Source organism: Streptomyces kronopolitis (genome assembly GCF_014646275.1).
GTDB classification, from domain to species: Bacteria; Actinomycetota; Actinomycetes; order Streptomycetales; family Streptomycetaceae; genus Streptomyces; species Streptomyces kronopolitis.
Window position 1 is genome coordinate 283,847 of sequence record NZ_BMND01000003.1, and the last position, 57,671, is coordinate 341,517.

At 72.5% G+C, this 57,671-nt stretch carries 47 protein-coding genes and 1 pseudogene (2 of these 48 running past the window's edge); 26 read left to right on the top strand and 22 right to left on the bottom strand.

The window, feature by feature from the left end; all coding sequences use genetic code 11:
* The 4 genes from sigJ to IEY78_RS05545 form a co-directional block, all read right to left on the bottom strand.
* On the bottom strand, positions 1 to 121 hold the beginning of the coding sequence (gene sigJ, locus IEY78_RS05530) for an RNA polymerase sigma factor SigJ (RefSeq protein WP_189096431.1). Its footprint begins 764 nt before the window's first position; 121 of the gene's 885 nt are visible here — the first part of the coding sequence; it begins with the start codon at positions 119 to 121; its stop codon lies off the left edge, out of view.
* A 203-nt stretch (positions 122 to 324) separates the two neighbouring features.
* Complete coding sequence (locus IEY78_RS05535; RefSeq protein ID WP_189096432.1) at positions 325 to 681, bottom strand: YciI family protein; 357 nt, start codon at positions 679 to 681, stop codon at positions 325 to 327.
* Positions 682 to 727: 46 nt separating this feature from the next.
* A complete protein-coding gene (locus tag IEY78_RS05540) occupies positions 728 to 2,047 on the bottom strand; it encodes an MFS transporter (protein WP_189096433.1) in 1,320 nt (439 codons plus the stop codon).
* Positions 2,038 to 2,541 carry a MarR family winged helix-turn-helix transcriptional regulator gene (locus tag IEY78_RS05545; RefSeq protein WP_189096434.1) on the bottom strand — a complete coding sequence of 168 codons (504 nt, stop codon included), beginning with the start codon at positions 2,539 to 2,541 and terminating at the stop codon, positions 2,038 to 2,040. The genes IEY78_RS05540 and IEY78_RS05545 overlap by 10 nt, the downstream gene beginning before the upstream one ends.
* A gap of 462 nt (positions 2,542 to 3,003) precedes the next feature.
* Here IEY78_RS05545 and IEY78_RS05550 point away from each other — a divergent pair, with 462 nt between their 5' ends.
* Both IEY78_RS05550 and acnA read left to right on the top strand, forming a co-directional pair.
* The gene (locus tag IEY78_RS05550) at positions 3,004 to 4,044 is read left to right on the top strand and encodes a ligand-gated ion channel (RefSeq protein WP_189096435.1); all 1,041 of its coding nucleotides are present in this window, start codon (positions 3,004 to 3,006) and stop codon (positions 4,042 to 4,044) included.
* Between the two features lie 425 nt (positions 4,045 to 4,469).
* On the top strand, positions 4,470 to 7,184 hold the full coding sequence (gene acnA, locus IEY78_RS05555; protein WP_308426856.1) for an aconitate hydratase AcnA: 2,715 nt from the start codon (positions 4,470 to 4,472) through the stop codon (positions 7,182 to 7,184).
* Between the two features lie 93 nt (positions 7,185 to 7,277).
* Here acnA and IEY78_RS05560 read toward each other — a convergent pair whose 3' ends face one another.
* Entirely contained in the window at positions 7,278 to 10,694 is a 3,417-nt protein-coding gene (locus tag IEY78_RS05560) for a GH92 family glycosyl hydrolase (RefSeq protein WP_189096437.1), read from the bottom strand.
* Positions 10,695 to 11,128: 434 nt separating this feature from the next.
* Here IEY78_RS05560 and ngcE point away from each other — a divergent pair, with 434 nt between their 5' ends.
* The 9 genes from ngcE to IEY78_RS05605 all read left to right on the top strand — a co-directional run bounded on the left by ngcE (position 11,129) and on the right by IEY78_RS05605 (position 23,604).
* The gene (gene ngcE, locus IEY78_RS05565; RefSeq protein ID WP_189096438.1) at positions 11,129 to 12,565 is read left to right on the top strand and encodes an N-acetylglucosamine/diacetylchitobiose ABC transporter substrate-binding protein; all 1,437 of its coding nucleotides are present in this window, start codon (positions 11,129 to 11,131) and stop codon (positions 12,563 to 12,565) included.
* Positions 12,566 to 12,605: 40 nt separating this feature from the next.
* The gene (locus IEY78_RS05570; RefSeq protein WP_189096439.1) at positions 12,606 to 13,529 is read left to right on the top strand and encodes a carbohydrate ABC transporter permease; all 924 of its coding nucleotides are present in this window, start codon (positions 12,606 to 12,608) and stop codon (positions 13,527 to 13,529) included.
* Between the two features lie 11 nt (positions 13,530 to 13,540).
* Positions 13,541 to 14,470 (top strand): carbohydrate ABC transporter permease, encoded by a 930-nt coding sequence (locus IEY78_RS05575; protein WP_229699721.1) that lies wholly within the window; start codon positions 13,541 to 13,543, stop codon positions 14,468 to 14,470.
* Positions 14,471 to 14,790: 320 nt separating this feature from the next.
* A complete protein-coding gene (locus IEY78_RS05580) occupies positions 14,791 to 15,990 on the top strand; it encodes an ROK family transcriptional regulator (protein ID WP_189096440.1) in 1,200 nt (399 codons plus the stop codon).
* A 140-nt stretch (positions 15,991 to 16,130) separates the two neighbouring features.
* On the top strand, positions 16,131 to 17,225 hold the full coding sequence (locus tag IEY78_RS05585) for a sugar ABC transporter substrate-binding protein (RefSeq protein WP_229699722.1): 1,095 nt from the start codon (positions 16,131 to 16,133) through the stop codon (positions 17,223 to 17,225).
* 320 nt (positions 17,226 to 17,545) lie between these two features.
* Positions 17,546 to 18,346: an ATP-binding cassette domain-containing protein gene (locus IEY78_RS05590; protein ID WP_189096441.1), complete on the top strand. Its 801-nt coding sequence runs from the start codon at positions 17,546 to 17,548 to the stop codon at positions 18,344 to 18,346.
* On the top strand, positions 18,343 to 19,644 hold the full coding sequence (locus IEY78_RS05595) for a sugar ABC transporter permease (RefSeq protein WP_189096442.1): 1,302 nt from the start codon (positions 18,343 to 18,345) through the stop codon (positions 19,642 to 19,644). Before IEY78_RS05590 ends, IEY78_RS05595 begins: the two co-directional genes overlap by 4 nt.
* Before the next feature lie 215 nt (positions 19,645 to 19,859).
* Positions 19,860 to 21,881 (top strand): 1-deoxy-D-xylulose-5-phosphate synthase, encoded by a 2,022-nt coding sequence (dxs, locus tag IEY78_RS05600; RefSeq protein WP_189096443.1) that lies wholly within the window; start codon positions 19,860 to 19,862, stop codon positions 21,879 to 21,881.
* 196 nt (positions 21,882 to 22,077) lie between these two features.
* Positions 22,078 to 23,604, top strand: coding sequence for an amino acid permease (locus tag IEY78_RS05605; protein WP_189096444.1), 1,527 nt, complete (start codon positions 22,078 to 22,080; stop codon positions 23,602 to 23,604).
* A 148-nt stretch (positions 23,605 to 23,752) separates the two neighbouring features.
* Here the strand turns inward: IEY78_RS05605 and IEY78_RS05610 are convergent, their stop codons facing one another.
* The 3 genes from IEY78_RS05610 to IEY78_RS05620 form a co-directional block, all read right to left on the bottom strand.
* Positions 23,753 to 24,145 carry an NYN domain-containing protein gene (locus IEY78_RS05610; RefSeq protein ID WP_189096445.1) on the bottom strand — a complete coding sequence of 131 codons (393 nt, stop codon included), beginning with the start codon at positions 24,143 to 24,145 and terminating at the stop codon, positions 23,753 to 23,755.
* A gap of 96 nt (positions 24,146 to 24,241) precedes the next feature.
* Positions 24,242 to 26,377: a 3-hydroxyacyl-CoA dehydrogenase NAD-binding domain-containing protein gene (locus tag IEY78_RS05615; RefSeq protein WP_189096446.1), complete on the bottom strand. Its 2,136-nt coding sequence runs from the start codon at positions 26,375 to 26,377 to the stop codon at positions 24,242 to 24,244.
* On the bottom strand, positions 26,374 to 27,600 hold the full coding sequence (locus IEY78_RS05620; protein ID WP_189096447.1) for a thiolase family protein: 1,227 nt from the start codon (positions 27,598 to 27,600) through the stop codon (positions 26,374 to 26,376). The genes IEY78_RS05615 and IEY78_RS05620 overlap by 4 nt, the downstream gene beginning before the upstream one ends.
* 277 nt (positions 27,601 to 27,877) lie before the next feature.
* Here IEY78_RS05620 and IEY78_RS05625 point away from each other — a divergent pair, with 277 nt between their 5' ends.
* The gene (locus IEY78_RS05625; RefSeq protein ID WP_189096448.1) at positions 27,878 to 28,561 is read left to right on the top strand and encodes a PepSY domain-containing protein; all 684 of its coding nucleotides are present in this window, start codon (positions 27,878 to 27,880) and stop codon (positions 28,559 to 28,561) included.
* Positions 28,562 to 28,615: 54 nt separating this feature from the next.
* Here IEY78_RS05625 and IEY78_RS05630 read toward each other — a convergent pair whose 3' ends face one another.
* From IEY78_RS05630 to IEY78_RS05640, 3 genes are all read right to left on the bottom strand, one after another.
* On the bottom strand, positions 28,616 to 29,890 hold the full coding sequence (locus tag IEY78_RS05630; protein ID WP_189096449.1) for an HRDC domain-containing protein: 1,275 nt from the start codon (positions 29,888 to 29,890) through the stop codon (positions 28,616 to 28,618).
* Positions 29,891 to 29,967: 77 nt separating this feature from the next.
* Entirely contained in the window at positions 29,968 to 30,630 is a 663-nt protein-coding gene (locus IEY78_RS05635; RefSeq protein ID WP_006602452.1) for a response regulator transcription factor, read from the bottom strand.
* A 350-nt stretch (positions 30,631 to 30,980) separates the two neighbouring features.
* A complete protein-coding gene (locus IEY78_RS05640) occupies positions 30,981 to 31,637 on the bottom strand; it encodes a DUF3000 domain-containing protein (RefSeq protein WP_189096450.1) in 657 nt (218 codons plus the stop codon).
* A gap of 147 nt (positions 31,638 to 31,784) precedes the next feature.
* Between IEY78_RS05640 and hemE the strand changes: the two genes are divergently transcribed.
* The gene (gene hemE / locus IEY78_RS05645; RefSeq protein ID WP_189096451.1) at positions 31,785 to 32,852 is read left to right on the top strand and encodes a uroporphyrinogen decarboxylase; all 1,068 of its coding nucleotides are present in this window, start codon (positions 31,785 to 31,787) and stop codon (positions 32,850 to 32,852) included.
* A 79-nt stretch (positions 32,853 to 32,931) separates the two neighbouring features.
* Here the strand turns inward: hemE and IEY78_RS05650 are convergent, their stop codons facing one another.
* A complete protein-coding gene (locus IEY78_RS05650; protein ID WP_189096452.1) occupies positions 32,932 to 34,314 on the bottom strand; it encodes an FAD-dependent oxidoreductase in 1,383 nt (460 codons plus the stop codon).
* A 319-nt stretch (positions 34,315 to 34,633) separates the two neighbouring features.
* Complete coding sequence (locus tag IEY78_RS05655; RefSeq protein ID WP_189096453.1) at positions 34,634 to 35,830, bottom strand: thiolase family protein; 1,197 nt, start codon at positions 35,828 to 35,830, stop codon at positions 34,634 to 34,636.
* 232 nt (positions 35,831 to 36,062) lie between these two features.
* On the opposite strand from IEY78_RS05655, the gene hemG reads away from it, so the two are divergent.
* Positions 36,063 to 37,523, top strand: a complete 1,461-nt coding sequence (gene hemG, locus IEY78_RS05660; protein ID WP_189096454.1) for a protoporphyrinogen oxidase — start codon at positions 36,063 to 36,065, stop codon at positions 37,521 to 37,523.
* Positions 37,524 to 37,525: 2 nt separating this feature from the next.
* Positions 37,526 to 38,287 (top strand): hydrogen peroxide-dependent heme synthase, encoded by a 762-nt coding sequence (gene hemQ, locus IEY78_RS05665; protein ID WP_373294065.1) that lies wholly within the window; start codon positions 37,526 to 37,528, stop codon positions 38,285 to 38,287.
* 63 nt (positions 38,288 to 38,350) lie between these two features.
* Here hemQ and IEY78_RS05670 read toward each other — a convergent pair whose 3' ends face one another.
* The 4 genes and pseudogenes from IEY78_RS05670 to IEY78_RS05685 form a co-directional block, all read right to left on the bottom strand.
* A complete protein-coding gene (locus IEY78_RS05670) occupies positions 38,351 to 40,039 on the bottom strand; it encodes an alpha/beta hydrolase (protein ID WP_229699723.1) in 1,689 nt (562 codons plus the stop codon).
* Between the two features lie 84 nt (positions 40,040 to 40,123).
* The gene (locus IEY78_RS05675; protein ID WP_189096456.1) at positions 40,124 to 40,936 is read right to left on the bottom strand and encodes a TIGR04222 domain-containing membrane protein; all 813 of its coding nucleotides are present in this window, start codon (positions 40,934 to 40,936) and stop codon (positions 40,124 to 40,126) included.
* Positions 40,937 to 41,074: 138 nt separating this feature from the next.
* Positions 41,075 to 42,413: pseudogene (locus IEY78_RS05680) on the bottom strand (MbnB/TglH/ChrH family RiPP precursor modification enzyme).
* A gap of 192 nt (positions 42,414 to 42,605) precedes the next feature.
* Complete coding sequence (locus IEY78_RS05685; protein WP_189096457.1) at positions 42,606 to 43,553, bottom strand: LysR family transcriptional regulator; 948 nt, start codon at positions 43,551 to 43,553, stop codon at positions 42,606 to 42,608.
* Positions 43,554 to 43,665: 112 nt separating this feature from the next.
* Here IEY78_RS05685 and IEY78_RS05690 point away from each other — a divergent pair, with 112 nt between their 5' ends.
* Both IEY78_RS05690 and IEY78_RS05695 read left to right on the top strand, forming a co-directional pair.
* Positions 43,666 to 44,559, top strand: coding sequence for an NAD(P)H-binding protein (locus IEY78_RS05690; RefSeq protein WP_189096458.1), 894 nt, complete (start codon positions 43,666 to 43,668; stop codon positions 44,557 to 44,559).
* 47 nt (positions 44,560 to 44,606) lie between these two features.
* Positions 44,607 to 44,972 (top strand): darcynin family protein, encoded by a 366-nt coding sequence (locus IEY78_RS05695; protein ID WP_189096459.1) that lies wholly within the window; start codon positions 44,607 to 44,609, stop codon positions 44,970 to 44,972.
* A 91-nt stretch (positions 44,973 to 45,063) separates the two neighbouring features.
* Here IEY78_RS05695 and IEY78_RS05700 read toward each other — a convergent pair whose 3' ends face one another.
* Positions 45,064 to 45,237, bottom strand: coding sequence for a hypothetical protein (locus IEY78_RS05700; RefSeq protein WP_189096460.1), 174 nt, complete (start codon positions 45,235 to 45,237; stop codon positions 45,064 to 45,066).
* 173 nt (positions 45,238 to 45,410) lie between these two features.
* Here IEY78_RS05700 and IEY78_RS05705 point away from each other — a divergent pair, with 173 nt between their 5' ends.
* Entirely contained in the window at positions 45,411 to 46,577 is a 1,167-nt protein-coding gene (locus tag IEY78_RS05705) for a sensor histidine kinase (RefSeq protein ID WP_189096461.1), read from the top strand.
* Positions 46,565 to 47,218, top strand: a complete 654-nt coding sequence (locus tag IEY78_RS05710) for a response regulator transcription factor (RefSeq protein ID WP_189096462.1) — start codon at positions 46,565 to 46,567, stop codon at positions 47,216 to 47,218. Before IEY78_RS05705 ends, IEY78_RS05710 begins: the two co-directional genes overlap by 13 nt.
* Before the next feature lie 94 nt (positions 47,219 to 47,312).
* On the opposite strand, the gene IEY78_RS05715 is transcribed toward IEY78_RS05710, so the two are convergent.
* On the bottom strand, positions 47,313 to 48,050 hold the full coding sequence (locus IEY78_RS05715; protein ID WP_189096463.1) for an aminoacyl-tRNA hydrolase: 738 nt from the start codon (positions 48,048 to 48,050) through the stop codon (positions 47,313 to 47,315).
* Positions 48,051 to 48,418: 368 nt separating this feature from the next.
* Here IEY78_RS05715 and IEY78_RS05720 point away from each other — a divergent pair, with 368 nt between their 5' ends.
* Both IEY78_RS05720 and IEY78_RS05725 read left to right on the top strand, forming a co-directional pair.
* Positions 48,419 to 49,408, top strand: coding sequence for an ABC transporter ATP-binding protein (locus tag IEY78_RS05720; RefSeq protein ID WP_189096464.1), 990 nt, complete (start codon positions 48,419 to 48,421; stop codon positions 49,406 to 49,408).
* On the top strand, positions 49,405 to 50,073 hold the full coding sequence (locus IEY78_RS05725; protein WP_189096465.1) for an ABC transporter: 669 nt from the start codon (positions 49,405 to 49,407) through the stop codon (positions 50,071 to 50,073). The genes IEY78_RS05720 and IEY78_RS05725 overlap by 4 nt, the downstream gene beginning before the upstream one ends.
* Before the next feature lie 111 nt (positions 50,074 to 50,184).
* Here the strand turns inward: IEY78_RS05725 and zapE are convergent, their stop codons facing one another.
* Positions 50,185 to 51,303: a cell division protein ZapE gene (gene zapE, locus IEY78_RS05730; RefSeq protein WP_189096466.1), complete on the bottom strand. Its 1,119-nt coding sequence runs from the start codon at positions 51,301 to 51,303 to the stop codon at positions 50,185 to 50,187.
* A gap of 67 nt (positions 51,304 to 51,370) precedes the next feature.
* Between zapE and IEY78_RS05735 the strand changes: the two genes are divergently transcribed.
* A complete protein-coding gene (locus tag IEY78_RS05735) occupies positions 51,371 to 52,192 on the top strand; it encodes a pyrimidine reductase family protein (RefSeq protein WP_189096467.1) in 822 nt (273 codons plus the stop codon).
* 139 nt (positions 52,193 to 52,331) lie between these two features.
* Complete coding sequence (locus IEY78_RS05740) at positions 52,332 to 52,829, top strand: indole-3-glycerol phosphate synthase (RefSeq protein ID WP_189096468.1); 498 nt, start codon at positions 52,332 to 52,334, stop codon at positions 52,827 to 52,829.
* A 9-nt stretch (positions 52,830 to 52,838) separates the two neighbouring features.
* Here the strand turns inward: IEY78_RS05740 and IEY78_RS05745 are convergent, their stop codons facing one another.
* Both IEY78_RS05745 and IEY78_RS05750 read right to left on the bottom strand, forming a co-directional pair.
* Complete coding sequence (locus IEY78_RS05745) at positions 52,839 to 53,519, bottom strand: ABC transporter ATP-binding protein (protein ID WP_189096469.1); 681 nt, start codon at positions 53,517 to 53,519, stop codon at positions 52,839 to 52,841.
* Positions 53,516 to 54,595, bottom strand: coding sequence for an FtsX-like permease family protein (locus tag IEY78_RS05750; RefSeq protein ID WP_189096470.1), 1,080 nt, complete (start codon positions 54,593 to 54,595; stop codon positions 53,516 to 53,518). The genes IEY78_RS05745 and IEY78_RS05750 overlap by 4 nt, the downstream gene beginning before the upstream one ends.
* Before the next feature lie 200 nt (positions 54,596 to 54,795).
* Here IEY78_RS05750 and IEY78_RS05755 point away from each other — a divergent pair, with 200 nt between their 5' ends.
* From IEY78_RS05755 to murC, 3 genes are all read left to right on the top strand, one after another.
* The gene (locus tag IEY78_RS05755) at positions 54,796 to 56,022 is read left to right on the top strand and encodes a sensor histidine kinase (protein WP_189096471.1); all 1,227 of its coding nucleotides are present in this window, start codon (positions 54,796 to 54,798) and stop codon (positions 56,020 to 56,022) included.
* Positions 56,019 to 56,651, top strand: a complete 633-nt coding sequence (locus tag IEY78_RS05760; protein ID WP_189096472.1) for a response regulator — start codon at positions 56,019 to 56,021, stop codon at positions 56,649 to 56,651. The genes IEY78_RS05755 and IEY78_RS05760 overlap by 4 nt, the downstream gene beginning before the upstream one ends.
* A 140-nt stretch (positions 56,652 to 56,791) precedes the next feature.
* Positions 56,792 to 57,671, top strand: partial view of a UDP-N-acetylmuramate--L-alanine ligase gene (gene murC / locus IEY78_RS05765; RefSeq protein ID WP_189096473.1) — the 5' portion only. Its footprint extends 518 nt past the window's final position; 880 of the gene's 1,398 nt are visible here — the first part of the coding sequence; the start codon lies at positions 56,792 to 56,794; its stop codon lies beyond the right edge, outside the window.

Here is a 57,671-nt window from a genome sequence, read left to right on the forward strand (position 1 = left end):
GCCAGGCCTCCTGGACGGCGTCCTCCGCCTCGGTCGGCGACCCCAGCATCCGGTAGGCCACCGCCCGCAGATGGCTCCGGTTCTCCTCGAAGCGCGCCGCCAGCCACTCGTGCTCATCCATCCGCCTCACCCTTCCCCCGTTCCGCTTCCCGCGGGTTCCGTCCCCGCAGGGTTCAGTCCCCGCAGGGTTCTGTCACCGTCATGACGTATCCGGCGGGACGAACGTGACACGGGGGCGGCGACGGGCTCAGCGTTTTCCTCGGCACGCTGCCGGGAGCGGCCGACGAGCGGGACGCGCCTTCGGCGGCGGGGCCGCGCGCCCGCTCAGCTCTCGGCGATCTCGCGCACCTCGGCGGTGACGGTCCAGTGCTCCGGGTGGATCCGCAGGAACCGCTCGGTCCACTCCAGCGCCTCGGCCTTGTCCTTGCACCGGGTGAGCGCGTAGCCGCCGACGACGTCCCCGTCCCCGGTGAAGGGCCCGTCGGTCCGCCGCAACGCCCCGTCGGACCAGGTGATCCGGGTGCCCTGCGAGGTCGGGGTGAGGCCGGCCGTCTCCAGCATCACCCCCGCCTTGGTGATCTCCTCGAACAGCGCGCCCATCCGCCCCTCGAACTCCGGGTCGGGACTCTCGGCGGGGGCGTTCCGCTCGCCGATGCGGACCATGGTCAGAAAACGCGGCACGGTGACTCCTCGGTCGGGACGACGGCGCCGGCCCCACCACACACCCTCACACCGAACGGGCACCGGCCGGATCGGCACCTTTCCCGGAATTCTTCTGACTTTCCGCCGCCCCGGCCACCGCAGCGCCCCGCGGCCGGGGCGACCCCGCGGAACACCCGCGCAGCCCGGGCGTCGCGACGCCGACCAGGGCGACCGCGCCGACGCACAGCAGGCCGCCGCTGACCAGGGCGGTCAGCCCGGACGTCGCGTCGGCCAGCAGGCCTTGGCGCAGATTGCCGAGGTCCGGTCCGGCCTGCCCGACGATCTGCTCCGCGGCGCCGACCCGGCCGAGCAGTTCGTCCGGGGTGTGCCGCTGGACGAGGGCGCCGCGGCACACCACGGACACCGTGTCGGCCGCGCCGGCCAGCACCAGCCACCCCAGCCCCGTCCACGGGTGGGACGAGAGGCCGAACAGGGCGAGCGCGATGCCCCAGGTCGCCGAGCCACCGAGCATCACCAGGCCGGGGCGGGCGCTGCGGGTGAAGGTCCCGGAGAGGACGGACGCGACGACGCCGCCGGCCGCGAGGGCGGTCAGGAACAGCCCGAGGGTGCCGGGGCCGCCGCCGAACCGCTCCGCGTTGATCAGGGGGAACAGGCTGATCGGCATCGACAGCACGGTGGTGGCCAGGTCGGTGAGGAGCGCCCCGCGAACGACGGGCGTGCGCACCAGGAAGGCCAGGCCGTCCCGCACCCCGCGCAGCCCCGGCCGGGCGGGCCCGTCCCCGGGGCGCAGCCGCGGCAGGCCGCGCGCGCCGTACAGCGCGGCGGCGAAGGTGAGCGCGTCGACCAGGTAACAGCCGCCGGGGCTCAGCCCGTTCAGGAGCAGCCCGCCCAGCGCCGGTCCGGTCAGCATGGCGCCCTGGAAGGCGATCCGGTCCAGCGCCAGCCCGGCCGCGCGCTGGTCCTCGGGAAGCAGGCGGGGGACGATGGCGCGGACCGCCGGACCGCTGCCGGCCCCGAAGCAGGACTGCACGGCGACCAGCAGCACCACGCCCGCGGCCGGCAGGCCGCCGAGGAAGCCCTGGACGGCCAGCAGCAGGGAAGCGCCGGTCTGGCCCCAGGTGGCGGCCAGATAGCAGGTCCGCCGGTCCAGCCGGTCGACGACGGACCCGGCGAAGAGCCCCAGGACGACGAGCGGCACGGCCCTGGCGAGGCCCACCGCGCCGGTCCAGGCGGTGCTGTGCGTCATCTGCCAGACCTGGTACATCACGGCGACGAGCGTCATCTGGCCGCCGAGCCCGGAGAGCGCCCGCCCGGCCCAGAGCCGCCGGTACGGTGCCGAGGAGCGCAGCGGGCGCACATCGAGGAGGGCCCGCCTCACTCCCATGCGGGGTCCGCGGCCAGCTTCTCGGTGATCCGGTCGTGGAAGCTCTTGCGGTCGAGGGCCCGCTCGATGTCGGTGACGACCTGGCTGAGCGGGTAGGGGATCTCCGCCTCGATCTCGGCGAGCGCGGCCTCGGTGGCCCGCCACTCCGCCGCCAGCCGGCCGGCCACGCTGCGGGCCTCGTCGGTGAGCGTCACCTTCTTGCTGCGCCCGTCGTCGCCCGGCACGGTCCGGACCCAGCCGGCCGCGCGCATCGCGGCCACCTTCTGACTGACCGCCGAATGCGTCCGCTCGACCGACGCGGCCAGCTCGGTGATGGTCATCGGCCCCTCGGTGTGCAGCCGCAGCAGCTCCATGACGTAGCTCGGCTTGAGCCCGTCGATCTCCTTCTCCGCGTAGACCCGGGCGATCTCCGCGTCCATCGAGGCCTGGAGCAGCCGCAGCGGCCGCCAGCGGCTGTGGTGCGTGGGGTCGGGTGCGGGGTCCTTCGTCGCCATGGCGGAAATGTAACAGCACTTATATAAGCGCTGTTGCATTTGGCCGTCGAGCGCGGTCGCGGGGACAGCCGCCGAAGCACAGGAGGAACGGCGCCCCGTCGCGGCGCCGTTGACGGCTCGATGCGGAGTTCCGTCGCATCTCCGCTGACCCGTGGGGACCGGATCGGAGGAGACGCGCGGGCTCGGCTGCGTAGCTGGGACGAATCCGCACGCACCGCCCCGCCACCTGTCCACGGAGGGGGCACTGCCCGGGCGATCACGCGCACGCCGCCCTGCGTGGTCGGCAGCCGCGTCGCGTCGCGGCCCTAGGCGTGGGCCGAACGGGTGCATCCTGAGCCGGTCTGCGGGGTGGGCCGCTGTGGTCGCGATCTTGCCTCGTCCGCCGCGTTATGGTCCCGCGTGGAAACGCTGCCCCGGGGAAGTTCCTGCTGCTCCCGCTGGTGTTCTTGGAGGCTCGCGGGTATGCCCCATTCGTATGGCGGGCCGGCGGACGGCCGGCGTGGCTTCCTGGCCGGGCTCCGGTCGGGAGCGGGTGCCCTGCTCGCGGCGGCCGCCGCGGTGCTGAGCACGCTGATCATCGCCGCGCCCGCCGCTGCGGCCGTGCCCAGTTGCAGCATCGGGGCCTACGTCACCGACCTCTACGCGGTGGATCCGGTCAGGCGCACCGTGACCGCGGACCTGTGGCTGTGGAGCGTATGCCCGCGCAAGGATCTTGCCGCTGTCCAGCGTCTCGAGTTCACCAACGCGACGACGGTGACGCTGACCGCCCCTTCCAGCGAGAAGGTGGGCAACGAGTACTGGACGCAGGTCAAAGTGGCCGGGACCTTCCGGCAGGCCTTGGACCTGACGGACTTCCCGTTCGACAAACAGATCGTCCGGATCCAGGTGGAGGAGAACAAGCTGGACGAGTCGCGGTTCGTCTACCGGGCGGATGTGAAGAACTCCACGTACAACCCCAGGATCCATCCCGACGACTTCAAGATCACGCGATTCCGGATCGGTGTCGTGGGCGCGCCCTACCGGACGAACTTCGGCGACCCCCGGCTCAAGCAAGGCGGCAGCAGCCGCTACTCCCAGCTGGTGATCGAGTTCCAGCTCACCCGAGAGGACCTCACGAATTTCGGCAAGCAGGTCCTGCCGGTATATGTGGCCTTCCTGGTCGCCCTGATCTCGTTTCTGATCTGGTCGACGGACACCGAGGTCGCCATGGTCGCACGGCTCGGGATTCTCGGTGCGGCGCTCTTCACGATCATGCTCAACCTGCGGGCGGTCGACGAGGCGATGGGCACCTTCCTGAACGTGACGCTGGTCGAAGAGATCCACTTCATGAGCCTGCTCTACGTACTGATCGGTGTCGCCAACACCACCTACATCATGAAGATGCTGACCGATCCCCTGACCCGACCGGCGGCGCGGCACCTCAACAACCGCGTTTTCGCCCTCGCGACGGGCTTGTACCTCATCGTCAACACCGTCGCCATCGCCCTCACCGTGTCGTTCTGAGTCCGTGCGCCGCTCGGCGCCGCGGCGGCCGCCGGCTCTGCGGCTGCCGGGCTCCTGACCCGGGCGATCACCCTGCGACCTCGGGTTCCGGATTCCGCCGGGCATGCGGGCGGAACCCTCCCCGCACTCACACCCCCCGTGCGCAGAGCCGCGCGACCAGGTGCGCCGAGACGGAAGCCCGGATGACCGGGTCGTCGAGAAGGTGACTCGATCGCGCGCGCAGGGACAGGTGTGAACGCCAGGGCATGACCCCGCAGCGGCAATGTATTAGAGTTATCTCGACATCGAGATATCTGCCGAGAGGCGTACCGCTGCCGCGCCAGTAGGAGCATGTCCAACTTAGGCTTACCTTAGTGGATGGGGCAAGGAGCTGTGACGGCAGCATTGCGGTGGTACGCGCGAATTCATGCATGAAGGAGACTGTCGTGTCGGCGAACAGCTTCGACGCCCGCAGCACGCTGCAGGTGGGCGACGAGTCGTACGAGATCTTCAAGCTGGACAAGGTCGAGGGGTCCGCCCGTCTGCCGTACAGCCTGAAGGTGCTGCTGGAGAACCTGCTCCGCACCGAGGACGGCGCGAACATCACCGCCGATCACATCCGGGCGCTCGGTGGCTGGGACTCGCAGGCCCAGCCCAGCCAGGAGATCCAGTTCACGCCGGCCCGCGTGATCATGCAGGACTTCACCGGTGTGCCGTGTGTGGTGGACCTCGCGACCATGCGTGAGGCCGTCAAGGAGCTCGGCGGCGACCCGGCGAAGATCAACCCGCTGGCCCCGGCCGAGCTGGTCATCGACCACTCCGTCATCGCCGACAAGTTCGGCACGAGCGACGCCTTCGGCCAGAACGTCGAGCTGGAGTACGGCCGCAACAAGGAGCGCTACCAGTTCCTGCGCTGGGGCCAGACCGCCTTCGACGAGTTCAAGGTCGTCCCGCCCGGCACCGGCATCGTCCACCAGGTGAACATCGAGCACCTGGCCCGTACGGTCATGGTGCGCGGCGGCCAGGCCTACCCCGACACCCTCGTCGGCACCGACTCGCACACCACCATGGTCAACGGCCTCGGTGTGCTGGGCTGGGGCGTCGGCGGCATCGAGGCCGAGGCCGCGATGCTCGGCCAGCCCGTCTCGATGCTCATCCCGCGCGTGGTCGGCTTCAAGCTGACCGGTGAGCTCAAGCCCGGCACCACCGCCACCGACCTCGTGCTGACCATCACCGAGATGCTGCGCAAGCACGGTGTCGTCGGCAAGTTCGTCGAGTTCTACGGCGAGGGCGTCGCCGCCACCTCGCTGGCCAACCGCGCCACCATCGGCAACATGTCGCCGGAGTTCGGCTCCACCGCCGCGATCTTCCCGATCGACGACGAGACCCTGAAGTACCTGCGCCTGACCGGCCGCGACGAGCAGCAGGTCGCGCTCGTCGAGGCGTACGCCAAGGAGCAGGGCCTCTGGCTCGACCCGGCCGCCGAGCCCGACTTCTCCGAGAAGCTGGAGCTGGACCTGTCGACGGTCGTCCCGTCGATCGCCGGCCCCAAGCGCCCGCAGGACCGCATCGTCCTCGCCAACGCCGCGCAGCAGTTCGCCGTCGACGTGCGCAACTACGTCGCCGACGACGAGGAGGCGGGCAAGGAGTCCTTCCCCGCGTCCGACGCGCCGGCCTCCGCCAACGGCATCCCGACGAACCCGGTCACCGTGACCGCCCCGGACGGCTCGACCTACGAGATCGACCACGGTGCGGTGACGGTCGCGGCCATCACCTCCTGCACCAACACCTCGAACCCGTACGTCATGGTCGCCGCCGCGCTGGTCGCGAAGAAGGCCGTGGAGAAGGGCCTGACCCGCAAGCCGTGGGTCAAGACCACCCTCGCCCCGGGCTCGAAGGTCGTCACCGACTACTTCGACAAGGCGGGCCTGACGCCGTACCTCGACAAGGTCGGCTTCAACCTCGTCGGCTACGGCTGCACCACCTGCATCGGCAACTCCGGCCCGCTGCCGGAGGAGGTCTCCAAGGCCGTCAACGACCACGACCTGGCCGTCACCTCGGTGCTCTCCGGCAACCGCAACTTCGAGGGCCGGATCAACCCCGACGTCAAGATGAACTACCTGGCCTCCCCGCCGCTGGTCGTCGCCTACGCGCTGGCCGGCTCCATGAAGGTGGACATCACCAAGGACGCGCTCGGCACCGACCAGGACGGCAAGCCGGTCCACCTGGCCGACATCTGGCCGACCGAGGCCGAGGTCAATGACGTCGTGGCGAACGCCATCGGCGAGGACATGTTCAACAAGTCCTACCAGGACGTCTTCGCGGGTGACGCCCAGTGGCAGGCGCTCTCGATCCCGACCGGCAACACCTTCGAGTGGGACGCCGAGTCGACCTACGTCCGCAAGCCCCCGTACTTCGAGGGCATGACGATGGAGACCACCCCGGTCTCCGACATCTCCGGCGCCCGGGTGCTGGCCAAGCTGGGCGACTCGGTCACCACCGACCACATCTCCCCGGCCGGCGCGATCAAGGCCGACACCCCGGCCGGCCAGTACCTCACCGAGCACGGCGTCGAGCGTCGCGACTTCAACTCCTACGGCTCGCGCCGTGGCAACCACGAGGTCATGATCCGCGGCACCTTCGCCAACATCCGTCTGCGCAACCAGATCGCGCCGGGCACCGAGGGCGGCTTCACCCGCGACTTCACGCAGGCGGACGGCCCGGTCTCGTTCATCTACGACGCGTCGCAGAACTACCAGGCCGCCGGCACCCCGCTGGTCATCCTGGCCGGCAAGGAGTACGGCTCCGGCTCGTCCCGCGACTGGGCCGCCAAGGGCACCGCGCTGCTCGGCGTCAAGGCCGTCGTCGCCGAGTCCTACGAGCGCATCCACCGCTCGAACCTCATCGGCATGGGCGTCCTGCCGCTCCAGTTCCCGGAGGGCCAGACCGCCGAGTCCCTCGGTCTGACCGGCGAGGAGACCTTCTCGGTCTCCGGCGTGACCGCGCTGAACGACGGCACCACGCCGCGCACCGTCAAGGTGACCACGGACAGCGGCGTCGAGTTCGACGCGGTCGTCCGCATCGACACCCCCGGCGAGGCGGACTACTACCGCAACGGCGGCATCATGCAGTACGTGCTGCGCTCGCTGATCCGCAAGTGAGCCGGGCCGCCGGCTGACGGCCGGCGGTACGCGACGGGCCGCACTCCCTCGGTCGAGGGGGTGCGGCCCGTCCGCGTTCCGGGGTGCCGGGGATCACGGCGACCCGAGCAGCTCCACCTCCGCCAGGGTGCCCCCGTGGTCGGGCAGCAGCCGGTAGTGGCGGTAGCGGCCCGGCCGGGCGATGCCGAAGACGCGGGTCTGGCGGTCCCAGGTGAAGGACTCGCCCTCGCGGTGGTCCAGCCGCGTCCAGCGCTGCCCGTCGGTGGAGCCCTCCAGGTTCCAGCCGGACGGCGCCGCGGCGCGCTGTGCCGAGGTGAGGGTGTACGACCCGGCCTCGGCGGCGCGGTCGAGGTCCACCGGGGCGCCGGTCAGGTCGGCTGAGGTGTCGGAGGTGTTGTCGTAGAGCGGGCCGCCGCCGGGGTCGGTCAGGTCCCGGGGCGGGTCGGGGACCTTGTCGTCCCGGGTGATCGAGGTCGGCGCCGCGTGCGGGCCGCTGCCCCAGGCGGACGGCCGGGGGCCCATGGTGAAGTCCAGGGTGCCGCCGCGGGCCAGCAGCCGGTGCGGCAGGGCGGTGGAATTCCACGGGGTGCCGTTCACGGTGAGCTTTTGGACGTAGACGTTGCGGGCGGAGTTGCGCGGGGCGTTGATCGTGAGATCGCGGCCGTTCTCCAGATGGACGGTGGCCTTGGTGAACAGCGGGGAGCCCACGGCGTATTCACCCTGGCCCATCACCAGCGGATAGAAGCCCAGCGCGCTGAAGACGTACCACGCGGACATCTCGCCGTTGTCCTCGTCCCCCGGATATCCCTGGCCGGATTCGCTGCCGAGATAGAGCCGGGACATCGCCTCGCGGACCTTCTCCTGGGCCTTCCAGGGCTGGCCGGCCGCGTCGTAGACATAGGCGATGTGGTGCGAGGGCTGATTGCTGTGCCCGTACATGCCCATGCGGGTGTCGCGGGCCTCGGTCATCTCGTGGATGACATCGCCGTAGGAGCCGGCGAATTCGCGGGACGCGGTCTCCGGGGTGGAGAAATAGGCGTCCAGCTTGCGCGCCAGGCCGGTCCGGCCGCCGTAGAGGTTGGCCAGCCCCCGGGTGTCCTGCGGAGCGGTGAAGGCGAAGGTCCAGGCGTTGGTCTCGGTGTAGTCGTAGCCCCAGACGCGGGGGTCGAAGCGGTCCGGGGGCAGCCGCCAGCCGCCGCGGGCGTCCTTGCCCTGGAAGAAGCCGACCCTGGAGTCGAAGAGCTTGACGTAATTCCGGGCGCGGTCCAGGAAATACGCCGATTCCTCCTTGTAGCGGGGCTTCTTGGTCTTCTCGTACAGGGCTTGGCCCATGCGGGCGATACCGAAGTCGTTGAGATAGCCCTCCAGCGCCCAGGACATTCCCTCGCGGGTGTCGGTACTGGTGTAGCCGAGGAACGGGGCGGTGGCCATGCCCTTGCGGCCGACGCCGGGGCTCGGCGGGGCGACGGTGGCGTTCTTGACCGCCGCGGCATAGGCGGCCTCGGCGTCGAACCCGACCCCCTTGGCATAGGCGTCCGCGAAGGCCACATCGGAACTCGTCCCGGTCATCAGGTCCGCATAACCGGGCGAGGACCAGCGGGAGATCCAGCCGCCGTCCTTGTATTGCTGCACGAATCCGTCGACCATTTTCCCGGCCCGCTCCGGGGTGAGCAGGGAATAGGCGGGCCAGGTGGTCCGATAGGTGTCCCAGAAGCCGTTGTTGACGTAGACCTCACCGTCGACGACCTTCGAGCCGGTGCGCTCGGGGGAGTCCGGGCCGGTCTGCGGGGAGAACGGGCTGGCGTAGCGGCGCCGCGAACCCACCTGTTCGAAGCCGGAGTTGGGGTAGAGGTAGAGCCGGTAGAGGTTGGAGTAGAGGGTGGTGAGCTGGTCGCGGCTCGCGCCCTGGACCTCGATCCGGCCCAGCAGGTCGTCCCACTGCGCCTGCGCCCGGTCCCGGACGCCGTCGAAGGCGGTCCCGGCGGGGATCTCCCGGTCCAGGTTCGCCTTGGCCTGGTCCACGCCGATCAGGGACGTCGCGATCCGCATGGTCACGGTGCGGTCCGCGCCAGGCCGGAAGCGGAGATAACCGGTGACGTCCTTCCCGCCGCCGCCCCCGAGCGGGCCGCCGCCGGTCACCGGCGCGTCGAAGACGCCGTAGACGAAGAGCCGGGTGGCGCCGACCGACAGCCCGCTGCGGACGTCCGAGAAGCCGGTGACGGTGCCGTGCTCGGTGTCCAGGCTCAGGCCGCCCTTGTCGTTGACGTTGTCGAAGATCAGGCTCGCCCGGTCGCCGGGGAAGGTGAAGCGCATCAGCGCGGCGTGATCGGTCGGGGTGATCTCCGTCTTGAGGCCGTTGTCGAAGGTCACGCCGTAGTAGTGCGGCTTGGCGATCTCGTTGCCGTGGTGGAAGGGCAGCGCCCGGCCGGTGCGCGAGGCGTCCGGGGTGCCGGCCGCGACGGACGGCATCACCTGGAAGGTCTGCCGGTCGCCCATCCACGGGCTCGGCTCATGGCTGGCGCTGAAGGCCTGGAGGGTGGGCAGGTTGTCGGCGTTGTTCTTCCGCGCGTACTCGTAGAGCCAGTCGGCCGAGCCCGCGTTGGTCACCGGGGTCCAGAAGTTGAAGCCGTTGGGGACGGCCGTGGCGGGGAAGGTGTTGCCGCGCGAGAAGCTGCCGCTGGAGAGCGTGCCGCGGGTGGTGAGGGCGTAGTCGGAGAGATGGGCGAGCGGCTTGTCCGGGGGCGCGGGGGCCAGGCTGATGTCGTCGACCCAGCCGCGGAAGGCCGCGGCGGTCCGCGGGGCGCTCGGCGCGTCGTAGCCGACCAGGACGCGGGCGACGGTCTTGCCGGCGGCGACCGCGCCGATCCGCGCGGCCCGGTGGTTCCACTGGTTGGCGTAGAGCGTCTTGGAGGCGCCCTGCCCCTGCGGCGTCAGCGGCGCGCCGTGCTGGTCGGCGGCGGACAGCTCGCTGAGGTAGGTGCCGTCGGTGAAGGCCAGGTCGACGGCGGCGTGGGTGGCCGGGTAGTCCGGATCGCTCCGCGCCATCTCCGGGAAGATCTCGTAGGAGAGCGCGGTGTCCGCCGTGACGGGGACGCTGACCTCGAAGACCTTGTCGTACGCGTAGCCGTGGCCGGCGGCGGTGTGGGTGCCGGCGTAGCGCAGCGCATGGCGGCCGCTGTAGCCGGCGTGCGCCTTGGCGGTGGGGGAGTCGGCGGGGCCGGTGTCGGTGCGGGTGCTCATGCCGGGCGCGGCGGGGGTGGTCTCCGGGGTGACGCCGGCGGCCCTGGGTTGCCCGTCCGGGCCGGTCTCGACGGTGTCCGTCCAGTCCGGCTGAGGGTCGCCGGGCTCGAAGGAGGAGTGGAACTCCGCTGCCCCGTGCGGGCGTTGGGGTGGTGCGGCCTGGGCCGCGCCGGCCGGCAGGGGCCCGGTGGCGAGGAGCAGGGCGGCCGCCACGAGGACGGCGGGGCGGGCGAGCGCCCGCGGTGGACGGTGCCGGTGTCTGAGCCGCACGCAAGCCCTCTCAACCAGGGTGACATCGTTGTCAGTTGGGTGGCGCCAAGGTAAGGCAGAGATAAGTAACGTGCGTGGGGGCCGTGGTGTCAAGGGTGACGCCGAGATCGGTGGGCCGGTCGGGTCACCGGGGTGCCCGGTGGCGGCGACCGGAAAATCCTCCGTATGCCGGGGAGGTCTCAACTAGGGAAAGACTGCCGTCCGGCCCTGCGTTCGATCTTGCCCCTGCGAGGGGAAGTGGACTATACCTGTCGGCGTCCGGCCGGCCGTGCGACACGGCCGTGGATCCGGGGGGAAGGCGGGGAACGGATGACCTCTCCGCACGTCCCTGGCGAGCCCGGTGCACATCCCGTACAACTCAGCTTCATCTGACCCGCGGTGCCGGGGTGGCTCCGGTACACCGCCTGAGTCCTGAAGAAGGCGAGGACTTGAGCATGGGATCCACCTCTTCATTCAACCGTCGTGATCTGGTCAAACGAGCCGCTGCCCTCGGCATCATCGCCGTACCGGCCATGGGGACGCTGTCGGCGTGCGCCACCGGAGGCGGTGGCGGCAACGAGGACAAAGGCGCCAAGAACAAGGGCGCGACCTCGGCGAAGAACCCGCTGGGAGTGAAGAAGGGCGCGCCGCTCGAGGCGTTCATCTTCAAGGGCGGCCTCGGTGATCAGTACGCCAAGGACGCCGAGGCCGACTTCGGCAAGACCTATGGCGTCACCGTCAAGCACACCGGAACGCAGCAGATCGGACCGAAGCTGCAGCCGCGCTTCGCCGGCGGGAATCCCCCGGACCTCATCGACAACTCCGGTGCCGACCACCTGGACATGAACAAGCTGTCCGCACAGGGGCAGTTGCAGGATCTGACGGAATTGCTCGACGCGCCCTCGCTGGACGACCCGAAGAAGAAGGTCCGGGACACGCTCTATCCCAGCACCCTGGAAAAGGGCAAGCACAAGGATGCCTTCGACGTCTTCTACTACGCGTTCACGGTCTACGGCACCTGGTATTCACAGAAGCTGCTGAAGGACAAGGGCTGGGAGTACCCGGCCTCGTTCGACGACATGATCAAGCTCTGCGGCGAGATCAAGAAGGCGGGCGTGGCGCCCTGGACGTACCCGGGCAAGTACCCGTACTACGTCCACTTCAATTTGTTCGCGCAGATCGCCAAGATCGGCGGCCTCGACAAATGGATCGCCATCGACAATCTGGAGCCCAAGGCCTGGACGTCGAACGACGCGGTCAAGCAGGTCGTCGAGCACTATGCGGAGCTGGCCGCCAAGGGCTACTTCCTCCAGGGCAGCCAGGGCCTGACGCACATCCAGTCGCAGACCGCCTGGACCCGCGGCAAGGCCGTCTTCATCCCCAACGGCTCCTGGGTGGAGAACGAGGCCTCCCCGACCACGCCGAAGGACTTCGGGATGGCCGTCGGACCGCTGTTCAACGGCGGCAGCGGCGACAGGATGCCGCACGGCACCCTGCGCGCCGAGCCCAGTGAGCCGTTCATCGTGGCGAAGGACGGCAAGAACCCGGTCGGCGGAATGGAGCTGCTGCGCATCCTGCTCTCCAAGAAGCACGCGCAGAATTTCGCGACCAAGGTCCGGTCGCTCACCGCCGTCAAGGGCGCGACCGAGGGCATGCGGCTCTCGCCGGGGCTCTCCTCGGCGGCCGAGGCCGTCACGGCGGGCGGCCGGAACCTGCTGATGATCCAGCTGCAGGAGTGGTACCCGAAGCTGACCGACGAGAAGCTGGGCGGCCTCACCAGCCAGCTGCTGACCGGTGACATGAAGGCAGCGGAGTGGATCAAAAAGGCCCAGCAGTACGCGGACGAGTTCGCCAAGGACGACTCCGTCACCAAGTTCCACCGCGAGTCCTGACCGCATACGCCACCTGACGAGGGAGGGGCCGGGGAGCGCAATGCAACACGGCAAGTACCGATTCATCGTGGGGTTCCTGGCCCTGCCTCTGCTGATCTACGCGATCTTTGTGATCTCGCCGTTCGTCCAGGCATTCCAGATCTCGACCACGGAATGGAGCGGCCTGCGCGGCGCCGCCAAGAACATCGGGCTGGGCAACTACGACAAGCTGCTGCACAGCGACGAGTTCTGGAACGCGCTGCGGCACAACATCGTGATGCTGGTGCTGGTCCCCATCGCCACCCTCGCCCTGGGGCTGTTCTTCGCCTTCATGCTCAATGTCGGCGGCCGGGCCCGCCGCGGCGCCCTCATCACCGGCGTCCGCGGGGCCTCGTTCTACAAATTCGTCTACTTCTTCCCGCAGGTCATCTCGATCACCATCATCTCGGTGATCTGGTTCAACATCTACAACCCGGATCCGCACGACGGCATGCTCAACTCGCTTCTCGGCGCGGTGGGTCTGGACTCGTTGCAGAGTTCCTGGCTGGGCGCCCGCAGCATCGCCCTCGCCTGCATCATGGTGGTGATGGTCTGGGCGAATGTCGGCTTCTATGTCGTGCTCTTCTCCGCCGCCATGGCCTCCATTCCGCGGGAGATCTACGAGGCCTCGCTGCTGGACGGGGCCAACCGGCTCCACACCTTCTTCCGGATCACCCTGCCGCTGCTGTGGGACACCGTGCAGACCGGCTGGGTCTATATGGGCATCATCGCGATGGACGCCTTCGCCCTGGTGCAGATCATGTCGGTCAACATGGGCGGGCCGGACGGCGCCACCGATGTCGTGCCGCTGCGGCTCTACCAAACCGCCTTCCGTGACAGCCAGTTCGGCTACGCGGCGGCGATGGGCGTCGCCATGCTCGTCGTCACGCTGTTGTTCGCCGTCCTCACGATGCGCTTCGCGCGCCGTGAGCGGATCGAGTTCTAGGGGCAGGGCGCATGACGACGGAAACCAATGCGGTGGAGAAACTCCCGGCGGCGGCCGGACGGCGGTCCGAGGGCGGGAAAAGCGCCCGGACCACCCACGGCGGCACCGAGCGCGGCGTGCTGAACGTCTTCTCGCACGGCATGCTCATCGTGTGGGCGCTGATGGTGGGCATGCCGCTGCTGTGGGTGCTGTGGAGCTCCTTCAAGAGCAGCGGGGACATCCTCAGCACGCCCTGGTCGCTGCCGGACCGGCTGCACTTCGAGAACTGGAGCAACGCCTGGGAGAAGGCGAACATCGGCAAGATGTTCCTCAACACCCTGATCGTGGTGGGTGGTTCGGTCACCGGCACGATGGTGCTCGGCTCCATGGCGGGCTACGTGCTGGCGCGGTTCACCTTCCCGGGCAACCGCGTCCTCTACTACCTCTTCGTGGCCGGGATGTCCTTCCCGGTGTTCATGCTGGTCATCCCGCTGTTCTTCGTGATGAGGGACTTCCCGGGAATCCCGCTGCTGGCCACCTACCAGGGCCTGATCGCGGTCTACATCGCCTACTCGCTGCCGTTCACCGTCTTCTTCATGACGTCCTTCTTCCGCACCCTGCCGACCTCGGTGGCGGAGGCGGCGATGATCGACGGTGCCTCGCACGCCAGGACGTTCTTCCAGGTGATGCTGCCGATGGCCAAGCCCGGCCTGATCAGCATCGGCATCTTCAACTTCCTGGGGCAGTGGAATCAGTACCTGCTGCCGATGGTCCTCAACCAGGACGAGGACAAGTACGTGCTGACGCAGGGCCTGGCCAACATCGCGCTCCAGCAGGGCTATGAGGGGGACTGGGGCGGGCTGATGGCCGGCATGATGATCGCGATGCTGCCGGTGCTGCTGGTGTACTTCATCTTCCAGCGCCAGGTGCAGGCGGGGCTGACGGCGGGGGCGCTCAAGTAGGACCCCGGCCGCGGAACCGGCCCTTTGTTCGTACCGGCGATTGTTTTGCGCCATCCTGATATCCGCCCGCGCACGCTCCGACGTGCGCACATCGGGGCGGCTCCGCGTCGGCGGAGCCGCCCCGCGGCCTTTCCGCCGGGCCGACCGTCGATCATGCCGGGCTCAACGCCTTGACGGGACTTCCCGGCTGGAGTTCTGCTTAGGGTTCACATGTTGAATCGACGGCCGCCCCTCGACGAGGTGGGTGCGGTCGGCCGGAGGTCGTCGCGCCTCCCCGGTCACCGCTGGGGGAGCCCGGCCCGAGACGGGAGAATGAGTCAATGGAGACTCCGGGGTCGCAGTCCTCGCTGCACCGGGCCAATCTGGAGCGGGTCGTCCGCGCGGTGCGGATGGCGGGCTCGCTCACCCAGGCGGAGATCGCCCGGAGCACCGGGCTGTCCGCGGCCACCGTTTCCAACATCGTTCGTGAGTTGAAGGACGGCGGGACCGTTGAGGTGACCCCGACCTCGGCGGGCGGGCGGCGGGCGCGCAGCGTCTCGCTCTCCGGCGACGCGGGCATCGTCGTGGGGGTCGATTTCGGGCACTCCCATCTGCGGGTGGCGGTCGGCAACCTCGCCCATCAGGTGCTCGCCGAGCAGTCCGAGCCGATCGACGTGGACGCCTCCGCCGCGGAGGGCTTCGACCGGGCGGAACAGCTGGTCAACCGGCTGGTCGAGGCCACCGGGATCGGCGCCGGCAAGGTCATCGGCGTCGGGCTGGGCGTGCCCGGGCCGATCGACGTGGAATCCGGGACGCTGGGCTCGACCGCGATCCTGCCGGGCTGGTCGGGGACGAACCCGGGCCGGGAGCTGTCCGGGCGCCTGGGGGTGCCCGTCTACGTCGACAACGACGCCAACCTGGGCGCGCTCGGCGAGCTGGTGTGGGGCGGCGGCCGCGGGGCCTCGGACCTGGCCTACATCAAGGTCGCCAGCGGGGTCGGCGCCGGCCTGGTGATCAGCGGCCAGATCTACCGCGGACCGGGCGGCACGGCGGGCGAGATCGGGCACATCACGCTGGACGAGTCCGGTCCGGTGTGCCGCTGCGGCAACCGCGGCTGCCTGGAGACCTTCACCGCGGCCCGGTACGTCCTCCCGCTGCTGCAGCCGAGCCACGGCCCGGACCTGACCATGGCGCGGGTGGTGCAGCTGGCCCGCGAGGGCGACCCCGGCTGCCGGCGGGTCATCGCGGACGTAGGCCGTCATATCGGTAGTGGTGTGGCGAATCTGTGCAATCTGCTCAATCCCAGCCGAGTGGTGCTCGGCGGCGACCTCGCGGAGGCCGGCGAGCTGGTCCTCGCGCCGATCCGGGAGTCGGTCTCGCGCTACGCGATCCCCAGCGCGGCACGGCAGTTGGGGATCGTCCCCGGCACCCTGGGCGGCCGCGCCGAGGTGCTGGGCGCGCTGGCGCTGGTGCTGAGCGAGATGGGCGATTCCTCCCTGCTGGACGGCGGGCAGCAGGCGGACGCCCCGGCCCTGGCGTGACCGCTCTGAGTTCACACAGCTAACGCATGGCACCGTTGTCATCTCGTTAAGGATTTACTCCTTGACGGTCGGCTGGTGTCCGAGTTGACTTCCAGCCACCTCGGCCGCAACGACGCGGCCACGTCAGGGAGGCAACCCCAATGAACGTATGGACGCGTCGCGTCGTCATAGGCACTGCCGCCGTTTCGATGGCACTCTCCGTGGCCGCGTGTGGCAAGGCCGGCGACGGCAAGGCCGCCGGTGGTGGCCAGAACAAGACCATCGGCCTGCTCCTGCCGGAGAACAAGACCACGCGTTACGAGACCTTCGACCGTCCGCTGATGGAGGCGAAGATCAAGCAGCTGTGCAGCGACTGCACGGTGCGCTACAACAACGCGGCGCAGGACACCGAGACCCAGAAGAAGCAGTTCGACGCGCTGATCACGCAGGGCGTCAAGGTGATCATTCTGGACGCGGTCGACTTCAAGGCCACCAAGTCCTGGGTGAACCAGGCCGCCAAGAAGGGCGTCAAGGTCGTCGCCTACGACCGGCTGGCCGAGGGCAAGCTCTCCGCCTACGTGTCCTACGACAACGAGAAGATCGGCCGCCTCCAGGGCCAGGCCCTGGTCAAGGCCCTCGGCGACAAGGCCAAGGACAGCAATGTCGTCATGATCAACGGTTCGCCGACCGACCCGAACATGCCGTTCTTCAAGAAGGGCGCCCACAGCGTCCTCGACAAGCAGGTCAAGAAGATCGCGTATGAGCAGGACATCCCGGACTGGTCCTCGGACGAGGCGAACAAGAAGATGAGTGCGGCCCTCGACTCGCTCGGCAAGGACGGCATCCAGGGCGTCTACTCCGGCAACGACGGCATGGCCGGCGGCATCATCACCGCGCTCAACCAGAAGGGCGTCAAGGTCCCGGTCGGCGGCCAGGACGCCGAGCTGGCGGGCCTGCAGCGGATCCTCAAGGGCGACCAGGCGTTCACGATCTACAAGCAGATCAAGCCGCAGGCCGACTCCACCGCCGAGATCGCCGTCAAGCTGCTCAAGGGCGAGAAGCTCGGCTCCCTGACGGACCGCACGGTCGACAGCCTCAGCGGCGAGGTCAAGGGCATCCCCGCCAAGCTCTACGACGCGCAGATCGTGACCAAGGACAACATCGAGTCCACGATCATCAAGGACAAGGTCTACAAGGCGAGCCAGATCTGCACCGGCGACGTCAAGAAGGCCTGCGCGGCGGCCGGCATCAAGTAGGACTCCGGGCCCACAGCGGGCCCGGCCCCCGCCCGGCCCGCGGCCCCCGGCGCCCCCCGCCCCGGCCCGCGACACCCTGGCACCCCGCTCCGACGGGGCCGCGCGGCAACCGCCCCGCGGCCCCCGGACCGACCCCTGTCCCGCCCCGCTCTCCGCCCGGCCGGGCCCCCTGTCCGCCCGGCCCGGCCACCCGTCCGCCCGCGCCGCCGCCCGCACCGGCCGCGCGGCCGGACCGTCCCCCGCAGGCCCCCTGCTCCACGCACCACACCCCCGCCGCTGTGACGGCGCACATCCCCGCCGTTGTGACGGCGGCGAAGGAGATGATTCACGTGTCCGCTACGCCTGTGCTGGCGTTGCGCGGGATCTCCAAGCGGTTCGGCGCCGTCCAGGCACTCACGGACGTCACCCTGGAGATCCACCCCGGTGAGGTGGTCGCCCTCGTCGGCGACAACGGCGCCGGCAAGTCCACCCTGGTCAAGACCATCTCGGGGGTCCACCCGGTCGACGACGGCGCCATCGAGTGGGAGGGCGCCGCGGTACGCATCGGCAAGCCGCACGACGCCCAGGAACTCGGCGTCGCCACCGTCTACCAGGACCTCGCGCTCTGCGACAACCTCGACGTCGTCGCCAACCTCTTCCTCGGCAACGAGATCCGCACCGCCGGGGTCCTCGACGAGATCGCGATGGAGAAGCGCGCCAAGGAGCTGCTGGACACCCTGTCCATCCGCATCCCCAGCGTCCGCATCCCGGTCGCCGCGCTCTCCGGCGGCCAGCGCCAGGTCGTCGCGATCGCCCGGGCGCTGATCGGCGACCCGAAGGTCGTCATCCTCGACGAGCCCACCGCCGCCCTCGGCGTCGAGCAGACCGCCCAGGTCCTCGACCTCGTCGAGCGGCTGCGGGAGCGCGGCCTGGGCGTCATCCTCATCAGCCACAACATGGCCGATGTGCAGGCCGTCGCGGACCGGGTCGCGGTGCTGCGGCTGGGCCGCAACAACGGTGTCTTCGACGTCGAGGGCACCTCCCACGAAGAGATCATCGCCGCCATCACCGGCGCCTCGGACAACGCCGTCACCCGCCGCCAGGCGCGTACGGACCAGGTGAAGAAGGAGGCCGGGGCATGAGTGACCTCACCAAGCAGCCGGCGAACGACCCCGCGAAGGACGCACCGGCCGCCGTGGACGCCACCCCGCCGGCCGCCGTCGACCCCCGGCTGCTCGTCCGCGAGCAGGGCTTCGCCGGCTACCTCGGCGACTTCAGGCGCCGGGTGCGCGGGGGCGAGCTGGGCTCGCTGCCGGTCGTCATCGGCCTGGTCGTCATCGCGATCGTCTTCCAGTTCAAGAACAGCAGCTTCCTGTCCGCCGACAGCCTCGCGAACATCGGCGTCTACACCTCCGGCCTCGGGATCATGGCCGTCGGCATCGTCTTCGTGCTGCTGCTCGGCGAGATCGACCTGTCGGTCGGCTCGGTGGCGGGCGTCGGCGCGGCCGTGTGGGCCGTCCTCAGCGTCACCAAGGGCGTCAACGACTGGCTCGCGGTGCTGATCGCCATCGTCGTGGGGCTGGCCATCGGCGCCCTGCACGGGTTCTTTTTCGCCAAGATCGGCGTACCGGCCTTCGTCGTCACCCTGGCCGGATTCCTCGGCTGGAGCGGCCTGCAGATCTGGATGATGGGCAACGAGGGCTCCATCAACACGCCGAGCGGCAGCCTGGTGGAGAACCTCACCGGCTACTACTTCGAGGACAAGGCCGCCGGCTACGGCCTGGCGCTGGTCGCGGTCCTCGCCTACGCCGGCTCGCTGCTGCTGGACAGCCGGCGCCGCAAGGCCGCGGCGCTGCCCGCCCGCCCGCTCAGCGAGATCCTGCTGCGCACCGGCGTGGTCGCGGTGATCGCCTTCGCGGTCGCCTACGTCCTGAACGAGCCGGCCGGCGCCCGCGGCCTGCCGCTGGCCCTGGTGCTGTTCCTCGGCGTCCTGCTCCTCGCCGACTTCGTGGTGCGCCGCACCACCTACGGCCGGCAGATCTTCGCGGTCGGCGGCAACGCCGAGGCGGCCCGCCGGGCCGGCATCAACGTGCACCGGATCCGGATCAGCGTCTTCGCCATCTCCGGCATGCTCGCGGCCTTCGGCGGACTGTTCATCGCCAGCCTCTCCGGCGGCGCCACCAAGAACCTGGGCTCCGGAAACACCCTGATGAACGTCATCGCGGCGGCCGTCATCGGCGGCACCAGCCTCTTCGGCGGCCGCGGCAAGATCTGGTCCGCGCTGCTGGGCATGCTGGTCATCCAGTCGATCCAGCAGGGCCTGAACCTGCTCGGCATGGCCAGCGAGATCCAGTACATGATCACCGGCGCGGTGCTGCTGGCCGCCGTCGTGATCGACTCGGTCTCCCGCCGGACGCAGAAAACGGCCGGCCGTACCTGATCCCACCGGTCGTCGTTCGACGGCAGCGGCCCCCACCGGGCATGATCCGGTGGGGGCCGGTCCGTGTGCGCTCCGGGGGCGAAAAGGTTGAGCCGGCGCCCCTGTCACCCGAGTGACATACATCGCAAGGCCCGGGCGTCGCCGCGGCGGACGCAACATTAGACTCATCTGATCGGCAAGCTCGATCCACGGCAGCAAGCAGCAAGGAGGCAGGGGTGCAGGAGGTGCCGCGCAACGCGAGTCCGGCCGGGGCGGTGGCGGGCGACGGGAGGGCGCTGCTTTCCCGTATCAGGGGACCGCGCGATCTGGACCGACTGGCCCCGGAGCAGCTCGTGCAGCTGGCGGGGGAGATCCGTACCTTCCTTGTCGACGAGGTGTCCAAGACCGGCGGACATCTCGGCCCGAACCTCGGTGTGGTCGAGCTGACCATCGCCCTGCACCGCGTCTTCGACTCGCCCAAGGACAAGGTGCTCTTCGACACCGGGCACCAGTCCTACGTCCACAAGCTTCTCACCGGCCGTCAGGACTTCACCAAGCTCAAGGCGAAGGGCGGCCTGTCCGGCTACCCCTCCCGTGCCGAGTCCGCGCACGACGTGATCGAGAACAGCCACGCCTCCACCGTGCTGGGCTGGGCCGAGGGCCTCGCGAAGGCCAACGAGGTCCGCGGTTCGGCCGACCGGGTCGCCGCGGTCATCGGTGACGGCGCGCTGACCGGCGGCATGGCCTGGGAGGCGCTGAACAACATCGCCGCCGCCAAGGACCGCCCGCTCGTCATCGTCGTCAACGACAACGAGCGCTCCTACGCCCCGACCATCGGCGGCCTCGCCAACCACCTCGCCACGCTGCGCACCACCGACGGCTACGAGCGCTTCCTGGCCCGCGGCAAGGACCTGCTGGAGCGCACCCCCGTCCTGGGCAAGCCGCTGTACGAGACCCTGCACGGCGCCAAGAAGGGCCTGAAGGACTTCATCGCCCCGCAGGGCATGTTCGAGGACCTGGGCCTGAAGTACGTCGGCCCGATCGACGGCCACGACATCGAGGCGCTGGAATCCGCCCTGACGCGCGCCAAGCGCTTCGGCGGCCCGGTCATCGTCCACTGCCTCACCGAGAAGGGCCGCGGCTACCAGCCCGCCCTCCAGGACGAGGCGGACCGCTTCCACGCCGTCGGCAAGATCCACCCCGACACCGGCCTGCCGCTGTCCTCGGGCGGCAAGGACTGGACGTCCGTCTTCGGCGACGAGATGGTCGAACTGGGCAAGGAGCGGGACGACATCGTCGCCATCACGGCGGCCATGCTGCAGCCCGTCGGCCTGGACAAGTTCGCCAAGGCGTTCCCCGACCGGGTCTACGACGTCGGCATCGCCGAGCAGCACGCGGCGGTCTCCGCGGCGGGCATGGCCACCGGCGGCCTGCACCCGGTCTTCGCGGTCTACGCCACCTTCCTCAACCGCGCCTTCGACCAGGTGCTGATGGACGTGGCGCTGCACAAGTGCGGAGTCACGTTCGTGCTGGACCGGGCCGGTGTCACCGGCACCGACGGCGCCTCCCACAACGGCATGTGGGACATGTCGATCCTCCAGGTCGTCCCCGGCCTGCGGATCGCCGCACCCCGCGACGCCGACCAGGTCCGCGCCCAGCTGCGCGAGGCCGTCGAGGTCGACGACGCGCCCACCGTCGTGCGCTACTCCAAGGGCGCGGTCGGCCCGGCCGTCGAGGCCGTCGGACGCGTCGGCGGGATGGACGTGCTGCGCGAGCCGGCCGACGGCGTCAAGCGGCCCGACGTCCTGCTGGTGTCGGTCGGCGCCCTCGCCCCGATGTGCCTGGAGATCGCCGACCTGCTCGACAAGCAGGGCATCTCCACCACGGTCGTCGACCCGCGCTGGGTCAAGCCGGTCGACCCGGCGCTGCCCGGGCTCGCCGCCGCCCACCGCGTCGTGGTCACCGTCGAGGACAACATCCGCTCCGGCGGCGTCGGTTCGGCCGTCGCCCAGGCCCTGCGGGACGCCGGGGTGGACCTGCCGCTGCGCGACTTCGGCATCCCCGAGCGGTTCCTCGACCACGCCTCCCGCAAGGAGGTCATGGCGGAGATCGGTCTCACCGCGCCGGACATCGCGCGCCAGGTGACCGGGCTGGTCTCCAAGATTGACGGTCAGTCGCAGTCCCCGCTGCGTTCGGACGCCCCGGAGCCGGCCGGCGCCCAGGGCGCGGCCGAGCCGGCCGAGGCCGCCCGCGACTGATTCCGCAGCCGCCGCCGATGGGCCGGCCGGTCATCCGTACGGATGTTCCGCCCGGCCCATCGGCATGAGCACGGCCGCACCCCATCGGGTGAATCCCCACCGCCCGGCGCCCCGCCGAAGCTGACTGTTTCCCGGCATTGCGGAGACTCGGTCAGTTCAGGAGAGTTGCGAGGGTCGTCCAGGTGGAGGTTCGCCCATGAGCACACAGCACGGCACACCACATGATTCACGCCGCAGTCGCGGTCTGTTCCGGACGAAGACTGTGGAGCAGTCGATCCTGGACACCGAGGAGCCGGAGCACACACTCAAGAAGTCCCTGTCGGCGCTCGATCTGACCGTGTTCGGGGTCGGTGTCGTCATCGGCACCGGCATCTTCGTCCTCACCGGGAAGATCGCCAAGGAGCAGGCCGGACCGGCCGTCGCGCTGGCCTTCGTCGTGGCGGGCGTGGTCTGTGCGCTGGCCGCCCTGTGCTACGCCGAGTTCGCCTCCACCGTGCCGGTCGCCGGCTCGGCCTACACCTTCTCGTACGCCTCCCTGGGGGAACTGCCGGCCTGGATCATCGGCTGGGACCTGATCCTGGAGCTGGCCCTGGGCTGCGCGGTGGTCGCCGTCGGCTGGTCGGGCTACATGCGCGAGCTGCTGGGCAGCGGCGGGTGGGCGCTGCCGACGATCCTGTCCGGCACCCACGAGGGGCGCTTCGGCTTCGACCTGCTGGCCTGCATCCTCGTACTGGTGCTGACCGGCATCCTGGTGCTCGGGATGAAGCTGTCCTCGCGGGTGACGGCGGTGGTCGTGGGCATCAAGGTCACCGTCGTCCTGCTGGTCATCATCGCCGGCGCCTTCATGATCACCGGCGCCAACTACCACCCGTTCATCCCGCCCAGCCGGCCCAGCGCGGCCGGCGGCGGACTGTCCGCGCCGCTGGCGGAGCTGATGTTCGGCTTCACCCCGACCACCTTCGGGGTCATGGGCATCTTCGCCGCGGCGGCCGTCGTCTTCTTCGCCTTCATCGGCTTCGACATCGTTGCCACCGCCGCCGAGGAGACCCGCAACCCGCAGCGCGACGTGCCGCGCGGCATCCTCGGCTCGCTGGCCATCTGCACGGTCCTCTACGTGGCCGTGTCGATCGTCGTCACCGGCATGGAGAAGTACAGCAAGCTCTCCACCGACGCCCCGCTCGCCGACGCCTTCAAGGTCCTGGGGCACCCCTTCTTCGCCGACGTGATCAGCTTCGGCGCCGCCGTCGGCCTGACCTCGGTCTGCATGATCCTGCTGCTCGGCCAGAGCCGAGTGTTCTTCGCGATGAGCCGGGACGGGCTGCTGCCCCGCGTCTTCTCCCGGGCCCACCCGCGGTACGGGACCCCCTACCGCTCCACCATCGCGCTGGGTGTCGTCGTGGCCATCGCCTCCGGCTTCACCTCGATCGACGTCCTGGCCGAACTCGTCAACATCGGCACCCTGTTCGCGTTCGTCGTGGTCGCCGTCGGCGTCATCATCCTGCGCCGCTCCCGGCCCGACCTGCCCCGCGCCTTCCGCACCCCGTGGGTGCCGGTGGTGCCGGTGCTGTCCGTGCTGGCGTCGGTGTGGCTGATGCTCAATCTGCCCGCCGAGACCTGGGTGCGGTTCGGGATCTGGATGGTCGTCGGCTTCGTCATCTACTTCCTCTACGGCCGCTCCCACAGCCGCCTGGGCCTCCGCAACCGGCGCCCCACCGAGGACTGACGCCCCGACCACTCCTCCTGCCGGCCCCGTGTGCCGCGCCGGTCGCGGCTGCACAGGGCGCACAGGGCGGTCGCGGCGCACGGGGCGGTGCGCCGCGGGAGCCGCCGGAGAGCCGTCTCGCTTCGGCACCCGCTTCCGCCACCGCGCCCTACCCCTCGTCGCGCCGCCGCCCCCATACCGCCCGCGGCCCCGTCACCCGCGCGCCCAGCGCCCGGACGCGCTCGCGCAGTTCGCGGTCCGCGGTCACCACCAGGCAGTCCCGACCGCCGGCTTCCTCGGCCACCAGCCGCACGATCCGGTCGTCGCCGCTGCCGTCCGCCGCCACCACCCGTACGCCGTCGACGGATTCCACCCCGCGGGCCGCGCCCTCCACCACCAGGACCAGCTCCAGAGGCGGCGCCATCAGCCCCGGCAGGCCGTCGGCGGCATAGCCGGGCAGGGCGTCGCGCAGCCGCTCGGCCGCGCCGTGCCGGTCCCGCCACCAGCCGTCGGGCACCGAGCCCACGACGTTCGCGGCATCGACGATGACCAAGGAGTCCATGCCGCCACCCTCCCACGGCCCGCCCGCGCCCCGCGCACACGGCAGCGCGGGCCGGCTCCGCCGAGCCGGCCCGCGCTTCCTGCGATCAGTACCCCGCTACGCGGGCACGCTCGCGATGCCCGGGGCCAGGAACTTCGTGCCCCGCACCCGCTCGGAGACGCCCGCGCGGTCCAGGTACGGCGTGATGCCGCCCAGGTGGAAGGGCCAGCCGGCGCCGGTGATCAGGCACAGGTCGACGTCCTGCGCCTCGGCGACCACGCCCTCGTCCAGCATCAGGCCGATCTCCTGCGCCACGGCGTCCAGGACGCGGTCGCGGACCTGCTCCTCCGTCAGCACCGAGTCGCCCTGCTTGAGGAGGGCGGCGACCTCGGGGTCCAGCTCCGGCTTGCCGGAGTCGTAGACGTAGAAGCCGCGCTTGCCCGCCTCGACGACGGCCTTGAGGTTCGGCGAGACCGTGAACCGGTCCGGGAAGGAGCGGTTGAGCGTCTCGGAGACGTGCAGACCGATCGCCGGGCCGACAAGCTCCAGCAGCACCAGCGGCGACATCGGCAGCCCGAGCGGCTCGATGGCCTTCTCGGCGGTCTCGACCGGGGTGCCCTCGTCGATGACGTTCTGGATCTCGCCCATGAAGCGGGTCAGGATGCGGTTGACGACGAACGCCGGGGCGTCCTTCACCAGCACCGCGGTCTTCTTCAGCGTCTTGGCGACACCGAACGCCGTGGCCAGCGAGGCGTCGTCGGTCTGCTCGCCGCGCACGATCTCCAGCAGCGGGAGGATCGCGACCGGGTTGAAGAAGTGGAAGCCGACGACCCGCTCGGGGTGCTTCAGCTTCGACGCCATCTCGGTGACCGACAGCGAGGAGGTGTTGGTGGCGAGGATCGCGTGCGCCGGGGCGACGGCCTCCACCTCCGCGAACACCTGCTGCTTGACGCCGATCTCCTCGAAGACGGCCTCGATGATGAAGTCGGCGTCGGAGAAGCCCTCGGCCTTGTCCAGCACACCGGAGACCAGGGCCTTGAGGCGGTTGGCCTTGTCCTGGTTGATCCGGCCCTTGCCGAGCAGCTTGTCGATCTCGGCGTGGACGTAGCCCACACCCTTGTCGACGCGCGCCTGGTCGATGTCGGTCAGCACGACCGGCACCTCGAGGCGGCGCAGGAAGAGCAGCGCGAGCTGCGAGGCCATCAGACCGGCGCCGACGACACCGACCTTGCTGACCGGGCGCGCGAGCTTCTTGTCCGGGGCGCCGGCGGGGCGCTTGGCGCGCTTCTGCACCAGGTTGAACGAGTAGATGCCGGCGCGGAGTTCACCACCCATGATCAGGTCGGCGAGCGCCTGCTCCTCGGCGTCGAAACCGGCCTGGAGGTCTCCGCTCTTGGCGGCGGCGATGATGTCCAGCGCCCGGTAGGCGGCCGGGGCGGCGCCGTGCACCTTGCCGTCGGCGATGAACCTGCCCTTGGCGACGGCCTGGTCCCAGGCCTCACCGCGGTCGATCTCGGGGCGCTCGACGGTGACGTCGCCCTTGAGGACGTTCGCCGTCCAGATCAGCGACTGCTCCAGGAAGTCCGCGCCCTCGAAGATCGCGTCCGCGATGCCGAGGTCGAAGACCTGCTTGCCCTTGAGCTGCTTGTTCTGGTTGAGCGAGTTCTCGATGATGACCGAGACGGCCTTGTCCGCGCCGATGAGGTTCGGCAGCAGCGCGCAGCCGCCCCAGCCGGGCACGAGGCCGAGGAAGACCTCGGGCAGCGAGAAGGCCGGCAGGGCCTTGGAGACCGTGCGGTAGGAGCAGTGCAGACCGGCCTCAACGCCGCCGCCCATCGCGGCACCGTTGTAGTACGCGAAGGTCGGCACGGCGAGCTTCGAGAGCCGCTTGAAGACCTCGTGGCCGCCCTTGCCGATGGCCAGCGCGTCCTCGTGGTTCTTCAGCAGCTCGACGCCCTTGAGGTCGGCGCCGACGGCGAAGATGAACGGCTTGCCGGTGAGGCCGACGCCGACGATGTCGCCGTCCGCGGCCTCCTTCTCGACCTGGTCGAGCGCGGCGTTGAGGTTCGCCAGCGAGCCCGGGCCGAAGGTGGTCGGCTTGGTGTGGTCGAAGCCGTTGTCCAGCGTGATCAGCGCGAACTTGCCCGCGCCGTACGGCAGATCGAGGTGGCGGACGTGCGCCGACGTGACGACCTCGTCCGGGAACAGCTCGGCCGCACCCTTCAGGAGTTCGGCGGTGGTGGTGGTGCTCACTTGTCGCCTCCGGCGTCCTTGTGGTTCGGGTTCTCCCAGATGACCGTCGCGCCCATGCCGAAGCCGACGCACATGGTGGTCAGGCCGTAGCGGACCTCCGGCTGCTCCTCGAACTGCCGGGCCAGCTGGGTCATCAGCCGGACGCCGGAGGAGGCCAGCGGGTGGCCGAAGGCGATGGCGCCGCCGTACTGGTTGACGCGCGCGTCGTCGTCGGCGATGCCGTAGTGGTCGAGGAAGGCGAGCACCTGCACGGCGAACGCCTCGTTGACCTCGAACAGGTCGATGTCGCCGATGCCCAGGCCCGCCTTGGCGAGGGCCTTCTCGGTGGCCGGGATCGGGCCGTAGCCCATGACCTCGGGCTCGACGCCCGCGAAGGCGTAGGAGACCAGGCGCATCTTGACCGGGAGGTCGTGCTCGCGCGCGAAGTCCTCGGAGGCGAGGATCGAGGCGGTCGCGCCGTCGTTGAGCCCCGCGGCGTTGCCGGCCGTGACGCGGCCGTGGGTACGGAACGGCGTCTTCAGGCCCGCGAGGTTCTCCAGGGTGGTCCCCGGGCGCATGGGCTCGTCGGCGGTCACCAGGCCCCAGCCGGTCTCGCCGACCTCCGCGTTGGTGTTGCGCACCGAGATCGGGACCAGGTCCTGCTGGATCTTCCCGTTCGCGTACGCCTTCGCCGCCTTCTCCTGCGAGCGCACGGCGTACTCGTCGGCGCGCTGCTTGGTGATGTGCGGGTAGCGGTCGTGGAGGTTCTCCGCGGTCATGCCCATGAACAGCGCGGACTGGTCGACGAGCTTCTCGCTCACGAACCGCGGGTTCGGGTCGACGGCCTCGCCCATGGGGTGGCGCCCCATGTGCTCGACACCGCCGGCGATGACGGCGTCGTACGCGCCGAAGGCGATGGAGCCCGCGGTGGCGGTGACGGCGGTCAGCGCACCGGCACACATCCGGTCGATGGAGTAGCCGGGCACCGACTGCGGCAGGCCGGCGAGGATGCCGGCGGTGCGGCCGAGGGTCAGGCCCTGGTCGCCGATCTGCGTGGTGGCGGCGATGGCGACCTCGTCGATCTTCGCGGGGTCCAGGGCCGGGTTGCGGCGCAGCAGCTCCCGGATGGCCTTCACGACGAGATCGTCGGCGCGGGTCTCGTGGTAGATGCCCTTCGGGCCCGCCTTGCCGAACGGGGTGCGGACGCCGTCGACGAAGACGACGTCCCTAGCGGTACGAGGCACGTTGGCTCTCCTCCAGGTGCGGGATGGCACTGCTGCACTGCTGTGAGAGCGCCCGGGGGACGCTTCACACCGACATGCTACTTACGGGTAACCAAGCTGCACACCCCCACCGGCCGGAGCGGTGAAGGTCACACCGGATGGCCGCGTCGCCCGCCGGTCGACACCTCGGCGCACGACCCCCGGAGTGGGGCGAAAAGGACCGAATGCCGTCCGAATAACGACCCAATACCGTCGGGTCTTGGCGCAATTCGACCCATTGCGCACTTAAAGTGACCGCATGGAGACGAAGAGGAGTGATGTCGTGACCCGGCGCGCACCGCTGGCGGTGCCGCGCGCGATCGGCCTGGTCTGTGCGGTCGCCGCCGGCGGCGCCCTGGTGTCGGGCTGCGGGAACTCGCCCGAGAAGGACACCGGAAGCCCCCGGCGCCCGGTGCCCGCCTCGGCCCCCGCCTCGCCGAGCAGCTCGCTCAGCGCGGCCCAGGCCCAGCGCAAGGCCCTGGTCCCCAGCGCCACGGTGGACTACGCGCAGGCGATGAAGGCCGCGGTCGCCGCGGTCCCGGCCTCGGAGCCGATCGCCGCGGAGCTCAAGGGGACGGCCACCGCCCCGTACTGGAACACCTCGGTCGCCACGTCCGACGGGACGGTGAGCGATGTCCGCGTGGACGCGCGCACCGGCAAGGCGGGGCAGCCGCAGACCGAGTCGGACGACTCCGGCGACAAGCAGCAGCTGGCCGCCCGGCTGTCCAAGGCCACCGTCACCGCCCAGCAGGCCGCGCAGACCGCGACCGAGAAGTCGAAGGGCACCGTCACCTCCGTCGAACTCGGCAACTCCGACCACGGCAGCAGCGACACCCCCGCCTGGGCCGTGGGCGTGGTGAGCACCAGCGACTGGAACGAGACGTCCTACGAGATCGACGCCACCAACCGCAAGGTCCTGTGGATGCACGCCGAGCAGAGCTGACCGGCGCACCACACGTCCCGGGCCGGGCGAGCACCCCGGCCCGGGACCGTCGCGTCAGTCCGCGTCCGCCTGCAGTGCCTCGGTGAGGATCGGCGTGACCTGCTCGATCTGCCAGGGGCGGGCGCCGTGGCCGGCCAGCACCTCGGCGACCGACTCCGCCGTCGGCAGCTCCGGCGGCTCCCAGCACAGCCGGCGCACCGTGTCCGGGGTGATGAGGTTCTCCTGCGGGAGGTTCAGCCGCTCGGCGAGCGCGGTGACGGACGCGCGGGCGGCCGACAGCCGGGCCGCGGCGGCCGGGTCCTTGTCGGCCCAGGCGCGGGGCGGCGGCGGCCCGTTGAGCGGCTGGCCGGGCTGCGGCAGCTCGCTCTCGGCCAGCGCGCGGGCGCGGTCGACGGCGCCCTGCCACTGCTCCAGCTGCCGGCGGCCCATGCGGTGGCCGAAGCCGGGAAGCGCGGCCAGCGCATGGCTGTTCGGCGGCAGATTCAGCGCCGCCTCCACGATCGCGGCGTCCCCGAGCACCTTGCCGGGCGAGACGTCCCGCCGCTGGGCGACCTGGTCACGGGCGGTCCACAGCTCGCGGACGACCGCCATCTGACGCCGCCGGCGGACCTTGTGCATCCCGGACGTGCGCCGCCAGGGGTCCTTGCGGGGCGGCGGCGGGGGAGCGGCTGCGATCGCGGCGAACTCCTGCCGGGCCCACTCCAGCTTCCCCTGCTTACCCAGCTCCTCCTCCAGCGCGTCGCGCAGGTCCACCAGCAGCTCGACGTCGAGCGCGGCATAGCGCAGCCACGGCTCGGGCAGCGGGCGGGTGGACCAGTCGACGGCGGAGTGCCCCTTCTCCAGGGCGAAGCCGAGGACGTTCTCGACCATGGCGCCCAGGCCGACCCGGGCGAAGCCGGCCAGCCGTCCGGCCAGCTCGGTGTCGAACAGCCGGGTGGGGACCATTCCTATGTCACGCAGGCACGGAAGGTCCTGGGTGGCGGCGTGCAGCACCCACTCGGCGTCGCCGATCGCCTCCCCCAGCCCCGACAGATCGGGGCAGCCGACCGGGTCGATCAGCGCGCTGCCGGCCCCCTCGCGGCGCAGCTGCACGAGGTAGGCACGCTGGCCGTAGCGGTAGCCCGAGGCGCGCTCGGCGTCGACGGCCACCGGGCCCGTGCCGCCCGCGAAGGCGGCCACGACCTCGGCGAGTGCCTCGTCGGTGGCGACCACCGGGGGAATGCCCTCGCGGGGCTCCAGGAGAGGGACCGGCGCCGGTCGGGGGTCCGGAGGCGAGTCTCCGGATGCTCGCAGTGTCGTGTCTGCTGCGGTGTTTTGGGCGTCGGTCACCAGTCAAGGGTATCTGTGTATGCACGTCGCCCGTCGAGGGAACGTTCCCTCGACGGGCGGGCCGGTCGGGTGAGCGGTCAGTGGATGATGCCGGTGCGCAGTGCGACCGCCACCATTCCGGCCCGGTCCCCGGTGCCGAGCTTGCGGGCGATGCGGGCGAGGTGGCTCTTGACGGTCAGTGCCGAGAGCCCCATCGAGACGCCGATGGCCTTGTTGGACTGGCCCTCCGCCACCAGCCGCAACACCTCGACCTCACGGCCCGACAGCTCGCGGTAGCCACCGGGGTGCCCCGGGGCGCCCGGGGGGCGGCGCTGCATGCGGGCCGCGTTGGCGCCGATCGGCGAGGTGCCGGGGCGTCCGGGGATGCCCAGGTTGGTACGGGTGCCGGTGACGACGTAGCCCTTGACGCCGCCCGCCAGGGCGTTGCGCACGGCGCCGATGTCGTCGGCCGCGGACAGCGCCAGGCCGTTGGGCCAGCCCGCCGCCCGGGTCTCGGACAGGAGGGTCAGGCCGGAGCCGTCGGGAAGGTGGACGTCGGCCACGCAGATGTCGCGCGGGTTGCCGACGCGGGGACGGGCCTCCGCGATGGACGACGCCTCGATGACATCACGCACTCCGAGGGCCCACAGGTGGCGGGTGACGGTGGAGCGGACGCGAGGGTCGGCGACGACGACCATGGCCGTCGGCTTGTTCGGGCGGTAGGCGACCAGGCTCGAAGGTTGCTCGAGGAGAACAGACACCGGGCCTCCTGGGGGGAGTGGCGAGGGACGGAGCCGGCAGGGGGGAGCCGGAATGATCCGTGTTTGAAGGGTCACTGACCTCTTCGGCAGCAATCCGGCGGGACTTTAGACTTTGATCACGATTTAGTTAGGGGCAATTCGGGCAAATCGGATGCGTGATCGATCACAGATGCGCATCCGGTGTGCACCAAGATGATCAATCCCGTACGCGATGCGGTGCGGCACCGCCGCCTCGCCGCCCGCACACGACGGCCGGACGGGCGCGAGGCCCGTCCGGCCGTGGAAGCCAACCCCGGGCGGTCGCGCGCGGAACTCTCGGCGCGCACCGGACCGGAGGGGAGAAGCGCAGCTCAGCGGGGCTGTGCGCCGCGACGCTGGGGGAGCGGGACGACCCCGCCGCGCGGGGGCGTGTCGACCGCGGCCGGCGGCAGGCCCGCCACCTGGCACAGCAGATCGCACCACGCCGCCAGATGTGCCGCCAGGTCCGGCACCCCGCCGGCGCCCTCGCTCGGCGTCCACGAGGCCCGGATCTCGATCTGGGTCGCGGGTTCACGCGCCGCGAGCCCGCCGAAGTAGTACGAGCCGGCCCGCGTCACCGTGCCGCTCGGCGCGCCGTAGTGCACCCCGCGTGCGTCCAGTGCGCCCGTCAGCCACGACCACGACACCTCCGGCAGCAGCGGATCGCTGCCCATCTCCGGCTCCAGCTCCGCCCGCGCCAGGGTCACCACCCGGAACGCGCCCTGCCAGGTGTCGTCCCCGGCCGGGTTGTGCAGCACCACCAGCCGTCCGTCCGCCAGATCCCGGTCCTCGCCGTCCGGGCCCGCGCCGCGCTCGACGACCGCCGCTTCCAGGGCGTACGCGAACGGGGCGAGCCGCTTCGGCGCGGGCGTCGGATCGATCTCGATCTCCGGCCGCAGTCGGGCCGCGCGGAGCGCTTCGACCGCCTGACGGAAGGGGATCGGGGTCTCGTCCGCGCCGTCCGCGAGGTGTTCTTGAGCCGCAGCCATGCCCGGAAGATTAGGCGGAACCGGGCCCGCATACGGGGAGGACACCCGGTGCGCGCGTCGCCCGTTCGGAGGTGCCCGCGGGCACATGCGGAGATATCGACCACCTGTCGAAATCCGCCACCGGCCCGGCGTGCGAAGATTTGGGGCGTGAGCGCCAACAACCAGGCCACGGGCCAGCAGCAGACCGCTACATACGACTCGGCTTTCCTCAAGGCGTGCCGACGGGAGCCGGTGCCGCACACCCCGGTGTGGTTCATGCGCCAGGCCGGGCGCTCACTCCCCGAGTACCGCAAGGTCCGCGAGGGCATCGCGATGCTCGACTCCTGCATGCGGCCCGAGCTGGTCACCGAGATCACACTGCAGCCCGTGCGCCGCCACGGCGTCGACGCCGCGATCTACTTCAGCGACATCGTCGTCCCCCTCAAGGCCATCGGCGTCGACCTCGACATCAAGCCCGGGGTCGGCCCCGTCGTCGAGAACCCGATCCGCACCCGCGCCGACCTCGCGCAGCTGCGCGACCTGGAGCCCGGCGACGTCTCCTACGTCACCGAGGCCATGGGCATGCTCGTCCGCGAGCTCGGCAGCACGCCCCTCATCGGCTTCGCCGGCGCGCCCTTCACGCTCGCCAGCTACCTCGTCGAGGGCGGCCCGTCGCGCAACCACGAGCGCACCAAGGCCCTCATCTACGGCGACCCGCAGCTGTGGGCCGACCTCCTGGACCGCCTGGCCGACATCACCGCCGCCTTCCTCAAGGTCCAGATCGCGGCCGGGGCGAGCGCGGTGCAGCTCTTCGACTCCTGGGTGGGCGCGCTCTCGCCGGCCGACTACCGCCGCAGCGTGATGCCGGCCTCCGCCAAGGTGTTCCGCGCGGTCGAGGGCCTAGGTGTCCCGCGGATCCACTTCGGCGTCGGCACCGGCGAACTCCTCGGCCTGATGGGCGAGGCGGGCGCGGACGTCGTCGGCGCCGACTGGCGCGTCCCGATGGACGAGGCGGCCCGCCGCGTCGGCCCCGGCAAGGCGCTCCAGGGCAACATCGACCCGGCCGTGCTCTTCGCGCCCCGCGAGGCCGTCGAGACCAAGGCCCGCGAGGTCCTCGACGCGGCCGCCGGCCTGGAGGGCCACATCTTCAACCTCGGCCACGGCGTGCTGCCCACCACCGACCCCGACGCGCTGACCCGGCTCGTCGAGTACGTGCACACCCAGACGGCCGGCTGACCGGAGGCGCTCCACCGGGGGCCCCTCCCCCCCCCGCCCCCACCCCGCCCCTCGCCCCCGTCCGGTGTGATCGTGATCGTCAGTCCCCGGCCTCCCGTACGGCCCTGGTCGCCTTGCGGGCGGCCACCAGCACGGGGTCCCAGACCGGTGAGAACGGCGGGGCGTAGCCGAGGTCGAGGGCGGTCATCTGCTCCACGGTCATCCGGGCCGTGAGCGCGACCGCCGCCACGTCCACGCGCTTGCCGGCGCCCTCCCGGCCGACGATCTGCACCCCCAGCAGCCGCCCCGTACGGCGCTCGGCGAGCATCTTGACGTGCATCGGGCGGGCGCCGGGGTAGTAGCCGGCGCGGCTGGTGGCCTCGACGGTCGCGGTGACGAAGCGCAGCCCGGCGGCCTCCGCATGGCGCTCCAGCAGCCCCGTCCGGGCGATCTCCAGGTCGCAGACCTTGCTGACGGCCGTGCCGACGACGCCGGGGAAGGTCGCGTAGCCGCCGCCCGCGTTGGTGCCGATGACCTGCCCGTGCTTGTTGGCGTGGGTGCCCAGCGCGATATGGCGGGTGCGGCCGGAGACCAGGTCCCACACCTCCACGCAGTCCCCGCCGGCCCAGATGTGGTCCTGGCCGCGGACCCGCATCGCCAGGTCCGTGAGCAGTCCGCCGGACTCCCCCAGCGGCAGCCCGGCCGCGCCGGCGAGCGTCGTCTCGGGGCTCACCCCCATGCCCAGCACGACCACGTCCGCCGGGTACTCGGCGTCCTCGGTCGTCACCGCGCGGGCCCGGCCTTCCGCGCCGGTCAGCACGCCGGTGACGGTCGTGCCGCACACCGTCTCGATGCCCATCGCGCACATCGCCTCGTGGACGAGGGCGCCCATGTCCGGATCGAGGGTGGACATCGGCTGCGCGGTCCGCTCCAGCACGGTCACCTCGTAGCCGCGGTGGATCAGGGCCTCGGCCATCTCCACCCCGATGTAGCCCGCGCCGACCACCACCGCCCGCCGGCCCGCCGAGGCCTCCAGGGTCTCCAGCAGGGCCTGCCCGTCGTCGAGCGTCTGCACGCCGTGCACCCCCGGCGCGTCGATCCCCGGCAGCCGGGGCCGCCGCGGACGCGCCCCGGTCGCCAGCACCAGCTTGTCGAAGCCCGTCCAGCTCTCCCGCCCGCCGTCGTCCAGCTCCCGGGTGCGCACCCGGCCGCGGTCCAGGTCGAGTTCGGTCACCTCGGTGCGCATCCGCAGATCGATGTCCCGCGCCCGGTGCTCCGCCGCCGTCCGCGCGATCAGCGCCTTCGGCCCGTCGACCTCCCCGCCCACCCAGTACGGAATCCCGCAGGCCGAGTACGACGTGAAGTGGCCGCGCTCGAAGGCCGTGATGGCCAGCTCACCGGACGTCCGCAGCCGCCGCGCCTGCGAGGCCGCCGCCATCCCCGCCGCATCACCACCGACGATCACCAGGCGTTCCGTACTCATACCGGCCCCCTTGCCGTCCGTACCGTCCACGTGCCGTGCCAGGCAGGGCGTCGTGCCGTTCCCTTGCCTGCCTTCGTCACGTTACGGCCCGCCGGCCCCGCGCGCGGGGCCTGTGGAAAACCCCGAGCCGGCCAGGACCACCGCCGCCACATCCCCTACCAGGGCGGTCGCCGGGCACACCGCCATGGACAGGGGGCATGGCGTGGGCGAGGAGCTTCCCCGCTTCGTCCGGCTCGGCGGCAGCAGGGAGCTGACGGCCTGCTACGGCGCGCCGCGGTCCGTCCGCCGTTGTTGTGACGCGCGGGGCGGCCGCGGCCGGTCAGCGTTCCAGTACCAGTGCCAGCCCCTGGCCCACCCCGATGCACAGGGCCGCGAGGCCGGTGCCCGAGCCGTGGGTGGCGAGTTGGTGGGCGACGGCGCCGGCGAGGCGGGCGCCGGAGGCTCCCAGGGGGTGGCCGATGGCGATGGCGCCGCCGTGCGGGTTGACCACCGATGGGTCGAGTTCCGGCCACTGGGTGATGCAGCCCAGGGCCTGGGCCGCGAAGGCCTCGTTGAGCTCGAAGGACGTGAGGTCGGCGAAGCCGCGCCCGGAGCGCTCCAGGGCGCGGCGGACCGCCTCCACCGGGCCCAGGCCGAACAGCTGCGGCTCGACGCCGGTCACCGCGCTGGCGCGGATGCGGGCCAGTGGTTCGCGGCCGGTGGCGCGCAGGCCCTCCTCGTCCACGAGAAGCAGGGCCGCGGCGCCGTCGTTGAGCGGCGAGGAGTTGCCGGCGGTGACCGTGCCGCCGGCCGCGCGGAACGCCGGCTTCAGCTTCGAGAGGGACTCCAGGGACGAGCCCTCGCGGATGGTCTCGTCGCGCAGCAGGTCCACCTCCGGCAGCGGCACGACCTGCGCGTCGTAGGCGCCCTCCCGCCAGGCGCGGACCGCCTTCTGGTGGCTGGCCAGGGCGAAGACGTCCTGCTGCTCGCGGGTGATGCCGTACTGGTCGGCGATGAGTTCGGCGCCCTCGCCGAGCGCGACCGTCCACTGCGGGGCCATCCGCGGGTTGACCATCCGCCAGCCCAGCGTCGAGGAGAACATCTCCTGGTGGCCCGCGGGGAAGGCGCGTTCCGGCTTGCGTAGCACGTACGGCGCGCGGCTCATCGACTCCACGCCGCCCGCGACCGCGATGTGCGCGTCGCCGTGCGCGACGGCCCGGGCCGCCTGGATGACCGCCTCCAGGCCCGAGCCGCACAGCCGGTTCACGGTCACCCCGGGGACGGTCACCGGCAGCCCGGCCAGCAGCACCGCCATCCGCGCCACGTTGCGGTTGTCCTCGCCGGCGCCGTTGGCGTCGCCGAAGCAGACGTCGTCGATCCGCGCCGGTTCGAGGTCCGGGGTGCGGTCCACCAGGGCCTTGAGCACATGGGCGGCGAGATCGTCCGGCCGGGTGCCGGCCAGCGCGCCGCCGTACTTGCCGACGGGGGTCCGTACGGCATCGACGATGTACACATCCCGCAGGCGTGGGTCGGTCATCAGGCGCTGTCCTCGCTGTCCCGGGCTCGGCGTGCGGTGGGCGCCACGAAGATCGCCACCCACCGACCCCGAGTCTTTGCCCGCCGCTGCCCGCTGTCAACGGGGGCTCTCGGACACCGTGGCGGCCGCGGCGGGGTCCGGGCGGCGAGGGCGAACGGCGGCGGCGCCCCGGCGCGTTGCCGCACGCGGGCCGCCCGGCGGCCGCGGCGCACGGCTCTGAGAGAGTGGGGCCATGAGCGCAGCGCACACCCCCGCGGGCCGCGGGCCCGGTCATGTCGTCGTCATCGGTGGAGGCATCGCCGGGCTGGCGGCCGCGCACCGGCTGCTCGCGGGCGGCGCCCGGGTGACCGTCCTGGAGGCCTCCGGCCGGCTCGGCGGCAAGCTGCGCGCGGGCGAGATCGCGGGCGTCCCGGTCGACCTCGGCGCCGAGTCGATGCTGGCCAGGCGCCCGGAGGCGGTGCAGCTGGCCCGTACCGTCGGGATCGGCGACCGGCTCCAGCCGCCGACCACCGCCACCGCGGCCCTGTGGACCCGCGACGCGCTGCGCCCGATGCCCAAGGGCCACGTCATGGGCGTGCCCGGGGACCTCGCTCCGCTCGCCGCCTCCGGTGTGATCTCTCCGGAGGGCATGGCGCGGATCGCCCAGGACGAGACCCTCGCGAGGACGGAGACCGGCGAGGACGTCGCGGTCGGCGAGTACGTCGCCGCGCGGCTCGGCCGGGAGGTCGTCGACCGGCTCGTCGAACCGCTGCTCGGCGGGGTCTACGCGGGTGACGCCTACCGCATCTCGATGCGCGCCGCCGTCCCGCAGCTCTTCGAGGCCGCCCGCGCCCGGCGCTCGCTGACCGAGGGCGTACGGGACCTCCAGGCACGCGCCGCCGCCAGCGCACCGCAGAACGGGCAGAGCGGCGCCGCCCCGGTCTTCATGGGCATCGACGGCGGGATCGGGACCCTGCCGGAAGCCGTCGCCGGCGCGGTGCGCCGGGACGGCGGCGAGATCCGCTCCGGGGCCGCCGCGGACGCGCTGCACTGGACGGCGGAGGACGGCTGGCGGATCCGCACCGGAGACCGGACGCTCACCGCGGACGCGGTCGTGCTGGCCGCCCCCGCGGGCGCCGCCGCGCGGCTCCTGCGCGCGGACTGCCCCGCCGCGGCCACCGAGCTGGCCGGCGTCGACTACGCCTCGATGGCGCTGGTCACCATGGCCTTCCGGCGCGCCGACCTGGACCGGGTGCCCGGTGGCAGCGGCTTCCTCGTACCGCCCGTCGACGGCCGCCGGATCAAGGCCTCCACCTTCTCCAGCCACAAGTGGGGCTGGCTCGGCGACGCCGACCGGGACCTGTTCGTGCTGCGCACCTCCGTCGGCCGCTACCAGGACGACGCCGACCTCGCGCGCGACGACTCCGAGCTGGTGGCGCTCTCGCTCGCCGACCTCGGCGCGGCGGTCGGACTGTCCGCCCGCCCGGTGGCGTCCGCCGTCACCCGCTGGGAGGGCGGGCTGCCGCAGTACGCCGTCGGCCATCTGGAGCGGGTCGCCAGGATCCGCGCCGCGGTCGCCGGGATGCCGGGTGCGCTGCGGGTGTGCGGGGCGGTCTACGACGGCGTCGGCATCCCGGCCTGCGTCGGCTCGGCCCGGCGCGCCGCCGACGAGATCCTCGGGACCCTGGCGGCGGACCGGGCCCCGGGCGAGTGAGAATGGACGGCATGACAGACGCTTCCACCCCCGCTTCCGCGCCGCAGACCCCCGCGGCGCCCGAGAAGACCCCGAACGCCGGCAAGAAGGCCAAGGACCTCAACGAGGTCGTCCGCTACACCCTCTGGTCGGTCTTCAAGCTGCGCGAGGTCCTCCCGGAGGACCGCAGCGGCTACGCCGACGAGGTCGAGGAGCTGTTCGCGCAGCTCGCGGCCAAGGACGTGGTGGTCCGCGGCACGTACGACGTGTCCGGCCTGCGCGCCGACGCCGACCTCATGATCTGGTGGCACTCGGAGAGCTCGGACGCCCTGCAGGAGGCGTACAACCTCTTCCGCCGCACCCGTCTGGGCCGCGCGCTGGAGCCGGTGTGGTCGAACATGGCGCTGCACCGCCCCGCGGAGTTCAACAAGTCGCACATCCCGGCCTTCCTGGCCGACGAGCAGCCGCGCGCCTACGTGAGCGTCTACCCCTTCGTGCGCTCCTACGAGTGGTACCTCCTGCCGGACGACGACCGCCGCCGGATGCTGGCCGACCACGGCAAGATGGCCCGCGGCTTCCCGGACGTGCGCGCCAACACGGTGCCCTCGTTCTCGCTCGGCGACTACGAGTGGGTGCTGGCCTTCGAGGCCGACGAGCTCTACCGCATCGTCGACCTGATGCGCCATCTGCGCGGCTCCGAGGCGCGGATGCACGTCCGCGAGGAGGTCCCGTTCTACACCGGGCGCCGCAAGCCGGTCTCCGAGCTGGTCGCCGGCCTGGCCTGATCCCGCGCGGCAGGACAGCACCGCGGGCCGCCCCTCGGGGACGGCCCGCGGCGGCTCGTGCGGCTACTTGCCCGGCAGCGCGTGCTGCGACCGCTTCATCTGCTGACCCGGCACCGGCTCGGGACGCGGCGCGCAGGAGACGCGCCGCGCCGGGACCTTGCCGTGCAGCAGGTACGCCTCGGCGTAGGTGTTCACACAGGCGTTGTCGCTGAAGGCGACGCCGTGGGTGCCCGCCCCGTTCTCGGTGACCAGCGAGGAGCCGGGCAGCCGCCGCTGGAGCTCCAGCGCGCCCGGGTACGGCGTCGCCGCGTCCCGCTCGGCGGCCAGCAGCAGCACCGGCGGCAGCGCGCCCGGCTCGGTGCGGATGTCCAGCGGGCGGCGCGGTCCGTGGAGCACGCCGTCGACCTCCGTCTCGGCGCTGCGGCCCGCGGCGTTCACCAGGTCCTGCGCGGCCCCGGAGCCGTCCGCCCGGTGCGCGGCGGCGCTCAGCGCGGCGTCCGCCGTCTCCGCCCGGTCGGGCCAGAAGGCGCACGGCAGGTTCATCCAGGCGTTGTCCCAGGTCTCGAACGGCGCGGTCCGCGCGATCTCGCTGTTGTCGCGGTTCCAGGTCCGCCAGCTGCGCGGCCAGCGGGCGTCGTTGCACTCGATGGCGGTGTACACGGCGGCGCTGTTCTCGTCGGCGGCCGCGCCCGCCAACTGGGGCAGGGCCTGGGCGATCAGCGGCTTGGGGTCGCCGTGCAGATAGGCCGCGAGCGCCTCGGCCCGCATCGGCCAGAAGGCGTCGTTGTAGCCGTTCTTGAGGAACGCCGACTGGAGCTGCCCCGGGCCGATCTTGCCCTCCAGGGGGGCGCGGCGCAGCTTGCCGACGGCGGTGTCGTAGTGGCGCTGCACCGCCTGCCGGGTGGTGCCCAGGTGGTATTGGCCGTCGTGCCGGGCCACCCAGCGCAGCCAGTCGCCCCAGCGGCGCTCGAAGGCGATGTCCTGGTCGAGGTTGTTGCGGTACCAGATCTGCCGGGGGTCGGGGTTGACCACGCTGTCGAAGATCATCCGCCGGACGTGACCGGGGAAGAGCGTCGCGTAGACCGCGCCGAAGTACGTCCCGTACGAGGCGCCCATGAAGGTCAGCCGCCGCTCGCCGAGCGCGGCCCGCAGCATGTCCAGGTCGCGGGCGTTGTTGACGGAGTTGTAGAAGGGCAGCGCGGACCCGGCCCGGCGGACGCAGCCCCGGGCGTAGGCCCTGGCCTGCGCCACCTTGCGGCGTTTGAAGGCCGCGTCGGGGTGCACCTGGCTGTCGGTGGGCACCTTGGCGAACTTCTTGGGGTCCTGGCACGACAGCGGCGCCGAACGCCCGACGCCGCGCGGCGCGTAGCCCACGAAGTCGTAGGCGCGCGCCAGCCGGCTCCACTTGGGCAGCCCGCCGTACAGCGGGAACTCCATGCTGGACGCCCCCGGCCCGCCGGGGTTGAAGACCAGGGCGCCCTGCCGCTCGCCGCGCGCGGTGGCCCGGGCCCGGCTGACGGTGAGGTGGATCTTCCTGCCCTCGGGGTGTGCGTAGTCGAGGGGGACGGTGAGGGTGCCGCACTCCACGGACGACGGCAACTGCTCCACCGGCGCGCAGCGGCCGAATTCGAGGTGGTGCGCGACCGGCGCGGGTGGCGCACCGGCGGTTCCCGTGGCGCCGCCTGCCGGGGCAGTGGCGAGGGCGCTCACCACCAGCGACCCGATGGTGCCGTACAACGCGAGTGCTCTCACTGGCCGTCCCTTCGTGTGTGCATACAAAAGGGATAGTTGGGGCGCGCATTGTCGATGTAAAGCACCGAGGACCGGTGTCGGAGGCTATGCCCCGGACGAGTGGAGCGCGGCGCGCAAGGAGGGGTCGGTGAGGGCGGTGGGACCGCGGAGGGCGAGTGTGATCAGTGAGCCGGGCGGGGTGCCAGGGGCGTCGGGGGCGTCGCGCGAGCCGGTCGTCGCGGGCAGCCGCCGTTCGCCCGCGACGGTGGCCCAGTCGCTGTACGGGTGCAGCTCGAAGCGGGCCACCGCCCAGAGGCCGAGGGTGAGGATCTGCGGCACCGTGAACCAGATCAGGACCTGCCCGCTGTCCGCGCCGGGCGCCGCCGTCCAGTAGGTCGCGACGGCCGACAGCAGCGTCACGAGGGCGGAGCCCTTGACCAGCCGGACGGCGCCGCCGATGCCCGGCCGGACCGCGGCCGGCTGCGCCAGCCCCTGCGTCTCCAGCCGGTCGGCCACCCGCCGCACCGCCGCGTCGCCCACCAGGGCGTCCCGCACGGCCGGTATGTGGCGCTGCCCCTCGGGGCCTATCGCGGTCAGGGCGGCGCGCTCGACGGCGTCCGTGCCGACCGGGTCGACGACGGTGGCCCAGCCGGTGTCAGCGAGCAGCAGCCGGCGCTTCTGCGCCATCAGCACCAGCACCACATCGGCGAGCCGGTGCGGCCCACCGGACAGATAGGCCATCTCGTACAGGGTCAGCCCGGAGGCGTGCCGGTCCGCGGCGGCCGGATCCGGGGCGATGTCCCCTGCCGCCTCCGGGGCCGGCGGAAGGGCGCGGGCGGCGGCGAGCGCGGCCCGGCACAGCAGCGCGCAGGACAGCACCGTCGCCGACCAGGCGACAAGGAGGAAGAGCAACGACATAGCCGGTTTTCTACGGTACGGCCAGGTCCGTCGCCACCCGATTTCTCACCATGTGAGCAGCCCCACGCGGTACCGCGGGTTCCGCCGCCGCGGCCCGAACCGCCCCCGCCCCGCACCCCGGTGCGCGCGGCGCCGCGCTCACCCCGGGAGCAGCGCCTGCCGCAGCGCGCGCACCAGCCGGGCCAACGGCCGCGCGGACGCCGGCCGCCGCCGCGCGCGCTCCCGCCGCCAGCGCCGCAACTCCCGCCGCGCCGCCGGGTCCTCGGGGCGCCCCCGGTCCAGCAGATACGCCGCGAACCCCATGGCGTCCTGGCGGTAGCCGCCGCCCATGGGACGGTGCCGGGCGTAGCCGAGGAACGCCTCCCGGTAGGCCGGGCCGAGGATGCCGGGCAGCTCCGGCGCGACCTTGGCGACGACATCGGCCCGCTTGGCGGTCAGCGCCCGGCTCTGCACCCGCAGCCGGGCGCGGTCGAAGCCCTCGGGGTCCGGCGTCCCGGCGAGCAGCGCCGACAGCAGCGCGGTCTGCGCCAGCGCCAGGCGCTGCCGCGCCGCGTCGGTCGTGGGGTCCGCGCCGCCGGGCGGGGCCGCGGCCGCCCGCCCGCCGCGGGCCGGTGCCACCGGCCCGGTCTCCGGCTCAGGCCGCTTCGGCACGGCAGGCCTCCTTCCGCACGCGGCGGATCGCGTCGAGTTCACCGGCCAGCTCCCCGTACCCGGGGAAGTCCTCGTCCCGCTCCAGCAGCACACCGGGCGGGGTGGTCCGGGCGCACAGCGCGGCCAGCACGTCCAGCACCGGCCGGGTCACCGGGTGGGCGTGGCTGTCGTGCCACACCCCGTCCCGCTCCACCCCGCCCGCGACGTGGACGTAGGCGAGGGCCTCCAGCGGCAGCCCGTCCAGGGCCACCGCCGGGTCCTCGCCCCGGTTGACGTGGTTGGTGTGGAGGTTGGCGACATCGATGAGCAGCCGCACCCCGGTCCGCTCGACCAGCTCGGTCAGGAACCGCGCCTCGGTCAGCTCCTCGCCCGGCCAGTTGATGAGCGCGGCGATGTTCTCCAGCGCCAGCGGCACCGGCAGCGCGTCCTGGGCGATCCGCACGTTCTCGCACAGCACGTCCAGCGCGTCACGGGTACGGGGCACGGGCAGCAGATGCCCCGCCTCCATCCGTGGCGAGGCGGTCAGCGGCCCGCCGGCCCGGACGAAGGCGATGTGCTCGCTGACCAGCGGGGCGTCCAGCGCCGTGGCACGCTCGGCGAGCGCGGTCAGCCGGCCGGTATCCGGACGGTCGGCGCCGCCCAGGCCGAGCGAGACGCCGTGCGGGATGACGGTGGTGCCCCGGGCGCGCAGCTCCCGCAGGGCGTCCGGCAGATGGCCCGGGCAGATGTTCTCCGCCACCACCTCGACCCAGTCCACCCCGGGCAGCTCCGCTATCGCGTCGGCGATCTCCGGCCGCCACCCGATCCCCGTCCCCAGGTGCTGCATGGCTCCCCCTCTTCCGTGGTGGGGGTCTCCTCACCGCGACCGGGCGGCCCGAATCCTGTACCGGCCGGATTCAGAGGTTGATTTGAGCTTCACGGGCGTGGCCGGGCGGACGGCTTCATGCGCCGGCGGACGGTCTCGGGGGCGCGCGATCCGGCGCCTCGATCCGGTTCCTCGGCTGAGCCTGCCCCCCCGTCAGCCGTCCGCGCCCCCGGGTGCGTGCAGGGTCCGTCGCACGGCGCCGCGGAGCCAGGCGTGGCCGCCGTCGGCCGCGTGGCGGGGGTGCCACGCCATGCCGACGGTCACCGGCGGCAGGGGCAGGGGGATGTCGAGCAGCCGCAGGCCGAGGGCGGTGGCGGCGTCGGTGAGGGGGGAGGGGGCGTCGCCGCGGGGTGCGACGGGGGCGAGGCAGACGATGTCGCTGCGGGCGGCGAGGGTCAACGCGGCCAGGTGGCTAGGGAGGACGACAGCGACTCGCCGGTGGAGGTTCCGCTCGGCCAGGGCGGTGTCCAGGGGGCCGGTGAACCGGCCGCGGCGGCTCACCACGACATGCTCGGCGGCCGCCAGCCGCTCCGGGGTCAGCGTCCCCTCGGTGAGCGGGTGGCCGGGCCGGACCGCCGCCGCCATCCGGAGCGTGACCAGCTCCTCGACCTGGGCCTCGGGGTCGACGTGGTCGATGGCGCCGACCTCCAGATCGATCCGGCCCTCCCGCAGGCCCGGTCCGGCCTCCCACTCCTCGGCCCGGAACCGCAGCGAAACCCCCGGCGCCTCCTGCCGGACCAGCCGCAGCAGCCCGGGAGTCAGCGCCGCGCCGAGCAGGTCGGCCGCCTGGACGGTGAAGGTGCTGCGCAACGTGGCGACATCGACGCCCGTGCCGGGGCTGAGCAGTGCGCCGAGGCGCCGCACCACCGCGGCGGCCTCGTCGCGCAGGGCATGGGCGCGGGGAGTGGGGACCATGGTCTGGCCGGCCCGGACCAGGAGGGGGTCCTGGAGGAGGCGCCGGAGCCGGGCGAGGGTGCGGCTCATCGCGGCGGGGGAGGTGTGCAAACGGGCGGCGGCGCGGGTGACGCTCTGCTCGGCCAGCAGGGCGTCCAGGGCGACGGCGAGGTTGGCGTCGATGACGGGGTCGGGACTGCTGCTCAAGGCGTTATTCCATTTCAGGCAATGATTGCTTGCTCAAGTTCCCATTGTGGCAACAGCGTTGGTCTCCGCAGGATGAGGGACGTACCGATCCGGCACGACCCACGAGGTTTTCATGATCGTCATCACCGCTCCCACCGGGAACATCGGCCGCCATCTGCTGCCCCTGCTCCTGGAGTCCGCCCCCGCCCACGGCGAGGAACTGCGCGTGGTCGTGCGCGACCCCGCCCGGCTTCCCGACGCGGTGCGCGCACGCGTCGAGGTGGTCACCGGCTCGCACGGCGACGCCGGGGTCGTCGACCGGGCCTTCGAGGGCGCGGACGCCGTCTTCTGGCTCGTCCCCCCGGACGCCACCCTGGCCCCCGACGACGCCTACCTCGGCTTCACCCGCCCCGCCGCGAAGGCCCTCGCCGTACACGGCGTCGGCCACGTCGTCGCCGTATCCGCGCTCGGCCGCGGCACCCCGGTCGCCGACCGCGCCGGCCTCGTCACCGCCTCCCTCGCCATGGACGACCTCCTCGCCGGCACCGGTGCCGCCTACCGGGCCCTGGCCAGCCCGTCCTTCTTCGAGAACCTCCTGGAGGAGGCCGACTCGATCCGCGAGAACGGCGTCTTCACCGACGTCGTCGACGGCGACCGCAGGGCCCCGCTCGTCGCCGTCGCCGACCTCGCGGCCGTCGCCGCCGGCCTGCTGCTGGACCGCTCCTGGACCGGCACCGACAGCGTCCCGGTCCTCGGGCCGCAGGACCTGTCCCCGCACGACCTGGCCCGCATCATGACCGAGCAGTTCGGCCGCCCCGTCCACTACGCACGCCAGCCGCTCGACGAGCTGTACACCACCCTCGTCGGCCACGGCCTCCACGAGGCGTTCGTCCAGGGCATCGTCGACATGAAGCGGGCCAAGGACGAGGGCCTGGACGCGGGGGCCACCCGCACCCCGGACACCGCGACCCCCACCACCTTCGCGCAGTGGTGCGCCCGCACCCTCAAGCCCGCCGTCCTCTCCTGACCGCGGTCCACCACCCCGCACCGCCACCCCCTCCGAAGGAGCCCGCCATGCCCACCGCGCAAACCGCACCGCCCGTCACCGCGTTCATGCTCATCAAGACCACCCCCGAGTGGCTCGCCATGACCCCCCGCGAACGGATGGACGCCTTCACCACCCAGGTCGTCCCCGCGATCAGGTCCAAAACGACCGGCGTCCGATCACGCTTCTACGACACGGAGTTCTACTCCACCCGCGTCACCGACGTCTGGGTCTGGGAAGCCGACGACCACGACGCCTACCAGCACCTCATCGACGCCCTCCGCGAAACCCCCTTCTGGGACCGCTACTTCGAGATCGTCGACCTCCTGGTAGGCACCGAGAACGGCTACGCCCGTACTTACGGCCTTGATCCTGTGGCCACGATCGCCACCTGATCGTCCCGAGGGGGCGCGGCCGGTGCCCTCCGGCCCCAGAAGCCGGAGGGCACCGGCCCCACAGGCACCCGAGAGCGGTCCACCGCACGCGTCAGGAAGCGGCCCGGTCCTTCCGCCACCGGAGGAACAGGACCACCGCGGAGGCGATGGCCACCGTGCCCGTGCTGACGCTGAGGGCGACCTGCTTGCCGCCGTCGAAGGCGAAGCTGGTGGAGACATTGACGGCGACGGCGATGACGAGCACGAGCCAGAGCAGGGCCTTCATAGCGGTTCCTTCGGTAGGTGAGATCGAGCGGTGCGTTCCGATCACCAGATTGCCCGCCGCACCGGGAGGGATCGAGGGGGCGCTGTCCCGGAGGCGTGGTGGAGCGGGCTACACCACAGGGCGGGTGGTCCGCACGACTACGGCGGGCCGGGCGCCCGCCTAATCTTGTGGTCATGAGAGAGCGGCTGCGGCGGGAAGGGCGGGCCACGAGGCACCTGCTGAGGTCGGCCGGTCTTGCGCTGGCCTCCTCCCTGTTTCTCGCGGTACTGGTGTTCACCGCGGTGGCCACCGCCACGGTGATCGGGGCGGGTGTGCTGCCCGAGACCGTGCTGCTGCTCCGCAGGTTCGCCGGGATCACGCGTCACGAGGTCGAGAAGCGGACCGGTGAGGCGGTGCCGGAGTCGTATGTGCCGCTCACCGGACCGCTGTCCGTGCGGGTGCGCAGCGCGCTCAAGGACCCCGGCACCTACCGAGACCTGCGCTGGCTCGCCGCGCACTTCCTCTACGGCCTGCTGCTGGCCTACGGCGCCGTCCTCCTGTGGATCGTCGGGCTGTGCGTCGACGGGGTGTGGTGCGCGGTGCTCGGTCGCCGGGCCGTCGTGCTGCCGTTGATCGGGCGTCTCGCGGACCGGGACGCGGCCTGGTCGCGCGCCCTGCTGGAACCTTCCGCGGACGCCCGGCGCAGCGACGAACTCGCCGAGCGGGTGGCGGAGTTGACGGCTACCCGGGCCGGCGCGGTGGCCGCCCACGGTGCCGAACTGCGGCGCATCGAGCGAGATCTGCACGACGGCACGCAGGCCCGCCTGGTCGCGCTGTCGATGCGGGTGGGCCTGGCGAAGCGGGCCTACGACACCGACCCCGACGCGGCCCGCAAGCTGCTCGATGATGCCCAGGACCAGGTCGAGGAGGCGCTGACCGAGCTGCGGCACGTGGTGCGCGGGATCCATCCGCCGATCCTGACCGATCGCGGCCTGGTGGGCGCGGTACGGGCGCTCGCGGCCGGCAGCGGGCTGGAGGCGGAGGTGTGCGAGGACGGTGTCGAGGGAGGCGCGCGTGCTCCGGCGGCGGTCGAGGCGGCGGCGTACTTCGTCGTCGCGGAATCGCTGACCAACGCGGCCAAGCACAGCGGATCGCGCCGGGCGACCGTGGAACTCGTGCGGACCCGCCGCGCGTTGGAGATCACGGTACGTGACGAGGGCCGCGGTGGCGCCGAGGAGTCGGGCGGCAGCGGGCTGCTGGGGATGCGTCGCCGGGTGGCGGCGCTCGACGGGACCGTGCGGGTGACCAGCCCCGTCGGCGGCCCGACCGTGATCGAAGTGGAGCTGCCGTGCGTGTGGTGATCGCCGAGGACAATGCCCTGCTGCGGGAGGGGCTGGTGTTGCTGCTGACCTCCGCCGGGCACGAGGTGGCGGCGGTCGCGGCCGGCGGGCCCGAGGTGCTGCCCGCCCTCATGGAACACCGCCCGGACGTCGCGGTGCTGGACGTCCGGATGCCGCCCGGCTTCCGGGACGAGGGGCTTCGGGCGGCGCTCGCGGCGCGGGCCGAGATCCCCGGGCTGCCGGTGCTCGTGCTCTCGCAGTACGTCGAGGAGACCTACGCCGCCGAGCTGCTGGGCGGCGGCGCCGGCGGGGTGGGCTATCTGCTGAAGGACCGGGTCGGCCGGGTCGACGAGTTCCTGGACGCCCTGGAGCGGGTCGCGGCGGGCGGCACGGCGCTCGACCCCGAGGTGGTGGCGGAGCTGCTGGCACGGCGCCGTGACGACCCGCTGGACTCCCTCACCCCGCGCGAGCGCGAGGTGCTCGCGCTGATGGCAGAGGGGCGCGACAACACCACGATCGCCGCGCAGTTGGTGGTGACCGAGCGGGCGGTCAGCAAGCACATCGGCAATGTGTTCCAGAAGCTGGACCTGCCGCCGAGCGACAGCGGTCACCGCCGGGTGCTGGCCGTACTCGCCTACCTGAACAGGGGACTTCGGACGTGAAGGACCGTGGGATCTGTACGTCCTACGTTTAGTGCGTGGCCGAAGGGTCGAGTCCGTGGCTCCGGGTGGCCGTGCTTATCGACCCGCCGCACGGCTACCCGTGATCTGTCGGCGGGCGCCACTCGGCCACGAGTGTCGGGCCGGGGGCGATCTCCGTGAACCCGGCGTCGTGCACCACGGGGCGGCCGCTGCGGGTGAGTGCGTCCCATTCCGCGGGTGGTGCGGACCGTACGGAGAGGGGGAATCCGGCGGCGCGCCAGGCCGCTCGCTCCTCGGTGGAGAGTTCCCACCACGCCAGCTGTGCGGCGTGTCCGGCCTGGGCCATCTCCTTGCCCGCCGTCATCTCCAGCCCGGGGTTGAGCCACAGCACCGGGCGGCCGGGGGCGGGCGGGCCGGGGGGCTCGGGGTCGTCCAGCTCCGTGCCGGAGACCTGGAGGCGCGCCAGGTCCTTCGGCCAGCCGTCCAGCGGCACCGGCGGGAAGACCCGCACCTCGGCGCGGGCGCCGGTGACCGTGATGCCCGGCAGCGCGGCGGCGCGCCGCCACTCCGCGCCGCGCGCCCGGCGCACCACCTTCCGGATCCGGGCGTCCTGCCAGTCACGCACCGCGGCGGCCCATTCGCCGTCCCCGGTCGACCGCTCGTCCGAGAGCAGCACCAGCACCGCCCGCGCCGCGGTCTCCAGCGCGTCGGTCCGCGCCGGCGGGGCGTCCTTCTCGATGCGTGCGACGAGCGGCAGCACGAACTGCGGCGCCGCGTCCCGGTCGTGCGCGGCCTCGGTGAAGGGGCTGTCGGAGCTGTTGCCGGGCTGTCCGGCGGTCTCGGTGCTGGTCACCCGAACAGTCTGCCAGCCGCCACCGACAGCGGCCCCGGCCGCGGCTCCCGCCGGAGGTCCGCCGGTCGCCGCGCCCTGGCCGTAGGCCCTGCTGCCCGCCCGAGCCGGAGTGCCCGCACAGGCCGTGGGTCCTGCCGCCTGCCCGAGCCGGAGTGCCCGCTCCGGCCATGGGCCCTGTCGCCCGCCCCGGCCGGAGCGGGTGCCTCCGGTAGGCGCAGCGCGTCAACTCCGGCCGCCCCACGCGGGGTTGTGACACGCGGGAACGGGGCAGCGGGCGTCCCCGCGCGGGTGTCGGACGTCCGGATTGGCTACCGTCGGGCGATGGGGCGGCATCGGCCGCGCGGGGAACGACGGAGGCGGAGGGGCGCATGAGGCTGGACGGGGTGGGGCGGCGCTACGGGGTGCGGGGGCCCTGGGTGCTGCGGGAGGTGCGGCTCGACGTGCCCGCCGGGGCACTGCTGCGCATCGAGGGGGCCAACGGCAGCGGGAAGTCCACCCTGCTGCGGCTGCTGGCCGGGATCGACCGGCCCAGCACCGGACGGATCACCGGCCGCCCGCGCAGCGCCTACGTGCCCGAACGGTTCCCCGGCGCCCTGCCCTTCACCGCCGCCGGCTACCTCACCCACCTCGCCCGCATCCGCGGCCTGCGCGGCCCCGAAGCGGGCCGCCGCGCCACCGAGTGGCTCGAACGCTTCGGGGCGGCCGGGCACGCGCGCACCCCGATGGCCGAGCTGTCCAAGGGGACGAGCCAGAAGGTCGCGGTGGCCCAGGCGCTGCTCGCCGAGCCCGCGCTCCTGGTGCTGGACGAGGCCTGGACGGGGCTGGACCACGGCGCGCGCGAGGTGCTCGACCGGGCCGTGGCCGAACGGGTCGCCGACGGCGGCACCGTCGTGTTCGTCGACCATGACCCGCGACGGCTGGCGGGCGCGGCCGACGCCCACTACCGGGTGGATGACGGGCGGTTGCTCCCCCGGGACACGCACCTCCCGACGGCGGACCCGGGGACCGCGACCGGCCCCAGGGTGACCATCGAGGCCGAGGGCCCACCGGGCAGCGCGCCGCCCGCCGGAACCGACCAGGCACTCGCCGGAGCGCCCCCGCTGCCCGCCGTCACACGGAGCGCGCCGGGACCGGACGGTACGACGCTGCTCACGGTCCCGGCGGCGCACTCCGACGCCGTGCTGCGCGCGCTGCTCACCGCACGCCCGCCCTGGCACATCCGCGCGGTCACCACCGCCCCGGGAGCGGACGGGGCCGACGGCCCCGCGGACACCGGAGCCCACGACACCGCAGAACACCCCACTGCCGCCCCCACTCCCACTCCCGCCCCCGCACCCGACGAGGCGCCCCTCCCGTGAACGCCCTCCTCCGCTATCAGACGGCCCTGCTCATCGGCTCGCACCGCGCGCTGCCGCCGGTCATCCTCTACGCCGCCTGGCTGGCGATCGGGGTGCAGGGCGGCGGCCCGCTCCTGAGCACGTTCGGCTACGCCGCCGGCGCCCTGGTGCCGGTCGCCGCCTGGCTGACCCGGATCTGTGTCACCAACGAGCCGCCGGCCGCCCGTAGTTGCGTGGCCTCGGCCGCAGGCCCCGGACGGGCGCACCTCGCCGCCGTGCTCACCGCGGCCGGCACCGCGCTGGTGCTCGCGCTGCCCGGGGTGCTGCTGGTCACGCTGCTGTCCGACCCGCGCTCCAACGACCATCGGGTGGCCGTCCCGGTCCTGCCCGCGGCCGTCGCCGGGTTGCTCACGGCGCTGACCTGCCTGCTCATGGGCATCGCGATCGGCGCGCTGAGCAGCTGGCCGGTGCTGCGCAGCGCCGCCTGGGGCGTTCCGGCGAGCCTGACCGCCGCGCTGCTGCTGCTCGTTCTGGGCGCCTCGCCCGTCAACGCCGCCCTCTCGGGCATGATCACCGGCTCCGCCCGCGGCACGGTCCACACCCCCTGGCTGCCGCTCGCCGCCACGCTCCTGCTCGCGGCGGCCGCCACCGCCGCCGCCTGCGCCCTCACGTCACGCCGCAGCTGAACGAGGGGGATCGCGGGGTGGGTTCGGGGGTGGGGGAGCAGCCCTGCTCAACCGTCAGCCGGGGGGAACACTCGCCCCGCCCAACCCCCAACCCCCAGCCCCCTCACCCGCCTACCGCGACCCCTCCGCCACCAGTGCCCCCGCGTCGCGGGCCAGGGCCGTCAGGCGGGAGATCGCCCGGAAGTACTTCTTGCGGTAGCCGCCGCGCAGCATCTCCTCGCTGAACAGCTCGTCGAAGGCCTTGCCGGAGGTCAGCACCGGGACCTCGCGGTCGTAGAGCCGGTCCGCGAGGACGACCAGGCGCAGCGCCGTGGACTGGTCGGGCACCGCCTGGACGTCGGTGAGGCAGACCGCTTCGATGCCGTCGCACATCGCGCCGTAGCGGCTGGGGTGCACCGTGGACAGATGCTCCAGCAGGGAGGGGAAGTCGTCGAGCGAGGCACCGGGCGTGCGGTACGCCGTACGGGTGACCGTCTCGTCGTCGTACGGGGCGGGCGCCTCGGGCAGTCCGCGGTGGCGGTAGTCCTCGCCGTCGATGCGCAGCGGACGGAACTGGGCGCTCAGGCCCTGGATCTCGCGCAGGAAGTCGGCGGCGGCGAAGCGGCCCTCGCCGAGCTTGCCGGGCAGTGTGTTGGACGTGGCGGCCAGTGCCACACCGGCGTCCACCAGCTTGCCGAGCAGGGTGGAGACCAGGACGGTGTCGCCGGGGTCGTCCAGCTCGAACTCGTCGATGCACAGCAGCCGGTGCTCGCCGAGCGTGCGCACGGTCTGCTGGAAGCCGAGCGCGCCGACCAGGTTCGTCAGCTCGACGAAGGTGCCGAAGGCCTTGCGCTCCGCCGGGGCGGGCGTGGCGTGCCACAGGGAGGCGAGCAGATGGGTCTTGCCGACGCCGTAGCCGCCGTCCAGATAGACGCCGCGCGGGCCGGTGGGGGCCGCCGGCTTCCTGGAGAACCAGCGCCGCTTCCCGCCGCCCGCCGGGGCGCCGATGCCGTCGGCGAAGTCGCTCAGGACCTGGACGGCCTCGGACTGGCTGGGCTGCTTCGGGTCCGGGAGGTAGGTGTCGAAGCGGGCGCCCTGGAAGCGCGGCGGCGGCACCATCTCGGCCACCAGGCGGTCGGCCGGGACATGCGGGGCGCGGGCGGTCAGCGCGGCAGGGGTCGCGTCGTCACCGCCGGCCGGGGGACCGGCTGTCGGGTCGGGCTGCGCGGAGGAGGGCTGGGAAGATGACACAGCCGTCCAGCCTATCTCCTGTGCGGTGGCCGCCGGTCCGGTGAGCGAGGCATGTCACACTGCCGCCATGCGACGCCTGTTCCCCCTCCCCGCCCCGCCCGCACCGACCCCCGACACCGCTCCCGCCGACGCGGCGGCCGGCCCGGTGGACCGGCAGTGGACGGTGGACGAGCTGGCGGAGGCCTACGCGTATCCGGCGGCGGACCACCCGTTGCGTGCGGGGCGCCCCGGCTGGCTGCGCGCGAACATGGTGTCCTCCCTGGACGGGGCGGCCCATCACGAGGGCCGCTCGCAGCCGCTCTCCGGGCAGGCCGACATGCGGATCTTCGGGGTGCTGCGGGGGCTCGCGGACGCCGTGGTGGTGGGGGCGCAGACGGTGCGCCAGGAGGGCTACCGCCCGGCCCGCGCCCGGGAGGTGTTCGCCGCCCGCCGGGCCGCCGCCGGCCAGGGCCCGGCCCCGGCCATCGCCGTGGTCAGCGCCGGTCTGGCGCTGGACTTCACGCTGCCCCTGTTCACCGAGCCGCTGGCGCCCACCCTCGTACTGACCGGCGCCGGCGCCCCCGCGGACCGGGTGGCGGCGGCCCGGGCGGCCGGCGTCGAGGTGCTGTTCGCCGGGGAGGGCGCGGGCGTCGACCCGGCGCGGGTGGCCGGGGCGCTGGCCGGGCGGGGGCACACCCGGCTGCTGACGGAGGGCGGGCCCAGGCTGCTGGGGCAGTTCGCCGCGGCCGGGGCGCTGGACGAGATGTGCCTCTCGCTCGCCCCGGTGGTGGCCGTGGGGGATGCTCAGAGGATCATGAACGGTCCGGCCGTCCCGGTTCCGAAGCGGTTCGCCCTGGCGTCGGTGTTGGAGGAGGAGGGATTCCTGTTCACCCGCTACCGCCGGGCGTGACAAACAGCGGAATTACCTGTTCCGCTTAGCTTCCGTTGGGCACACTAAAAGCCAGCAGGCCCCGTGTGGCGACGGGGCAGGATGGTTTCTGTGGGGCACCGTGCGATGCGGTGTCCCGAGGAGAAGAAGGGCGTCCGTCGTGTTCACGAGCGTATTGATGATCGAGAAGCCTCTGACGCCTGCCGACGTGGAGTTCGTGACCACGCTGCACGGCGACGACCGGATCTCGTTCGTCGTGCTCATGCAGCCGCGCGGCAAGCAGGACGTGCTGCTGCGGGCCATCGACGACGTCGCCCTCGGCGAGTTCGACGACGCCGTACGGGAGGGCGAGGAGCCGGGCGGCGAGCGGGCGGAGGCACCCGCCGAGGTGGCCCTCGCGCACACCCTGGGGGCCCTGCGCGCCACGGGGGCCGAGGCGGTCGGCCAGGTGGTCGAGGACCACCCGCTGGACCTGCTGCGGTCCATCGTCGAGGAGACCGGGGCGGACGAGGTGATCGTGCTGACCACCCCGCACTTCGTCGAGGAGTTCTTCCACCGCGACTGGGCCTCCCGTGCCCGCCACATGGTCGGCGTCCCGGTCCTCAAGCTCTTCTCGCACGCGGCGGACGACCAGCCCCAGGGCTCCCCCGGGAACTGAGCGGCGGGATCAGGGGCGGACGCCGCTCCGCAGCCGGCCGTCCCGCACCTCGGCGACCTCGTCGGCCGCGTCCAGAAGCGCCCGGTCGTGGGTGACCAGCACCGTCGCCGTCGCGCGCTGATGGGTGAGGGTGAGCAGCAGATCGAGCACCGCGGCGCCCCGCTCGCGGTCCAGGGCGCTGGTCGGCTCGTCCACCAGCAGCACCGCCGGCTCGTTCATCAGCGCCCGGGCGATGTTGACCCGCTGCCGCTGGCCGCCCGACAGCTGGTGCGGCCGCCGCCCGGCCAGCCGCTCCAGGCCGACCGCGGCCAGCAGCTCCCGCGCCCGGCCGCGGGCCGCGCGGGGCGAGCGGCCGTCCAGATGGGCCATCACCTGGAGCTGCTCGGCTGCGGTCAGCGACGGGAGCAGGTTCGGCTGCTGGAAGACCGTGCCGACGGTGGTGCGGCGCAGCGCCGTCAGCTCCGCGCGGCCGAGCCCGGTGGTGTCCGTGCCGTCGAGCACCACCCGTCCGCGCTCCGGGCGGATCAGCGTGGCGGCGACCGCCAGCAGGCTGGACTTGCCGGAGCCGGACGGGCCGATCACCGCCGTCAGGCAGCCGGGCGCCACGGTCAGCGAGACCTCGTCCAGCGCGGTCAGGCGGGCGTCGCCGTCGGGGTAGGTGAGGGTGACATCGGTCAGTTCGAGGCTCATCGGGCACTTCCCAGGGCGGTCAGCGGGTCGACGGAGGTGATGCGGCGGACGGCCAGCGCGGCGCCGGCGGCGCCCAGCGCGGTCATGATCAGGGCCGGTGCCAGCACGGTGGACGGAGCGAGCACGAAGGGCACCGCGGAGCCGAGGCCGGCGCCCACCGCGGCCACCACGGCGCTGCCCAGACCGGTTCCGAGCAGCAGCAGGACGAGGGCCTGGCCGAGCGCGTCGCGCAGCAGCAGGCCGGTCGAGGCGCCCAGCGCCTTCAGCACCGCCACCTCGCCGCTGCGCTGGATCGTCCACACCGTGAAGAACGCCCCGATGACCAGCGCGGAGATCACGAAGAGGAAGCCGCGCATCAGCTGGAGGGAGCCGTTCTCCGCGCGGTAGGAGCCGATGGCCTGGAGCGCGTCGTTGGTGCCGACGGCGCGGGTGCCCAGCCGCGCGTCGGCGGCGGCGACATCGGCCGACCCCGTGGTGGACAGGGCGAGCACGGTGGCGGCGGGACCGCCCGCCGTCCCGGGGCCGCCCGCCAGCCCCCGCCAGTCGTCCAGCGACATCCAGACCACCGGCGTGTGGCTGTACATCGCGGTGCCCGACACCGCGGCGACGGTGCGGGTCCGGCCGCCCAGCGTCAGCGTCCCGCCGTCCCGTACGCCCAGCGCCTCGGCGGCCTTCGAGGACAGCACCACCGCGCCGTCCTCGACCCCCGCGGGCGCCGGCCCGGACCCCGGCCGCACCCCGAACGCCGACACCGCCGCGCTCCGGTCGCCCGCCGCGGCCTTCGCCGGCGCGATGCCCAGCGGCGCGGCCTCCCGTACACCCGGCACCCGCTCCCAGGCCGCCACGGTGCGCGCGGACAGCCGCGAGTCGGTGAACGAGGGGTCGCCGCCGCCGGCCGGTGCCGAGAACACCAGACGGTCGGCGGACAGCCCGGTGATCGCCGAGGTGTTCTCCCGTTCCAGGCCCGCCGTCAGTCCCGACAGCAGCCCCACCAGCACCGTGATCAGCGCGATGACGCCGCCCATCAGGGCGAACCGTCCCCTGGCGAATCCCAGGTCCCTCCAGGCCACGAACACAGGCGGTGCCCTCCTCGCTTCTCCTTCGCCGGACCCACTGCCCGGCGGCCGGAGTCCACCGTCGCCTCCCGGGCGGGGGCCGGGCATCGCGCGGGGGAGTGGTCCGCCGGCGCCCAAAGGTGCGCCCCGCGGTCAACCCTTCGGTTGATGCCGCAGGTGAGGAGGGCCCTTAGCCTTGGGGAGCCGTGACCGAGGAAGCCATGACCGCACACTCCCTGACCCCCGTCCTGCGGGCCCTGCGCAGCTGCCTGCACCTGCTGGTGGCCGGGCTGCTGGCGCTCGCCGCCGTACGGGCGGTGGCCGGGCACGCCCCGAACGCCCCGGCCGTGCTCGCCACCGCCGCCGTGCTGCTCGCCCTCTACGCCCTCGGGCCGCGGCTGCCCCGGGTGGGCAGCTCACCGCGCGCCGCGGCCGTGTGGCTCGCGGCCGTAGCCCTGGTGTGGCTGGCGCTGCTCGCGCTCACCCCGGACGGCGTCTGGCTGGCGTTCCCGCTGTTCTTCGTCCAGCTGCATCTGCTGCCGCCGCGCCGGGCGCTGCCCGCCGTCGCGGCCACCACCCTCGCCGCCATCGCCGGCTTCGGCTGGCACACCCACACCCTGAGCGTCGGCACGGTCATCGGGCCCGCCCTCGGCGCCGCCGTCGCGGTCGCCGTCGTCCTCGGCTACCAGGCCCTCTACCGGGAGAGCGAGCAGCGCCGCCGCCTCATCGAGGAGCTCACCGCCACCCGCGGCGAACTGGCCGCCGCGGAGCGCGCCGCCGGCCGGCTCGCCGAACGCGAGCGACTGGCCCGCGAGATCCACGACACCCTCGCGCAGGGGCTCTCCAGCATCCAGCTGCTGCTGCGGGCCGCCGAACGCGTCCTGCCCCAGCAGCCCGCGGCCGCCCTCGGGCACGTCCGGCAGGCCCGCACCACCGCCGTCGACAACCTCGCCGAGGCGCGCCGCTTCGTGCGGGCGCTCAGCCCGCCCGCCCTGGAGGCGGGGTCGCTGCCCGCCGCCCTGGAGCGGCTCTGCGCCACCACGGCCCGCAGCTCCGGGCTCACCGTGCACTGCCAGGTCTCCGGCGTGCCCCTCGCGCTGCCCACCCCGCACGAGGTCGCCCTGCTGCGCATCGCCCAGTCCGCCCTCGCCAACACCGTCCGGCACGCCGCCGCCGGCCGCGTCGAGCTGACCCTCAGCTACATGGACACCGAGGTCGCGCTGGACGTCGTCGACGACGGGGCCGGGTTCCGGCCCGCCGAGGTGCCCGCACCCGGCTCCGCGGCGGCCGACGGCACCGGCTTCGGCCTCGCCGCGATGCACGCCAGGGCCCGCGCACTCCAGGGGACGCTGGCCGTCGAGTCCGCCCCCGGGGAGGGCACCGCGGTCGCCGTCACCCTGCCCTGCCCCGCCACCGCACCCGACGCCGCCCCGGAGGCCGCTTCGTGACCGCCCGCGTCCGGCTGCTGCTCGCCGACGACCACCCCGTCGTCCGCGCCGGGCTGCGCGCCGTCCTGGAGACCGAACCGGACTTCGAGATCGTCGCCGATGTCCCCACCGCCGAGGAGGCGGTCCGCCTCGCCGCGCGGGGCGAGGCCGACGTGGTCCTCATGGACCTCCAGTTCGGCGGCCGGATGCTGGGCTCGCAGGCCACCGCCGAGATCACCGCCCGCCCCGGCGGCCCCCGCGTCCTCATCCTGACCACGTACGACACCGACGCCGACATCCTCGCCGCCATCGAGGCCGGCGCCACCGGCTACCTCCTCAAGGACGCCCCGCCCCAGGAGCTGGCCACCGCGGTCCGCACCGCCGCCGCCGGACGCTCCGCGCTCGCCCCCACCGTCGCGCTGCGCCTGATGGACCGGCTGCGCACCCCCGCCAGCGCGCTCTCCCGGCGCGAGACGGAGGTCCTCCAGCTCGTCGCCGAGGGGCTGTCGAACGCGGCGGTCAGCAAGCGGCTCTTCCTCAGCCAGGCCACCGTCAAGTCCCACCTCGTCCACATCTACGCCAAGCTCGGCGTGGACTCCCGCACCTCCGCCGTCGCCGCCGCCACCGCCCGCGGCCTGATCCGGCGCTGACCACCGGCCGCCGGGCCGCGGCGCCCGCCCCGCCGGGGTCCGCGGGCCGGGGCTGTCGGTGCCGGGTGCGAGAATCATCGGCAGCACGACCGAACGGCAGCACCACCGCTCGCGATGATCGACGATCAGGGAGACGCACCATGGCACCCGCCATTCCGGCCTCGATGGACCGGCCGCACTTCATCGGCATCGGCGGAGCCGGCATGTCGGGCATCGCGAAGATCCTCGCGCAGCGCGGCGCCCGGGTCGCGGGCAGCGATGCCAAGGACTCCGCGACCGCCGAGGCCCTGCGCGCCCTCGGCGTGACGGTTCACCTCGGCCATGCCGCCGGGCATCTCGCCGAGGACGCCACCAGCGTCGTCGTCTCCTCCGCGATCCGCCCCGACAACCCCGAGCTGGCCGCCGCCCACGAGCGCGGCATCCCGGTCGTCCACCGCTCCGACGCGCTCGCCTCCCTCATGGACGGCCTGCGCCCCGTCGCCGTCGCCGGCACCCACGGCAAGACGACGACGACCTCCATGCTCGCCGTCTCCCTCGGCGCCCTCGGCCTGACGCCGTCCTACGCCATCGGCGGCGACCTCGACGCCCCCGGGTCAAACGCCGAGCACGGCGCCGGCGAGATCTTCGTCGCCGAGGCCGACGAGAGCGACCGCAGCTTCCACAAGTACGCCCCCGAGGTCGCCATCGTCCTCAACGTGGAGCTGGACCACCACGCCAACTACGCCTCGATGGACGAGATCTACGAGTCCTTCGAGACCTTCGTCGGCCGCATCCGCCCCGGCGGCACCCTGGTCATCTCCGCCGACCACCCCGGCGCCCGTGAGCTGACCGCCAAGATCGCCGGCCGCCATGACATCGAGGTCGTCACCTACGGCGAGTCCGCCGACGCCGACGTCCGCATCCTCAAGGTCAACCCCCGCGGCCTGACCAGCGATGTCACCGTCACCCTCAGCAGCGGCAAGATCCTCACCTTCACGGTCTCCGTCCCCGGCCGGCACTACGCCCACAACGCCGTCGCCG

Bases quoted from the DNA above. Each gene is read 5' to 3' on its own strand.
- IEY78_RS05675 (WP_189096456.1), bottom strand. From the start codon at position 40,936: ATGTCGTTGCTCTTCCTCCTTGTCGCCTGGTCGGCGACGGTGCTGTCC.
- IEY78_RS05540 (WP_189096433.1), bottom strand. From the start codon at position 2,047: ATGGGAGTGAGGCGGGCCCTCCTCGATGTGCGCCCGCTGCGCTCCTCG.
- IEY78_RS05580 (WP_189096440.1), top strand. From the start codon at position 14,791: ATGGAGACTCCGGGGTCGCAGTCCTCGCTGCACCGGGCCAATCTGGAG.
- IEY78_RS05735 (WP_189096467.1), top strand. From the start codon at position 51,371: ATGCGACGCCTGTTCCCCCTCCCCGCCCCGCCCGCACCGACCCCCGAC.
- IEY78_RS05720 (WP_189096464.1), top strand. From the start codon at position 48,419: ATGAGGCTGGACGGGGTGGGGCGGCGCTACGGGGTGCGGGGGCCCTGG.
- IEY78_RS05585 (WP_229699722.1), top strand. From the start codon at position 16,131: ATGAACGTATGGACGCGTCGCGTCGTCATAGGCACTGCCGCCGTTTCG.
- IEY78_RS05655 (WP_189096453.1), bottom strand. From the start codon at position 35,830: ATGACCGACCCACGCCTGCGGGATGTGTACATCGTCGATGCCGTACGG.
- IEY78_RS05545 (WP_189096434.1), bottom strand. From the start codon at position 2,541: ATGGCGACGAAGGACCCCGCACCCGACCCCACGCACCACAGCCGCTGG.
- IEY78_RS05570 (WP_189096439.1), top strand. From the start codon at position 12,606: ATGCAACACGGCAAGTACCGATTCATCGTGGGGTTCCTGGCCCTGCCT.
- IEY78_RS05625 (WP_189096448.1), top strand. From the start codon at position 27,878: ATGGAGACGAAGAGGAGTGATGTCGTGACCCGGCGCGCACCGCTGGCG.
- ngcE (WP_189096438.1), top strand. From the start codon at position 11,129: ATGGGATCCACCTCTTCATTCAACCGTCGTGATCTGGTCAAACGAGCC.
- IEY78_RS05610 (WP_189096445.1), bottom strand. From the start codon at position 24,145: ATGGACTCCTTGGTCATCGTCGATGCCGCGAACGTCGTGGGCTCGGTG.
- hemG (WP_189096454.1), top strand. From the start codon at position 36,063: ATGAGCGCAGCGCACACCCCCGCGGGCCGCGGGCCCGGTCATGTCGTC.
- IEY78_RS05745 (WP_189096469.1), bottom strand. From the start codon at position 53,519: ATGAGCCTCGAACTGACCGATGTCACCCTCACCTACCCCGACGGCGAC.
- IEY78_RS05605 (WP_189096444.1), top strand. From the start codon at position 22,078: ATGAGCACACAGCACGGCACACCACATGATTCACGCCGCAGTCGCGGT.
- IEY78_RS05590 (WP_189096441.1), top strand. From the start codon at position 17,546: ATGATTCACGTGTCCGCTACGCCTGTGCTGGCGTTGCGCGGGATCTCC.
- IEY78_RS05690 (WP_189096458.1), top strand. From the start codon at position 43,666: ATGATCGTCATCACCGCTCCCACCGGGAACATCGGCCGCCATCTGCTG.
- IEY78_RS05650 (WP_189096452.1), bottom strand. From the start codon at position 34,314: ATGAGTACGGAACGCCTGGTGATCGTCGGTGGTGATGCGGCGGGGATG.
- IEY78_RS05550 (WP_189096435.1), top strand. From the start codon at position 3,004: ATGCCCCATTCGTATGGCGGGCCGGCGGACGGCCGGCGTGGCTTCCTG.
- IEY78_RS05595 (WP_189096442.1), top strand. From the start codon at position 18,343: ATGAGTGACCTCACCAAGCAGCCGGCGAACGACCCCGCGAAGGACGCA.
- hemQ (WP_373294065.1), top strand. From the start codon at position 37,526: ATGGACGGCATGACAGACGCTTCCACCCCCGCTTCCGCGCCGCAGACC.
- IEY78_RS05575 (WP_229699721.1), top strand. From the start codon at position 13,541: ATGACGACGGAAACCAATGCGGTGGAGAAACTCCCGGCGGCGGCCGGA.
- IEY78_RS05705 (WP_189096461.1), top strand. From the start codon at position 45,411: ATGAGAGAGCGGCTGCGGCGGGAAGGGCGGGCCACGAGGCACCTGCTG.
- IEY78_RS05700 (WP_189096460.1), bottom strand. From the start codon at position 45,237: ATGAAGGCCCTGCTCTGGCTCGTGCTCGTCATCGCCGTCGCCGTCAAT.
- IEY78_RS05640 (WP_189096450.1), bottom strand. From the start codon at position 31,637: ATGGCTGCGGCTCAAGAACACCTCGCGGACGGCGCGGACGAGACCCCG.
- IEY78_RS05695 (WP_189096459.1), top strand. From the start codon at position 44,607: ATGCCCACCGCGCAAACCGCACCGCCCGTCACCGCGTTCATGCTCATC.
- IEY78_RS05755 (WP_189096471.1), top strand. From the start codon at position 54,796: ATGACCGCACACTCCCTGACCCCCGTCCTGCGGGCCCTGCGCAGCTGC.